Origin of the sequence: Micromonospora sp. NPDC093277, from assembly GCF_044765245.1 — a bacterium.
GTDB lineage: Bacteria > Actinomycetota > Actinomycetes > Mycobacteriales > Micromonosporaceae > Micromonospora.
On sequence record NZ_JBIWJO010000002.1, the window covers coordinates 1 to 57,671 of the forward strand.

Annotated in this window: 19 protein-coding genes (1 of these 19 running past the window's edge); 15 read left to right on the forward strand and 4 right to left on the reverse strand. The window is 73.6% G+C overall.

All coding sequences use genetic code 11. From position 1 onward, the window contains the following. The 7 genes from ACIRG9_RS04870 to ACIRG9_RS04900 form a co-directional block, all read left to right on the forward strand. Nucleotides 1-705, forward strand: a 705-nt coding sequence (locus ACIRG9_RS04870) for a phosphopantetheine-binding protein (protein WP_402850303.1), incomplete at its 5' end; no start/stop codon positions are given. Next, on the forward strand, nucleotides 695-18,424 hold the full coding sequence (locus ACIRG9_RS04875) for an SDR family NAD(P)-dependent oxidoreductase (protein ID WP_402850306.1): 17,730 nt from the start codon (nucleotides 695-697) through the stop codon (nucleotides 18,422-18,424). The genes ACIRG9_RS04870 and ACIRG9_RS04875, both read left to right, overlap by 11 nt. Nucleotides 18,425-18,470: 46 nt before the next feature. Next, the gene (locus ACIRG9_RS04880; RefSeq protein ID WP_402850309.1) at nucleotides 18,471-29,243 is read left to right on the forward strand and encodes an SDR family NAD(P)-dependent oxidoreductase; all 10,773 of its coding nucleotides are present in this window, start codon (nucleotides 18,471-18,473) and stop codon (nucleotides 29,241-29,243) included. A gap of 35 nt (nucleotides 29,244-29,278) precedes the next feature. Continuing rightward, complete coding sequence (locus ACIRG9_RS04885; RefSeq protein ID WP_402850311.1) at nucleotides 29,279-33,466, forward strand: amino acid adenylation domain-containing protein; 4,188 nt, start codon at nucleotides 29,279-29,281, stop codon at nucleotides 33,464-33,466. 116 nt (nucleotides 33,467-33,582) lie between these two features. Continuing rightward, a complete protein-coding gene (locus ACIRG9_RS04890; protein ID WP_402850314.1) occupies nucleotides 33,583-35,016 on the forward strand; it encodes an MFS transporter in 1,434 nt (477 codons plus the stop codon). Nucleotides 35,017-35,182: 166 nt separating this feature from the next. Next, nucleotides 35,183-35,527 carry a VOC family protein gene (locus ACIRG9_RS04895; protein ID WP_402850317.1) on the forward strand — a complete coding sequence of 115 codons (345 nt, stop codon included), beginning with the start codon at nucleotides 35,183-35,185 and terminating at the stop codon, nucleotides 35,525-35,527. A gap of 206 nt (nucleotides 35,528-35,733) precedes the next feature. Beyond that, complete coding sequence (locus ACIRG9_RS04900) at nucleotides 35,734-38,121, forward strand: ATP-binding cassette domain-containing protein (RefSeq protein ID WP_402850320.1); 2,388 nt, start codon at nucleotides 35,734-35,736, stop codon at nucleotides 38,119-38,121. A gap of 140 nt (nucleotides 38,122-38,261) precedes the next feature. Here the strand turns inward: ACIRG9_RS04900 and ACIRG9_RS04905 are convergent, their stop codons facing one another. Together ACIRG9_RS04905 and ACIRG9_RS04910 are read right to left on the reverse strand one after the other, a co-directional pair. Continuing rightward, nucleotides 38,262-39,179 (reverse strand): hypothetical protein, encoded by a 918-nt coding sequence (locus ACIRG9_RS04905; RefSeq protein ID WP_402850322.1) that lies wholly within the window; start codon nucleotides 39,177-39,179, stop codon nucleotides 38,262-38,264. A 293-nt stretch (nucleotides 39,180-39,472) separates the two neighbouring features. Further along, nucleotides 39,473-40,390 carry a helix-turn-helix domain-containing protein gene (locus ACIRG9_RS04910; protein ID WP_402850325.1) on the reverse strand — a complete coding sequence of 306 codons (918 nt, stop codon included), beginning with the start codon at nucleotides 40,388-40,390 and terminating at the stop codon, nucleotides 39,473-39,475. 300 nt (nucleotides 40,391-40,690) lie between these two features. Here ACIRG9_RS04910 and ACIRG9_RS04915 point away from each other — a divergent pair, with 300 nt between their 5' ends. The 7 genes from ACIRG9_RS04915 to ACIRG9_RS04945 all read left to right on the forward strand — a co-directional run bounded on the left by ACIRG9_RS04915 (nucleotide 40,691) and on the right by ACIRG9_RS04945 (nucleotide 51,484). Beyond that, entirely contained in the window at nucleotides 40,691-41,896 is a 1,206-nt protein-coding gene (locus ACIRG9_RS04915) for an NAD(P)/FAD-dependent oxidoreductase (protein WP_402850328.1), read from the forward strand. 103 nt (nucleotides 41,897-41,999) lie between these two features. Then, on the forward strand, nucleotides 42,000-45,395 hold the full coding sequence (locus ACIRG9_RS04920; RefSeq protein WP_402850331.1) for an amino acid adenylation domain-containing protein: 3,396 nt from the start codon (nucleotides 42,000-42,002) through the stop codon (nucleotides 45,393-45,395). Between the two features lie 55 nt (nucleotides 45,396-45,450). After that, nucleotides 45,451-46,971 carry a GMC family oxidoreductase gene (locus ACIRG9_RS04925; protein WP_402850334.1) on the forward strand — a complete coding sequence of 507 codons (1,521 nt, stop codon included), beginning with the start codon at nucleotides 45,451-45,453 and terminating at the stop codon, nucleotides 46,969-46,971. 64 nt (nucleotides 46,972-47,035) lie between these two features. Next, nucleotides 47,036-47,953, forward strand: coding sequence for an ATP-binding cassette domain-containing protein (locus tag ACIRG9_RS04930; RefSeq protein ID WP_402850337.1), 918 nt, complete (start codon nucleotides 47,036-47,038; stop codon nucleotides 47,951-47,953). Next, a complete protein-coding gene (locus ACIRG9_RS04935; protein WP_402850340.1) occupies nucleotides 47,950-49,572 on the forward strand; it encodes an ABC transporter permease in 1,623 nt (540 codons plus the stop codon). Before ACIRG9_RS04930 ends, ACIRG9_RS04935 begins: the two co-directional genes overlap by 4 nt. Nucleotides 49,573-49,700: 128 nt before the next feature. Next, nucleotides 49,701-50,666 (forward strand): ATP-binding cassette domain-containing protein, encoded by a 966-nt coding sequence (locus ACIRG9_RS04940; protein ID WP_402850343.1) that lies wholly within the window; start codon nucleotides 49,701-49,703, stop codon nucleotides 50,664-50,666. Beyond that, nucleotides 50,663-51,484, forward strand: a complete 822-nt coding sequence (locus ACIRG9_RS04945; RefSeq protein WP_402850346.1) for an ABC transporter permease — start codon at nucleotides 50,663-50,665, stop codon at nucleotides 51,482-51,484. The genes ACIRG9_RS04940 and ACIRG9_RS04945 overlap by 4 nt, the downstream gene beginning before the upstream one ends. Here ACIRG9_RS04945 and ACIRG9_RS04950 read toward each other — a convergent pair. Beyond that, nucleotides 51,466-54,741, reverse strand: a complete 3,276-nt coding sequence (locus ACIRG9_RS04950) for an AfsR/SARP family transcriptional regulator (protein WP_402850349.1) — start codon at nucleotides 54,739-54,741, stop codon at nucleotides 51,466-51,468. The genes ACIRG9_RS04945 and ACIRG9_RS04950 overlap by 19 nt on opposite strands. Before the next feature lie 149 nt (nucleotides 54,742-54,890). Beyond that, nucleotides 54,891-56,351, reverse strand: coding sequence for a SagB family peptide dehydrogenase (locus ACIRG9_RS04955; protein WP_402850352.1), 1,461 nt, complete (start codon nucleotides 56,349-56,351; stop codon nucleotides 54,891-54,893). Between the two features lie 393 nt (nucleotides 56,352-56,744). Between ACIRG9_RS04955 and ACIRG9_RS04960 the strand changes: the two genes are divergently transcribed. After that, nucleotides 56,745-57,671 carry the start of an amino acid adenylation domain-containing protein gene (locus ACIRG9_RS04960; protein ID WP_402850355.1) on the forward strand. It continues 3,141 nt past the right edge of the window, so only the first 927 of its 4,068 coding nucleotides appear in the window; it begins with the start codon at nucleotides 56,745-56,747; the stop codon falls past the right edge of the window.

Here is a 57,671-nt window from a genome sequence, read left to right on the forward strand (position 1 = left end):
ACCCCCCTCACCACCCCCCACGCCCTCACCCTCCTCAACACCGCCCTCACCACCACCAACCCCACCCCCATCACCGCCCACCTCAACCCCACCAAACTCCCCACCCACCTCACCCAAACCACCAGAACGAACGCGGCCACGGCCACCCAGTGGGTCCCCCTGTTGCGCGACCAGGACGGCGCCGGGCAGCAGCGCACGCTGACGGAGCTGATCCGCGCGCAGCTGGCGAAGGCGCTCGGGCATGCCGACACCTCGCGGATCGGGGAGAACCGCGGCTTCCTCGAACTGGGTCTCAACTCGCTGACCGCGTTGGAGTTCCGCAACCAGCTCAGCCGCCTCACCGGTCTGCCGCTGCCCGCCACCGTCGTCTTCGACCACCCGACCCCGGTCGCGCTGGCCGCGTACCTGCGGGACCAGCTGATGCCGCGGCAGCCCGACCCGGCGGAGCTGGCACTGGCCGAACTGGACCGGCTGGAGACGGCGGTACGGGCCCTGAACGGCGACACCTCGGAGGGGCGGGACGCGCTGGTCACCCGCCTCCAAGGACTCCTGCACCAGCTCACCGGCGTGGAGCCGGGGCCGGCGCTCGCCGGCGACATCCTCGCGGCGACGCCGGAGGAGCTCTTCCACCTGCTCGACCAGGACCTGGACGTTGAACTCACGCAGCTCGATCTCACCGGTGAGGTGGCCACGGATGGCGAATGAGGAGAAGCTGGTCGCGTACCTCAAGCGGGCCACGGCGGACCTGTACCAGACCCGCCAGCGCCTGCAGGAGGTCGAGGAACGCGCCCGGGAGCCGATCGCGATCATCGGGATGGCCTGCCGCTATCCGGGCGGGGTCACCTCGCCGGAGGAGCTGTGGCAGCTGCTGGCCTCCGGCACCGACGCGATCGGTGAGTTCCCCACCGACCGCGGCTGGGACCTGGCCACCCTCTACGACCCGGACCCGGACACGCCGGGCACCACGTACACCCGGGAGGGCGGATTCCTCTACGACGCGGGTGACTTCGACCCCGGGTTCTTCGCGATCAGCCCGAGAGAGGCGCTGGCCACCGATCCGCAGCAGCGGCTGCTGCTGGAGACCGCCTGGGAGACCATCGAGCAGGCCGGCCTCGACCCGACCACGCTGCGCGGCAGCACCACCGGCGTCTTCACCGGGGTCGTCGCCCAGGACTACGGGCCCCGGCTGCACGAGCGGCACCAGGCGCCGGAGGGGATCGAGGGCTACCTGCTCACCGGTAACACCTCCAGCGTGGTGTCCGGGCGGGTGGCGTACGTGCTGGGGTTGGAGGGGCCGGCGGTCACGGTGGACACCGCCTGCTCCTCATCACTGGTGGCGCTGCACCTGGCCTGCCAGGCCATCCGGAACGGGGAGTGCGACCTGGCCCTGGCGGGCGGCGTGGCGGTGATGACCACACCGGACAACTTCGTCGAGTTCGCCCGGCAGCGAGGGCTGGCCGCCGACGGGCGGTGCAAGCCGTTCGCGGCGGGCGCCGACGGCACCGGGTGGGGCGAGGGCGTCGGCCTGGTGCTGGTGGAACGGCTGTCCCGGGCTCGCCGGCTCGGCCACCCGATCCTGGCGGTGGTCCGCGGGTCGGCGCTGAACCAGGACGGTACGAGCAGCCAACTCTCCGCGCCGAACGGACCGGCGCAGGAACGCGTCATCCGGCAGGCCCTGGCCAGCGCCCGGCTCACCCCCGCCGACGTGGACGCCGTCGAGGCGCACGGCACCGGCACCACCCTCGGCGACCCCATCGAAGCCCAGGCACTCCTCGCCACCTACGGCCAACACCGCCGCGACGACCAGCCACTGTGGCTCGGATCGATAAAATCGAACATCGGCCACACCCAGGCCGCCGCCGGCGTCGCCGGCGTGATCAAAATGGTCCAGGCGATGCGGCACGGCACGCTGCCCCGCTCCCTGCACATCGACGCCCCCACCCCGCACGTCAACTGGGACAGCGGCAAGGTCCGGCTGCTCGACCGGGCGGTGGGCTGGGCGCCGGGTGACCAGCCGCGCCGGGCCGGGGTGTCGTCGTTCGGCATCAGCGGCACCAACGCGCACGTGATCATCGAGGAGGCCCCCGCCGCGGAGACCGCGGACGGGCCGGCTCTCGCCGACCCGTGGGACGGGTGGGCGTCGTGGCTGCTGTCGGCCAGGACCGAGACCGCGCTCCGCGACCACGCCGCCCGCCTGGCGGCCTGGCTGGCCGGGCATCCGGACGTCGCGCCGGCCGCGGTCGCGGAGGCCCTGGCCCGGCGTACCCGGTTCGCGCACCGGGCGGTGGTCACGGCCGCCAGCAGCGAGGACTTCACCGCCGCGCTGACCGCGCTGGCCAACGGCGAGCCGCACGCCCACCTGAGCACGAGCACGGTGGGCCAGCCCGGAAAGACCGCGTTCTGTTTCACCGGGCAGGGCAGCCAGTACCCGGGCATGGGCACCGACCTGTACGCCACCAACCCCGTCTACCGCGGGGCCTTCGACCAGGCATGTGAGGCCCTCAACCCGCACCTGGGGCATCGACTCCAGGACGTGGTGTTCGCCGAACCCGGCACCGACCTCGCCGCCCTGCTGGACACCACCGTCTACACCCAACCGGCACTCTTCGCCGTCCACGTGGCCCTACACCGGGTGGCCACCACCCAACTCGGCCTACGCGCCGACTACCTGACCGGGCACTCCCTCGGCGAGATCAGCGCCGCGCACCTCGCCGGGGTGTTGACGCTCACCGACGCCGCCCGCCTGGTCACCACCCGCGCCCGGCTGATGAACGGCGTCACCGTGCCGGGGGCGATGATCGCCCTCCAGGCCACCCGCGACGAGGCCGAGCAACTGATCAACGGCCACGCCGGTGTCGCCGTCGCAGCCGTCAACACCCCGCAAAGTGTGGTGATCAGCGGCGACCGGGAGGTGTGCGAGCAACTCGCCGCCCAGTGGCGGGGACAGGGGCGTAAGGCCACCGCACTCCAGGTCAGTCACGCCTTCCACTCTCCCCACATGGCCACCATCGCCGCCGAATTCCGCACCGTCGCCGCCGGCCTCACCTACCAGGCGCCCACCCTGCCGATCGTCAGCAACGTCACCGGACAACTCGCCACCACCGAACAACTCACCAACCCCGACTACTGGGTGCAACACGTCCTCGCCCCCGTCCAGTACGCCGACGGCGTCACCACGCTGCACGACCAGCACGGCGTACGGGCCTTCGTCGAACTCGGGCCGGACGCCACCCTCACCGCGCTGCACCAGCAGACGCTCAGCGACGTCGTCGCCGTCCCCGCCCTGCATCGGAAGCGGCCCCACCAGCACACCCTCCTCGCGGCCGCCGCCACCGTCGGCGACCGGCCCGCCGAGACCGGCACCCACCTGGACCTGCCCACGTATCCCTTCGAGCACACCCGGCACTGGCTGGTGTCCGGAGGCGGGGCCGCCGCCCGCCCGACCGACCTCGGGCTACGGCCGAGTACCCATCCACTGCTCGGCGGACGGCTCGACCTGGCCGGCGACGCCCGCACGGTCCTCACCGGGCGGCTGTCCTCGACCACCCATCCATGGCTGGCGGACCACACCATCGCCGACCGGTGCCTGCTGCCCGCCACCGCCCTCGTCGACATGGCGCTGCACGCCGGGCTGGCCGGCGGTCACCCGTACCTGGACGAGTTGACCCTGCACAGCCCGCTGGCGGTGCCGGCGGACGGTGCCGTGGAGGTGCAGGTCGTCCTCGCCGAGCCGACGGACGGGCAGCGGGCGGTGGAGGTGCACTCCCGTCCGGCCGGCGAGACCGACGAGGCCTGGACGTTGAACGCCTCGGGCCGGCTGACCACCGCCGCGGCCGGAGCGGCGGAGGGGCTGACCGCGTGGCCGCCGGCCGGAGCCGCGCCACTGGACGTGGCCGGCCTGTACGACGAGTTGGCGGAACTGGGCTACCGGTACGGGCCGGCGTTCCAGGGCCTGCGCCGGGCGTGGCGCTCGGGTGACGACCTCTACGCGGAGGTGACGCTGCCGGAGGGCGTACGCGCCGACGTCGACCGGTTCGGCGTACACCCGGCGTTGCTGGACGCGGCGTTACACGTGCTGGGGATGACCGACGACGTGCGGGACGGCGTCTGGCTGCCGTTCGTCTGGTCCGGGGTGCACCTGCACGCCACCGGGGCGACGTCGCTGCGGGTACGCCTGTCCCGCTCCGCGCCCGACCGCGCCGAGCTGGCCGTGCACGACCCGGCCGGGCAGCCGGTACTGGTGGCCCGGTCGCTGGTGCTGCGGGAGATACCGCGCCAGGCCGGCGGACCGGCCGCGCCACGGCTGGATCCGCAGTGGCTGCTGCACGTGGGCTGGCCCGTCCTCGCCGGTGTCGAGGCGGCGGTCGACCAGCCGGGGGCGATCGGCTTCGCCGCGCTCGACGCCGACGAGGCCGCCGCCAACCTGCTGCGCCGGATCCTCCCGGGGGTGCGGGTCGCCGACTCGGTGGAGCGCGTACGCGCCGTCGGCGCGGAGGCGGTGGTGGTGCCGTGCTGGACTCCCGGCGGCGGGGACGACCCGGCGGCGGATGCCGGCGTGCCGGGGGCGACGCATCGGTTGACGGAGTCGCTGCTGGGGGTGCTGCAGGAGCGGCTGGCCGAGGAGGCACTGGCCGACAGCCGGCTGGTGGTGGTGACCCGGGGTGCGGTGAGCACCGGGGTGGACGACCGGATCAGCGACCTGGCCGGCGCCGCGTGCTGGGGGCTGGTGCGTTCCAGCCAGACCGAGCACCCGGACCGGATCACCATCGTCGACCTCGACGCGAACAGCACTGACGACGTGTCCGAGCTGCTGGCCCGGGCGGTGGGGTGTGGTGAGCCGCAACTGGCGATCCGCGACGGCCACCTGCACGCCCCCCGCCTCCAACCCGCCCACACCTCAGCGGGCCTGCCCCTGCCCGACAGCGACACCTGGCGACTCGAAACCACCTCCGGCGGAAGCCTCGACAACCTCAGCCTCGCCCACAGTCCCGACTACGCCGCACCCCTACAACCACACGAGGTCCGCGTCCAACTCCACGCCGGCGGCGTCAACTTCCGCGACGTCGTCGTCGCCCTCGGCATCGTCAACGACCCCCGCCCCATCGGCGGCGAAGGCGCCGGCACCATCACCGAAACCGGCACCGCCGTCACCGGCCTCCACATCGGCCAACACGTGATGGGCCTGTTCAACGGCATCGGCCCCGTCGTCACCGCCGACCAGCGCCTGCTGAGCCCCATCCCCGACGGGTGGACCCTCACCCAGGCCGCCACCGCACCCATCGCCTACCTCACCGCCTACTACGCCCTGCACGACCTCGCCCAACTCCAAGCCGGCGAACACGTCCTCATCCACGCCGCCACCGGCGGCGTCGGCCAGGCCGCCCTCCACGTCGCCCGCCACCTCGGCGCCCACCTCCACACCACCGCCCACCCCACCAAATGGCCCACCCTGCACCAGCTCGGCATCGCCCCCGAACACATCGCCTCCAGCCGCACCCTCGACTTCGAGCAGCAATACCGCACCCCCGGCATCGACGTCGTCCTCAACAGCCTCACCGGCGAACACCTCGACGCCTCCGGCCGCCTCCTCACCCAAGGCGGACGCCTCATCGACATGGGCAAAACCGACATCCGCGACCCGCACGCCTGGCGCACCGACCATCCCCACACCACCTACCAGGCCTTCGACCTCATGGACGCCGGCGAGGACCACATCGCCGCCCTCTACGAACACCTCCGGCCCCTGTTCCAGGACGGGACCCTTCCCCCGCTACCGACCCGCTCGTACGACATCCGCCACGCCCCCACCGCCTTCCGCTACCTCGCCAACGCCCGCCACACCGGCAAGATCGCTCTCACCCTCCCGGCCGCGCCGGTCGACGCCCACGGCACCACCCTCATCACCGGCGGCACCGGCACCCTCGCCCAGCACACCGCCACCCACCTCGTCACCCACCACGCAGCGCGCCACCTCCACCTGCTCAGCCGCCATGGGGCCCACCACCCCGACACCGCTCACCTCATCCACCAGCTCACCGGCCTCGGCGCCACCATCACCGTCAGCCGCTGCGACATCACCGACAAGGTGCGACTGGCCGAGGTGATCGACCACATCGACCGCACCGGTCACCCCCTCACCGGCGTCGTCCACACCGCCGGCATCCTGAACGACACCACCTTGACCAACCTCACCCCGAACAGCCTCCACGCCACCCTCGGCCCCAAGGTCGACGCGGCCTGGCACCTTCACGAGGCCACCAGGAGCCACCCCCTCACCCACTTCGTCCTCTTCTCGGCGTTCGCCGGAACCCTGGGCACCGGCGGGCAGGCCGGGTACGCGGCGGCGAACACATTCCTCGACGGGTTGGCGGAGCACCGGCGCGCCGACGGGCTGCCGGCCACCGCGCTGGCCTGGGGTTACTGGAACGACAGCAGCGGGATGACCGCCCACCTGACCGAGGTGGACCGGGCCCGGATGGCGCGGGCCGGCAGCCTCGGGCTCGACACCCACGAGGGGCTGGCCCTCCTCGACGCGGCGCTCACCCACACCCACCCCACCCTCGCCCCCGTCAAACTCCACCGCCCCACCCTCCGCAACCAACCGCACCTGCCCACCATCCTCACCGCCCTCGCCGGCGCGCCCACCCGCCGCGCGGTCGCCGGGGACGGGGACGACGCCGGGATGCCCCTGCTGGACCGCCTGGCCGGTCTCGGGGACGACGAGCGGCGGTCGGCACTGGAGGATCTGCTGCGTACGACGGTGGCGGTGGTTCTCGGCCACGCGACGGCCGGGTCCATCCAGCTCGGGCGGGCCTTCCGCGACCTCGGATTCGACTCGTTGACCTCGGTCGAGCTGCGCAACCGGCTGAGCGCCGTCACCGATCTGCAGCTGCCGGCCACGCTCGTCTTCGACCACCCCACCCCGGCGGCCGTCGTCGCGTACCTCGCCGGCAGGTTGCCGGGGCGGACCGGGGAGCCGACGCCGGTGACGCGAGCGGTGCGGACATCGGCCGCCGACGAGCCCATCGCGATCGTGGGGATGGCGTGCCGCTATCCGGGTGGGGCCGGCAATCCGGAGGAGTTGTGGGAGCTGCTGGCCTCGGGCCGGGACGCGATCGGGGAGTTCCCGACCGACCGTGGTTGGCGGTTGGACCGGCTCTACGATCCGCGCCCGGAGCACGCCGGCACCACGTACGCCCGGGAGGCCGGTTTCATCGCCGGGGCGACCGACTTCGACGCCGGCTTCTTCGGGATCAGCCCGCGCGAGGCGACCGCGATGGACCCGCAGCAGCGGCTGCTGTTGGAGACCGCCTGGGAGAGCATCGAGCGGGCCGGCATCGACCCCACCAGCCTGCATGGCACAGCCACCGGCGTCTTCACCGGCCTGGCCTTCGACGAGTACGGACCCCGGATGCACGAGGCGCCGGAGACGTACGAGGGGTTCATGCTGACCGGCAACACCACGAGCGTGGCGTCCGGCCGGGTCGCATACCTGCTGGGACTGGAAGGACCGGCGGTCACGGTGGACACCGCCTGCTCCTCGTCCCTGGTCGCCATGCACCTGGCCGCGCAGGCGATCCGCAACGGCGAGTGCGACCTGGCCCTCGCCGGCGGCGTCACCGTCATGGCCACCCCCGGCATGCTCATCGAGTTCAGCCGCCAGCGGGGGCTGGCCACGGACGGCCGGTGCAAGCCGTTCGCCGCCGCCGCCGACGGCACCGGCTGGGGCGAGGGCGTCGGCCTGCTCCTCCTCGAACGGCTCTCCACCGCACGCGAACACGGCCACCACGTCCTCGCCGTGCTGCGAGGATCGGCGGTGAACCAGGACGGGGCCAGCAACGGCCTGACCGCCCCCAACGGGCCGGCACAGGAACGCGTCATCCGGCAGGCCCTCACCAACGCGAGATTGACCCCGGCGGACGTGGACGCCGTCGAGGCGCACGGCACCGGCACCACCCTCGGCGACCCCATCGAAGCCCAGGCCCTGCTCGCCACCTACGGCCAACACCGGCGCGACGACCAGCCACTGTGGCTCGGATCCATCAAATCGAACATCGGCCACACCCAGGCCGCCGCCGGCGTCGCCGGCGTGATCAAGATGGTCCTCGCCCTACGGCACGGCCTGCTGCCGCAGTCGCTGCACATCGACGCGCCGAGCCCGCACGTGGACTGGACCAGCGGCAACGTCCGCCTCCTCGACGAGCCCGTCGAGTGGCGGCGGAACGGCCACCCGCGACGCGGGGCGGTGTCGTCGTTCGGTGTCAGCGGCACCAACGCGCACGTGATCATCGAGGAGGCCCCGGCCACGGCGCCGGCCGCCGCGCCGAGCGCCGACCCGTGGGACGGGTGGGTGTCGTGGGTGCTGTCGGCGAAGACCGAGCCGGCGCTGCGCGCGTACGCCGGGCGGCTGGGCAGGTGGCTGGCCGAGCACGAGGAGGTGACGCCGGCCGAGGTCGGGGATGCGCTCGCCCGGCGGGCCCGCTTCCCGTACCGCGCGGTGCTGGTGGCCCGCACCGGCGACGAGTTCGCCGCCGCGCTGGCCGCGCTCGCCGACGGGCGACCGCATCCCGTCGTCGTCACCGGCAGCACCGGCGACCCCGGCCGGACCGCGTTCTGTTTCACCGGGCAGGGCAGCCAGTACCCGGGCATGGGCGCCGACCTGTACACCACCAACCCCACCTACCGCGAAGCGTTCGACCAGGCGTGTGCGGCGTTGAACCCCCACCTGGACCACCACCTCCAAGACGTGGTGTTCGCCGAACCCGGCAGCGACCTCGCTGCGCTGCTGAACACCACCGCCTACACCCAACCCGCACTCTTCGCCGTCCACATCGCCCTGCACCAGGTGGCCACCACCCAACTCGGACTGACCGCCGACTACCTCACCGGACACTCCCTCGGCGAAATCAGCGCCGCACACCTCGCCGGAGTGCTGACCCTCCACGACGCCGCCCTCCTCGTCACCACCCGCGCCCGACTCATGAACAGCATCACCACCCCCGGCGCCATGATCGCCCTCCAAGCCACCCACAACGAAGCCGAGACCCTCATCGCGGGACAGGCCGGAGTGGCCATCGCGGCAGTGAACACCCCACAAACCGTCGTCATCAGCGGCGACCACGACACCTGCCACGAACTGGCCACCCGATGGCGCGAACAAGGGCGCAAGGCCACCGCACTCCAGGTCAGCCACGCCTTCCACTCACCCCACATGACCACCATCGCCGACGAATTCCACACCGCCGCCGCCAGCCTCACCTACACCCCGCCCAACCTGCCCGTCATCAGCAACATCACCGGACAACTCGCCGAACAACTCACCAACCCCGACTACTGGGTCCAACACATCCTCGCCCCCGTCCACTACGCCAACGGCATCACCACCCTCCACGACCAACACGGCGTACGGACCTTCGTCGAACTCGGACCGGACGGGACGCTCACCGCGCTGCACCAGCAGACGCTGAGCGACGTCGTCGCGGTGTCCGGCCTGCACAAGGACCGGCCCGGCCCGCGTACCCTGCTCACGGCCGCCGCTACGCTCGACACCCGCCCGGCCGGCAACCAGCACCGCCTGGATCTGCCCACCTACCCGTTCCAGTCCACCCGGCACTGGCTGTCCGGCACCCACCGGAGCACGCCCGCCGACCTGGGGCTGCACCCCACCCGGCACGCCGTGCTGACCACCCGGCTCGACCTGGCCACCGAGGGCGGCACGGTCCTCACCGGACGGCTGACCGTCGGCACCAGCTGGCTCGACGACCACCGAGGACTGGCGACCCGGCTGCTGCCGGCGAGCGGCTTCCTGGACCTGGCGCTGCACGCTGGCGCCAGCACCGGGCACCCGTACCTCGCGGAACTGGCCGTGCCTGCGCCGCTGCCCGTACCGGACGGCCGGGCCGTGCAGGTGCAGGTCACCGTCGCGGAGGCTGACGCCGCGGGCCGGCGTACCGTGACCATCCACGCCCGGGACGCGGAGAGCGGGCCGGACGCGGCCTGGACCCGGCACGGCGGCGGCGTTCTCGGTGCCACCGCGGCGGCCGAGCCGCCGGCCGCACCGGTCTGGCCGCCGGCCGGCGCCGAGCCGGTCGACGTCGCCGACGTGTACGCCCGGCTGGGCACCGCCGGCCACCAGCCTGGGCCGGCCCTGCGCTGCCTGCGCGAGGCCTGGCGACAGGACGGCGACCTGGTCGTCGAGGTCGCTCTCGACGAGGAACAGCGGGCCGAGGCCACCCAGCACGCGCTGCATCCGGCGCTGCTGGAGGCAGCCCTGCATCCGCTGCTGGCCGACCTTGTCGGCCGGAGGCCCGAGGCGACACCGACCGTCACCGGGTGGTCCGAGGTGCGGCTGCTCGCCGCCGGCGCCACCGCGCTACGGGTGCTACTGCGGCCGGCCGGGGACGGCCGCTTCACCCTCGCCGGCTACGACCCCACCGGTCAGCCGGTGCTCACCGCCGCGTTCGACACCGGGGAACTGCCCGTCGACCGGTTGGCCGCCACCGGGCCGGCGCCGGAGCTGTACGCCCTGGCCTGGGAGCAGTGGCCGGTGCCGGAGTCCGCCGACGTCCCCGAGGGGACCGATGCCACCGGCACCGTCTGGTCGTACCGGACGCCGGAGGCCGAGCTGGCCGACCCGGTGGAGGCCGCGGGCCGGGCGGTGGCGCTCCTCCAGGCGGCGGTCGGTGAACCGGCCGGGCCGCCCCTGGTGGTGCTGACCCGGCACGCCGTCGCGGCCTTGCCCGGCGAGGACCCGCGCGACCTGCCCGCGGCGACGGTGTGGGGCGCCACCGGCGTGGCCCAGGCCGCCGAGCCCGGCCGGATCGTCCTGGTCGACACCGACGGGCTGCCGGAGAGCGAGGCGGTCCGGGAGCGGGCGGTGGCGGCCGCCGGCGCGGCCGGCGAACCCCGGCTCGCCCTGCGCACCGGCACCGTGCTGGTGCCCCGGCTGGTCCGCGTGACCGTCGACGCCCCGGACGCCGCCCGCTTCGGCCCGGACGGCACGGTCCTGGTGACCGGCGACGCGCGGGCCGTCGCGGCGGCGCAGGACCTGGTCACCCGGCACGGCGTACGGCACCTGCTGCTGGCCGGCGCCGTCGACGCGGCATCTGCGGTCGGTGCGCTGACCGGGCTCGGCGCCCAGGTCACCGTCACCGGCTGCGACACCACCGACCCCGACGTCCTGGCCAACCTACTCACCGGCGTCGATCCGGCCCGCCCGGTCACCGCCGTGCTGCACGCCGGGGGCGACCCGGCAACCGCGTGGGCGCTGCACGAGGCGACCCGCCAGCTCGACCTGGCGGCGTTCGTCCTGCTCTCCGACCTGGCCGGCACGCTCGGCACCGCCGGCGAGAGCGCCCGGGGCGGCGACGCCGCGTTCCTCGACGCGCTGGCCCACCACCGGCGGGCGTACGGGCTGGCCGCGGTCAGCGTGGCCGGCGGGGCACCCGATGCGCCACGGCCCGACGGTGTCGTTCCGGCACCCGCGTCCGGCCCGCTCGACCTGGCCCTCGCCACCGGCGCGGCGGTGCTGCTCGCCGGACGGATCAGCGAGCCGGCCGGGCCGGTGCCCGCGCCGCTGCGCGGATTGTTCCGCGCCGGGCTGCGGAACGCCGCCGCCGACGCCGGCCCGCTGACGTACGCGCAGCGGCTGGCCGCCCGCCCGCCGGCCGACCAGCGCAAGGCCCTGCACGAGCTGGTGCTGGGGGCCGTGGCGACGGTGGCCGGGCTGGAATCGGCGGTGGCGGTCAACCCGGGGCAGGCGTTCAAGGACCTCGGGTTCACCTCCCTCACGGCCGTGGAGCTGCGCAACCGGCTCGGCACGGCCACCGGCCTGGCGCTGCCGGCGACGCTGGTGTTCGACCATCCCACCCCGGCGGCGGTCGTCGACCACCTGCGGGAGTTGATCTCCGGGGTCCCGGTGGCCCGCGCCGCGGCACCGGTCCGGGTGGCCAGCCTGGACGAACCGGTGGCGATCGTCGGCATGGCCTGCCGCTACCCGGGTGGCGTCGGTTCACCCGAGCAACTGTGGCAGCTGGTGATCTCCGAGGGCGACGCGATCAGCGAGTTCCCGGACGGACGTGGCTGGGATATCGAGGCCATCTACCACCCGGACCCCGGCACGCCGGGGACCACGTACACCCGGCACGGCGGCTTCCTCGACGACGCCGCCGGCTTCGACGCGGCCTTCTTCGGCATCAACGCCCGGGAGGCGGCGGCGATGGACCCGCAGCAGCGGCTGCTGCTGGAGACCGCCTGGGAGGCGGTGGAGCGGGCCGGCATCGACCCGGCCGGACTGCGCGGCACCCCGACGGGCGTCTTCACCGGGGTCATCGACAACGACTACGGACCCCGGTTCGACGAGGTGCCGGAGGACTACGAGGGCTACCTGATGACCGGGGCCACGACCGCGCTGGCGTCGGGGCGGATCGCGTACACGCTGGGGCTGGAGGGCCCGGCGATGACCGTGGACACGGCGTGTTCGTCAGCGCTGGTGGCGATGCACCTGGCGGCGCAGGCGATCCGCAACGGCGAGTGCGACCTGGCGCTCGCGGGCGGGGTGACGGTGCTGGCCACGCCCGGGGGCTTCGTGGAGTTCAGCCGGCAGCGGGGACTGTCGCCGGACGGTCGGTGCAAGCCGTTCGCGGCGGCGGCGGACGGGTTCGGGTTCTCCGAGGGCGTCGGCCTGGTGCTCCTCGAACGGCTCTCCGCGGCCCGGGAACGCGGTCACCGGGTCCTCGCCGTCATCCGCGGCTCGGCGGTGAACCAGGACGGCGCCAGCAACGGCCTGACCGCACCGAACGGGCCGTCCCAGGAACGCGTCATCCGGCAGGCCCTCACCAACGCGAGGTTGACCCCGGCGGACGTGGACGCCGTCGAGGCACACGGCACCGGCACCACCCTCGGCGACCCCATCGAAGCCCAGGCCCTCCTCGCCACCTACGGCCAACACCGCCGCGACGACCAGCCACTGTGGCTCGGATCGATCAAATCGAACATCGGCCACACCCAGGCCGCCGCCGGCGTCGCCGGCGTGATCAAAATGGTGGTGGCCATGCAGCAGGGCATGCTGCCCCGCTCGCTGCACATCGACGCCCCCACCCCGCACGTCGACTGGGCCAGCGGCAACGTACGGCTGCTCGACCGGGTGGTCGACTGGAAGCCGAACGGGCACCTGCGACGGGCGGCGGTGTCGGCGTTCGGGATGAGCGGCACCAACGCCCACCTGGTCCTCGAGGAGTTCCCGGGCGCGGCGGAGCCGGTCGCCGTGCCCGTCGTGGACGTGCCGGACGAGATCACGGATCTGCCGGGTGGCGGCTGGGTGCCCTGGCTGCTGTCCGCAAAGACCGAAACCACGCTGCGGGCGTACGGCCGACAACTGCGCGACTGGGCTGCCGGCACCGACGATTTGGACCTCGTCGGGGTCGCGCACGCCCTCGCCGGCCGCACCATGTTCCCGCACCGGGCCGTCGTCCTCGGCCGCACCCCCGACGAGATACGCGAAGCCCTCACGGCCCTCGCCGACGGCGGCGAACACCCCAACCTCACCGTCGGCGAAGCCCACGACAGCGGCAAGATCGCGTTCATCTACCCCGGACAGGGCAGCCAATGGCCCGCCATGGCCCAGCAGCTCTACCGCACCTCCGCCGTCTTCCGCGACTGCATCATGGCCACAGACCTAGTGCTACGCCAGGTGGTGGGCTGGTCACTGCTCGACGTGATCCTGCAAAACCCCGACGCGGCCAGCCTCGACCGGGTCGACGTCGTCCAACCCACCCTCTTCGCCGTCGCCACCGCCCTCACCACACTGTGGCGACACCACGGCATCACCCCCCACGCCGTCATCGGCCACTCCCAGGGCGAAATCACCGCCGCCCACGCCACCGGCGCCCTCACCCTCGACCAGGCCGCACGGCTCATCGCCCACCGCGGGCAGGCACTCACCACCATCGAGGGCACCGGCGGCATGCTCGCCGTCACCGGCCCCGCCCCCGAAGAACTACCCGCGCTCCTGGCCCAGCTGGTGCCCGACCACGCCGCAGAACTACACCTCGCCGCGCACAACGCCCCCACCAGCTGCGTACTCTCCGGCACCCCCGCCGCCATCCAGGCCGCGCACACGGCCCTCACCAACCGCGGACTGACCGCACGGATCATCCCGGTCAGCTACGCCAGCCACTGCCCCCACATCGACCCGCTCCGGGCCGAGCTAACCGGCGTCGCCGTCGAGTCGCAGACCAGCGATATCGCGTTCTACAGCAGCACCCGGCAGCGAGCCGTCCCCGGCACGGAGCTGACCACCGACTACTGGTGGGACAACCTGCGCCAGCCCGTCCACTTCCGCCCCACCCTCGATCAGGTGATCGCCGACGACCACCAGACCCTCGTCGAGATCAGCCCACACGCCCTGCTCGCCGCAACCATCGACGTGGACTCCACCACCGTCTGCCACACCCTCCGCCGGGACGCCGACCCCTGGCACACCCTGCTCACCAACACGGCGCAACTGCACACCCGCACCACCCACCCCATCACCTGGGCCCGCCTGCTACCGGCAGCCCGAGCTCAGGCCACCCCACCCACCTACCCCTTCCAGCACCAGCCGTACTGGCTCACCGGGCGGCGCAACCGGCGCCAGGACGGTCCGCAGCACCCGTTGCTCACCGGCCAGCTGGCCACCCCCACCGACCAGCGCCTCTTCACCGGCCAGCTCTCGACCCGCAGCCACCCGTGGCTCGTCGACCACGCCATCACGGCCGGCTGCCTGCTGCCGGCGACCGCGTACGTGGACCTCGCGCTGCACGCCGGCGCCGGCACCGGACACCGGCACCTCGACGAGCTGACCCTGCACCAGCCGCTGTTCCTCACCGAGCAGCCGACCGACGTGCAGGTCACCCTCGACCCGCCGGACGAGGAGGATCGGCGTCGCCTGACCGTCCACTCGCGGCCCTCGGGACGTACCGACGAGACGGCCTGGACACATCACGCCACCGCGACCCTCACCGTCGAACCCGCCACCGCACCGCCGGCCCTCGAGACGGAGTGGCCGCCGGCCGGCGCCGACCCGCTGACGGTCGACGGGGTGTATGACTGGCTGGCCGAGCTTGGCTACCGGTACGGGCCGGCGTTCCAGGGCCTGCGCCGGGCCTGGCGCGCCGGTGACGACCTCTACGCCGAGGTGGCACTGCCGGAACCGGTCCGGGGCGACGTCGACGGGTACGGCGTACACCCGGCGCTGCTGGACGCCGCGCTGCACGTCCTCGCCCTTGCCGCCGACGGTGACGTGAGCCGGGTGCAGCTGCCGTTCGTCTGGTCCGGCGTACGGCTGCACGCCACCCGGGCGACCAGCGTCCGGGTGCACCTGATGCGCCGGGGCGGTGACCAGGCCGCGCTGGTCGTCTACGACCCGGCCGGCGAGCCCGTGCTGGACGCCCGATCACTGGTGCTGCGGGAGGTGCCGGTCGACGGCGCGGAAGGCGGCGGAGTACGGGTGGATCCGCAGTGGCTGCTGCACGTGGACTGGCTGCCGGTCGAGCCGGCGGAACGCGTCGAGGTTGGCCCGGTGGCGGTGCTGAGCGACGATCCGGAGGCGGTCGACCGGTGGTCGGCGGCGTTCGGGGCACTGTCGGCGTACCCGACGATGGCGGCGCTGGGCGAGGCCGTAACGGCCGGCGGCCCGGCGGTGCGGACGGTCGTGCTGCCCTGGCACGGCACCGGTCCGGTGGTCGACGGGGCGGACGTGGACGTGCTGGCAGCCACCCACGGCTCGACCGAGTCGCTGCTGGGGGTGTTGCAGGAGTGGCTGGCCGAGGAGGCACTGGCCGACAGCCGGCTGGTGGTGGTGACCCGGGGTGCGGTGAGCACCGGGGTGGACGACCGGATCAGCGACCTGGCGGCCGCCACCTGCTGGGGCATGCTCCGCACCGGCCTCGCGGAACACCCGGACCGGATCACCGTCGTGGACCTGGACGCGAGCGCGGAGAGCATGGCCGCCCTCGGCCGAGCGGTGGGGTGTGGTGAGCCGCAACTGGCGATCCGCGACGGCCACCTGCACGCCCCCCGCCTCCAACCCGCCCACACCTCAGCGGGCCTGCCCCTGCCCGACAGCGACACCTGGCGACTCGAAACCACCTCCGGCGGAAGCCTCGACAACCTCAGCCTCGCCCACAGTCCCGACTACGCCGCACCCCTACAACCACACGAGGTCCGCGTCCAACTACACGCCGGCGGCGTCAACTTCCGCGACGTCGTCGTCGCCCTCGGCATCGTCAACGACCCCCGCCCCATCGGCGGCGAAGGCGCCGGCACCATCACCGAAACCGGCACCGCCGTCACCAACCTCCACATCGGCCAACACGTCATGGGCCTGTTCAACGGCATCGGCCCCGTCGTCACCGCCGACCAGCGCCTGCTGAGCCCCATCCCCGACGGCTGGACCCTCACCCAGGCCGCCACCGCACCCATCGCCTACCTCACCGCCTACTACGCCCTGCACGACCTCGCCCAACTCCAAGCCGGCGAACACGTCCTCATCCACGCCGCCACCGGCGGCGTCGGCCAGGCCGCCCTCCACGTCGCCCGCCACCTCGGCGCCCACCTCCACACCACCGCCCACCCCACCAAATGGCCCACCCTGCACCAACTTGGCATCACCCATCCCCACGTCGCCAACAGTCGGACCCTCGACTTCGAGGACCACTACCGCACCCACGCCCCCGGCATCGACGTCGTCCTCAACAGCCTCACCGGCGAACACCTCGACGCCTCCGGCCGCCTCCTCACCCAAGGCGGACGCCTCATCGACATGGGCAAAACCGACATCCGCGACCCACACGCCTGGCGCACCGACCATCCCCACACCACCTACCAGGCCTTCGACCTCATGGACGCCGGCGAGGACCACATCGCCGCCCTCTACCAGCACCTCCGGCCCCTGTTCCAGGACGGCACCCTTCCCCCGCTACCCACTCGCGCCTACGACATCCGTCAGGCCCCGCACGCCTTCCGCTACCTCGCCAACGCCCGCCACACCGGCAAGATCGCCCTCACGCTGCCCCCACCGGCCGCCGCCGCGCGCCGCCGGTCCGGGTCGGCCGGGACCCCCGAAGGCACCACCCTCATCACCGGCGGCACCGGCACCCTCGCCCAGCACACCGCCACCCACCTCCTGACCCACCACGACGTCCGTCACCTCCACCTCCTCAGCCGCCAGGGCCCTCGTCACCCCCACGCGGCCGCCCTCATCCACCAGCTCACCGGCCTCGGCGCCACCATCACCGTCAGCCGCTGCGACACCACCGACAGGAACCAACTCGCCGAGGTCATCGACCACATCGACGGCACCGGTCACCCCCTCACCGGCGTCGTCCACACCGCCGGCGCCCTCAACGACACCACCCTCACCAACCTCACCCCCGCACACCTGCACGCCACCCTCGATCCAAAGATCGACACCGCCTGGCACCTCCACGAGGCCACCAGGAACCACCCCCTCACCCACTTCCTCCTCTTCTCGTCCAGCTCGGGGACCATCGACACCCCCGGCCAGGCGAACTACGCGGCGGCGAACGCGTTCCTCGACGCGATCGCCCAGCACCGGCGGGATCTCGGGCTTCCGGCCACCAGCACGGCATGGGGCTACTGGATGCAGAAGACCGGCATGACCGGCCATCTGAGCGAGGTCGACCGCGCGCGGATGGCTCGCGCCGGCAGCCTGGGCCTGGAAACCGAGGAAGGGCTCGCGCTCCTCGACGCGGCCCTCACCCACACCCACCCCAACCTGGTGCCGGTCAAACTGCACCTGCCCACCCTGCGCAACCAGACCCGCCTCCCCGCCATCCTCACCGCCCTGGTGGGCAGCCCCGCCCGGCGCGCCGCCGAGGAGCAGGCGGTCGGCGGCCGGTCGCTCGCCGAACAGCTCGGCGCGCTGCCCGCCGGCGAGCGGCCCCGGCTGCTGCTGGACCTGGTACGCGGTCACGTGGCGGTGGTGCTGGGTCAGGGTTCACCGGCCTCGGTGCCGGAGGGCTCGCCGTTCAAGGACCTCGGCTTCGACTCGCTCACCTCGGTCGAACTGCGTAACCGGCTGCGTACCGCGACCGGGCTGCAACTGCCGGCCACGCTGGTCTTCGACCACCCCACCCCGAGCGCGGTCGCGGGGTACCTGGCCGGGCAGTTCGCGCCGGAGCAGCAGGCACCGCCGACGTCCGTACTGGCCGAACTGGACCGGGTGGAGGCGGCGCTGGCGGTGGCCGCGATGGACGAGACCGAACGGGACCGGGCCGAGGCCCGGCTACGGAACCTGTTGCGCCGGCTGGACGGCCTACGACCGGCCGGCGCGGACCTCGACGAGGTCGTCGACCTGGAGTCGGCGACCGACGACGAACTGTTCAGCGCACTGGACAAGGAACTCGGCGGTTCCCCGTCGTGACCAGATTGTTGATCGCTTCTGCCGGCTCCGACCAGGGGGACCCGTTATGAACGACGAAGACAAGCTCCGCAGCTACCTCAAGCGCGCCACCGCCGACCTGCGCTCGACCCGGCAGCGGCTCCGCGAGGTGGAGGACCGGGCCCAGGAACCGGTGGCGATCGTCGGGATGGCCTGCCGGTATCCGGGTGGGATCGACAACCCGGAGCAGCTGTGGGATCTCATCGCCACGGGTGGCGACGCGATCGGACCGTTCCCGACCGACCGTGGGTGGGAACTGGACTCGATCTACGACCCGGATCCGGACTCGCCCGGCACCACGTACGCCCGCGACGGCGGGTTCCTCGCCGACGCCCCCGGCTTCGACGCCGCGTTCTTCGGGATCAGCCCGCGTGAGGCCACGGCGATGGACCCGCAGCAGCGGCTGCTGCTGGAGACTGCCTGGGAGACCATCGAGCGGGCCGGCATCGACCCGGCCAGCCTGCGCGGCAGCGCCACGGGGGTCTTCGCCGGGGTGATCTCGCAGGACTACCTGGCCCGGATGAGCGAGCCGGATCCCGACCTGGAGGGATACCTGGTCACCGGCAACTCGGGCAGCGTGGCCTCGGGGCGGATCGCGTACGTGCTGGGATTGGAAGGCCCGGCGGTCACGGTGGACACGGCGTGTTCGTCGTCGCTGGTGGCGATGCACCTGGCGGCGCAGGCGATCCGGGGCGGCGAGTGCGACATGGCGCTCGCGGGTGGCGCGACGATCCTCGCCCTGCCGCGCCCGTTCATCGAGTTCAGCCGGCAGCGGGGTCTGGCCCCGGACGGCCGGTGCAAGCCGTTCGCCGCCGCCGCCGACGGCACCGGCTGGGGCGAGGGCGTCGGCCTGCTCCTCCTCGAACGGCTCTCCACCGCACGCGAGCGCGGCCACCGGGTCCTCGCCGTCATCCGCGGCTCCGCCGTCAACCAGGACGGCGCCAGCAACGGCCTGACCGCCCCCAACGGGCCGTCCCAGGAACGCGTCATCCGGCAGGCCCTCACCAACGCGAGGCTGACCCCCGCGGACGTGGACGCCGTCGAGGCACACGGCACCGGCACCACCCTCGGCGACCCCATCGAAGCCCAGGCCCTCCTCGCCACCTACGGCCAACACCGCCGCGACGACCAGCCGCTGTGGCTCGGGTCAATCAAGTCGAACATCGGCCACACCCAGGCCGCCGCGGGGGTGGCCGGGGTGATCAAAATGGTCCTGTCGATGCGGCACGACCTGCTGCCCCGCTCCCTGCACATCGACGCGCCGAGCCCGCACGTCGACTGGGACAGCGGCAACGTTCGCCTTCTCGACCAGCCGGTCGACTGGCAGCGGAACGGACATCCGCGCCGGGCCGGAGTGTCCTCGTTCGGCGTCAGCGGCACCAACGCACACGTGATCATCGAAGAGGCCCCCACCGACGAACCAGCAAACAGCGGGCCGGAACACACCGTCTCGGACGCCACCCCGACCTCGACCGAGTCGGCCGACGAGGACAACGCGAACCTGACCGACCTGCCCGGTGGCGGCTGGGTGCCCTGGCTACTCTCCGCGAAGACCGAAACCACACTGCGGGAATACGCCCGCCGGCTACGCGACTGGGCCGCCGGCACAGACGGACTGGACCTGGTCGGTGTCGCCCACGCCCTCGCCGGACGCACCGCGTTCCCCCACCGGGCCGTGATCCTCGGCCGCACCGCCGACGAGATGCGCGAAGCCCTGACCGCACTGGTCGACGGCGCCGAACACGACAACCTCACCACCGGCCAAGCCCACGACAGCGGCAAAATCGCGTTCATCTACCCCGGCCAAGGCAGCCAATGGAAGGCCATGGCCCACCAGCTCTACCGCACCTCCCCCGTCTTCCGCGACAGCATCAACACCACCCACGCCACCCTGCGCCAACACGTCGACTGGTCACTGCTCGACGTCATCCTCGAAAAGCCCGACGCGGCCAGCCTGGACCGGGTCGACGTCGTCCAACCAGTCCTCTTCGCCGTCACCACCGCCCTCACCACACTGTGGCGACACCACGGCATCAACCCCCACGCCGTCATCGGCCACTCCCAAGGCGAAATCACCGCCGCCCACGCCACCGCAGCCCTCACCCTCGACCAGGCTGCCCGACTCATCGCCCACCGCGGGCAGGCACTCACCACCATCGAAGGCACCGGCGGCATGCTGGCGGTCACCGGCCCCACCCCCGAAGAACTACCCAACCTGCTCGCCCAACTGGTGCCCGACCATGCCGCAGAACTACACCTCGCGGCCCACAACGCCCCCACCAGCTGCGTACTCTCCGGCACCCCCGGCGCCATCCAAGCCGCCCACACCGCCCTGAGCGACCACGGCCTCACCGCCAAGGTCATCCCGGTCAGCTACGCCAGCCACTGCCCCCACATCGACCCCCTGCACGCGGAGCTCACCGGCGCCACCGTCAACCCACAAGGCAGCGACACCACCTTCTACAGCAGCACCCAACAGCAGGCCATCCCCAGCACCGACCTCACCACCGACTACTGGTGGCAGAACCTGCGCCAACCCGTCCACTTCCACCCGACACTGCAACACCTGATCGGCGACGACCACCGCACTCTCGTCGAGATCAGCCCGCACGCCCTGCTCGCCCCCACCATCGACAACGAGACCACCACCGTCTGCCACACCCTCCGCCGCAACGCCGACCCCTGGCACACCCTCCTCACCAACACCGCCCAACTGCACACCCACACCACCCACTCCATCGCCTGGACCAGGCTCGTCCCCCATACCGACCGGGCAGCCGTCATCCCGCCCACCTACCCCTTCCACCACCAGCGGTACTGGTCCACCGTCGCGCCGGCCGCCCACCCGCGCCGCCTCGGCCTGCAGGCCACCAGCCACCCCCTGCTGACCGCCACCATCACCACCGCCACGAGTGGCGAACACCTCTTCACCGGCCACCTCTCCAGCCGCGCCCACCCCTGGCTCGCCGACCACACCATCGCCGGCGCCGGCCTGCTGCCCGCCACCGCGCTGGTCGAGTTCGCCCTGCACGCGGGTGCCGTCGCCGGGTATCCGCTGCTGGAGGAACTGACCCTCGAAGCGCCGGTGCCGCTCACCGACGCCGCCGACGTCCAGGTCACCGTCGCCGGAAGCGACCAGCCGGGGCGGCGGACGGTCGCCGTCCACACCCGACCGGCCGACGAGCCGGACGCGCCGTGGACCACCCACGCCGCCGGGCTGCTCACCGGCGACGACGGCGAGTCCGCCCCGCCGGCGCTCGCCGCCTGGCCGCCCGCCGACGCGGAACCGATCGACCTGGACGGCGCCTACCCGCGGCTGGCCGAGGCGGGCTACCGGTTCGGGCCGGCGTTCCAGGGCCTACGCCGGGCCTGGCGCTCCGGCGACGACCTGTACGCCGAGGTCGCACTCCCCGAGCAGGTGGACGTGACCGGGTACGCCGTGCATCCCGCGCTGCTCGACGCGGCCCTGCACCCGGCGGTGCTGGCCGTCCTCGACGAGGACGCGGACACCGTCCGTCAGGCGTTCGCCTGGGAGCAGGTCCGCCTGTACGCGACAGGCGCGACGGCCCTCCGGGTACGCCTGACCCGCCAGTCACCGGAGCGGCTGGCACTGGCCGTCCACGACCTGGCCGGTGAACCGGTGCTGAGCGCGGCCGGGGTGTTGTCCCGGGCCGCCTCGGCAGAACGGATCGCCGCCGGAGCCGCCCGACCGGACCGGCTCTTCGGGCTGGAGTGGGTGCCCGTCCCGCCGACGGCCGCCGAGTCGACCGACTCCTGGGTGCTGGTCGGCGGAAACACCGCGCGGGTGTCCGGCGGGCTGCCGGGCGTACCCGTGGTCGCGGAGGTCGGGGACGCGGCGCGCGACGGCGCGACGGCGCCCGCGGTGCTCGTGCTGCCGCTGCCCTCCGGTGCCGACGGGGACGTGCCGGCTGCCGTGCACGAGCGGACCGGCCGGCTGCTCCGCGCGGTGCAGGAGTGGCTCGCCCGCGAGGAGCTGTCGGAGAGCCGCCTGGTCGTGGTCACCGGCGGCGCGGTCAGCACCGGGGCCGGGGAGCCGGTGACCGACCTGGCCGGCGCCGCCTGCTGGGGGCTGCTGCGCTCCGCCCAGACCGAACACCCCGACCGGATCATCGTGGTCGACACCGACCACAGCCCGGAGAGCGTCCGCGCGCTGGCCGCCGCCGTCGGCACCGCCACCCTGGGCGCGGAGCCGCAGCTCGCCCTGCGGGCCGGCGGGCTCCGCGCACCCCGGCTGACCCCGGCCGTGAGCGAGCCGGTCACGCCCGTTCCGCTCGACCCCGAGGGCACCGTGCTGGTCACCGGCGGCACCGGCACGCTCGGTCGGCTGACCGCCCGGCACCTGGTCACCCGGCACGGCATCCGCCACCTGCTGCTGGTCGGCCGGCGCGGCCCGGAGCACCCGGACGCCGCCGCCGTCGTACGGGAGCTGGCCGGTCTCGGCGCCGTGGTGACCGTCGCCGCCGGGGACCTCGGCGATCCGGCAGGGGTCCGCGATCTCCTCGCCGGCATCGACCCGGCGCACCCGCTGACCGCGGTCTTCCACGCGGCCGGGGTGACCGACGGCGGGCCGGTGGACCGGCTCACCGAGCGGCAGCTGCACGACGTGCTGGGGCCGAAGGTCGACGCCGCCTGGCAGCTGCACCGGCTCACCCGGGCGCACCTGGTGCTCTACTCCTCGATCGCCGGCAGCCTGAACACCAGCGGGGTGGCCAACTACGCCGCAGCGAACGCGTTCCTCGACGCCCTCGCCGGCCACCGGCGCGCGCAGGGTCTGCCCGCAACCGCCCTGGCCTGGGGCTACTGGGACGTCGAGACCGGAATGAGCGGGGCCATGTCGGACGCCGACCGGCGGCTGCTGGCCCGGGCCGGGCTCGCGGCGCTGCCCGTCGAGGAGGCGGTGCGGCTCCTGGACACCGCGCTGGCGACCGACCGGCCGGTGCTGGTGCCGGCCGGCATCGATCGGGCGGCCGTACGCGCCCGGGCCCGCGCCGGTGACCTGCCGGCCGTGCTGCGCGCGTTGGCCCCGGCCGGGCTCCGACAGGCCACGACGACCGCCCCGGCGGTGTCGCCGCTCGCCGGGCAGCTCGCGGAGCGCTCGGCGGACGACCAGCTGTCCTTCCTGGTCGACCTGGTCCGGACGCACGTCGGCGCGGTGCTCGGCCACGTCGACCCCGCCGGACTCGACGCGGGGCAGGACTTCAAGGGCCTGGGCTTCGACTCGATGACGGCGGTGCAGCTGCGCAACCGGCTCCGGACCGCCACCGGGCTACGGCTGCCCGCGACCCTCGTCTTCGACCACCCGACGATGCGGGCGGTGGCCACGCTGCTCCGGACGTTGCTGCTCGACCTGCCCACCGAGCAGCGGGCAGCGGCACCGGCGGTGACCGCCACGGCCGAACCGATCGCGATCATCGGGATGGCCTGCCGGTACCCGGGCGGCGTGACCTCCCCGGAGCAGCTGTGGCACCTGCTGGCCTCGGGCACCGACGCGGTCGGCGAGTTCCCCACCGATCGGGGTTGGGACCTGGCGACCCTCTACGACCCCGACCCGGACACCCCCGGCACCACGTACGCCCGGGAGGGCGGTTTCGTCCGGGACGCCGCCGAGTTCGATCCGGCCTTCTTCGGGATCAGCCCCCGGGAGGCGACGGCGATGGACCCGCAGCAGCGGCTGCTGCTGCAGGCGGCCTGGGAGAGCATCGAGCGGGCCGGCATCGACCCCACCACGCTGCGCGGCACCGCCACCGGCGTCTTCACCGGCCTCACCCACCAGGAGTACGTCGGTCGGCCCGGCGCCTCGGCCGATGCCGAGGGCTACCTGCTTACCGGGAGCACCACGAGCGTCGCCTCCGGCCGGGTGGCGTACACCCTGGGCCTGGAGGGGCCGGCGGTCACGGTGGACACCGCCTGCTCGTCATCACTGGTGGCACTGCACCTGGCCGCGCAGTCCCTGCGTAGCGGCGAGTGTGAACTGGCACTCGCGGGCGGCGTCACCGTGATGGCCAGCCCGACCGGGTTCATCGAGTTCGCCCGGCAGCGGGGGCTGGCCGCCGACGGCCGGTGCAAGCCGTTCGCCGCCGCGGCGGACGGCTTCGGGTTCTCCGAGGGTGTCGGCCTGATATTGCTGGAGCGGCTGTCGGTGGCGCAGGAGCGCGGTCACCGGGTCCTCGCGGTCATCCGCGGCTCGGCGGTGAACCAGGACGGGGCCAGCAACGGCCTGACCGCACCGAACGGGCCGTCCCAGGAACGCGTGATCCGCCAGGCCCTCACCAACGCCAGGTTGACGCCGGCGGACGTGGACGCCGTCGAGGCGCACGGCACCGGCACCGCCCTCGGCGACCCCATCGAGGCCCAGGCGCTGCTGGCCACCTACGGCCACGAACGGCGGGACGATCAGCCGCTCTGGCTGGGGTCGATCAAGTCGAACATCGGGCACGCGCAGGCCGCCGCCGGCGCCGCCGGCATCATCAAGATGGTCCTCGCCCTCCGCCACGATCTGCTGCCCCGCTCGCTGCACATCGACACCCCCACCCCGCACGTGGATTGGACCAGCGGCAACGTCCGCCTCCTCGACGAGCCCGTCGAGTGGCGGCGGAACGGCCACCCGCGCCGGGCCGGGGTGTCGTCGTTCGGCATCAGCGGCACGAACGCGCACGTGATCCTCGAGGAGGCGCCGCCGGTTGAGGCCGCCGCGCCGAGCGGCGACCCGTGGGACGGGTGGGCGTCGTGGACGTTGTCGGCGCGGACCGAGCGCGCGCTGCGTGACCAGGCGGCACACCTGCTCGACTGGCTGCGCGACGAGGAGGTCGCGCCGTCGGCGGTCGCCGGCGTGCTGGCTCGGCGCACCCGGTTCGCGCACCGGGCGGTGGTGACCGCCGCCAGCCGCACCGACTTCATCGCCGCCCTGACCGCCCTCGCCGGCAACGAACCACACCCGCACCTCACCACCACCGTCACCACCGACGACGGCGGGAAGGTCGCCTTCTGTTTCACCGGGCAGGGCAGCCAGTACCCGGGCATGGGCGCCGACCTCTACACCACCAACCCCACCTACCGCGAAGCGTTCGACCAGGCCTGCGAGGCACTGAACCCCCACCTGGACCACCACCTCCAAGACGTGGTGTTCGCCGAACCCGGCAGCGAACTCGCAGCACTGCTGGACAGCACCGCCTACACCCAACCGGCGTTGTTCGCCCTGCACGTGGCCCTACACCGGGTCGCCACCAGCGAGTGGGGGTTACGCGCCGACTACCTCACCGGACACTCCCTCGGCGAAATCAGCGCCGCACACCTCGCCGGAGTGCTGACCCTCGACCACGCCGCCCTCCTCGTCACCACCCGCGCCCGACTCATGAACAGCATCACCACCCCCGGCGCCATGATCGCCCTCCAAGCCACCCACAACGAAGCTGAACAACTGATCAACGGCCACGACGGCGTCGCCATCGCCGCCGTCAACACCCCACAGAACGTGGTCGTCAGCGGCGACCGGGCCGCGTGCGAACAACTCGCCACCCAGTGGCGGGAACAGGGACGCAAGGCCACCGCACTCCAGGTCAGCCACGCCTTCCACTCACCCCACATGACCACCATCGCCGACGAATTCCACACCGCCGCCGCCAGCCTCACCTACGCACCGCCCAACCTGCCCGTCATCAGCAACATCACCGGACAACTCGCCGATCAGCTCACCAACCCCGACTACTGGGTCCAACACATCCTCGCCCCCGTCCACTACGCCAACGGCATCACCACCCTCCACGACCAACACGGCGTACGGACGTTCCTCGAACTCGGACCGGACAGCACCCTCACCACCCTGCACACCCACACCCGGCCCGAGGCGCTCGCCGTTCACACCCTCCACAAGGACAAGCCGAACCAGCACACCCTGCTCACCGCCGCCGCCACCCTCAACGCCCGGCCCACCGGCATCCACCCCCACCTCGACCTGCCCACGTACCCGTTCCAGCGCACCCGCCACTGGCTGCCGACCACGGCGGACAGCGGACCGGTCCGCACCCCGGTCGAGCCGGCCGGCGGTCATCCCCTCCTCGGCACGCCGCTGGACGTGGCCGGGACCCCCGGACGCTGGTTCACCCGGACCGTGCTTCCCGAACGGCTCCGCTTCGTCGACCAGCACCGGCTGCTCGGCACGGCGGTGTTCCCGGCGACCGCGCTCGTCGAGTGGGCGCTCGCCACGGCCCGCGGGGACTCCCCCGAGCACCGATGGAGCATGGCGGGGATCACCTTCGACGAGTTCCTGCGCTGCGACGAGGGGACCACGCTCACCCTGCAGTCCTGCGTGGAGCCGGACGGGTCGGAGCGCCGGGTGCGCTGCTTCAGCCGGCCGGCGGACGGGCCGGCGACGCCGTGGACGCAGCACGTCAGCGTCGCCGCCGTACACGCCGGCACCTCGCCCACGCCACACCGGCTGCACCTGGCCGGCGTACGGGCCGGCATGGCGGACGAGGACCTCGACGGCTTCTACGACCGGCTCTGGCGGATCGGCGTCGAGTACGGGCCGGGCTACCGGGCGATGAAGCGGCTGCTGCGCTCCGGGAACGAGGCGCTGGCCCTCATCGAGGTGGACGAGACGGAACGCGACGGCGACGGGTGCCTGCTGCACCCGATGGTGCTCGATGCCTGCCTGCACGTGGGCGCGGCCTTCGGGGTCAGCGAGGACGACTTCTGGCTTCCCGCCGGCATCGACCGGATCGAGGTGTACGACCGGTTGCCCGGCCGGGTCTGGTGCCGGGCCCGGTCCCGGGGCGTACCGGAGGACGGCGAGCGGGCGATGGACCTCGACCTGGTCACCGCGCTGGGCGAGCCGGTGGCGAGGCTGACCGGCGTCCGGCTGCGTGCGCTGCCGCGTACCCTCGTCACCGGTCTGGCCGGGTCGCGGCTGCACCGTTACGACGTGACCTGGCACCCGCTGCCGGGCCGGCCGGCCCGCCGGGCCGAGATGAGCCCACGCGACACCTGGCTGGTCTGTGGCCGGGACGCCGGGGCTGTCGCGGACTGGCACGCCCAACTGCTCGGGCTCGGCTGCGCCGCCGCCTCGCTGGTGTTCGCCGACGGCGTCCAGGTGCCGGCGACCGCATCCCTCGCCGGCGCGACCGTGCGGGTGGATCCGGCCGACGACGTGGCCCTGGCCCGGTTGATCGACGCGGCTCGCGCCGAGGGCGTCAAGCTGCGCGGGCTGCTGCTCGGCCCGGACGGCGGCCCAGCCGCGGAGGACGACGTCGCCGCCTCGGCCTACCGGGCCGCAGGGGACGCGCTCTCAGTGCTCCGGCAGGTCCTTCGGGGGTACGGCCACGACGCGCCGGACGTGGTGTTCTGCACCACGGGCGCGGAGGCGCCGACCGTGGACGACGTGCCGGCGCCGGCGCAGGCGGTGCTCGGGGGGCTGGCCCGCGCCGTGGTGACCGAACACCCCGACCTGCGGTGCGTGCAGGTGGACCTCGACCCGGCCGGGTCGGAACCGGCGCTCTCCACGCTCCTCGACCGGGTCGCCGACGCCGACGGCGCCACCCACCTGGCAGTACGCGACGGCGCCTGGTACGAGGCACGGCTGCGGGAGCGTGAGCTGCCGAAGCCGGGGACGGGTCCGGCCCTCCGCGCCGACGCCGCGTACCTGGTCACCGGCGGCTTCGGCGGGCTGGGCCAGGTGGTGACCGGCTGGCTGGCCGACCGGGGCGCGACCAACCTCGTCCTGGCCGGGCGGCGGGTGCCGGCGGTCGAACCGCCGCTGTTGGCCGCGTTGCGCGAGCGCGGGATACGGCTGCACTACCTGGCCGTGGACGTCGCGGACGGCGACGCGCTGGACGACGCGCTGGCCGGGCTCGCCGGGGACCTGCCGCCGCTGGCCGGCGTGGTGCACGCGGCCGGTGTCGTCGACGACGCGGTCCTGGCCGAACAGGACTGGGACCGGTTCCGCCGGGTGCTGGACCCGAAGGTCCGCGGCGCTTGGCACCTGCACCGGGCGACGGAACGTCTCGACCTGGACTTCTTCGTGCTCTTCTCGGCCTTCGGCGCGACGGTCGGCTCCGCGGGGCAGGCCAACTACCTGGCCGCGAACGCCTTCCTGGACGGCCTGGCCCGGCACCGGCGCGCCCAGGGCCTGCCGGCGACCAGCGTCGGCTGGGGACCGTGGGCGGAGGTCGGCATGGCCGTCGACCAGAACGTGCTGGGCCGGCTGGCCGCGCTCGGCCTGGACGAGATCCCCATCGCCGAGGCCCTGTCGGCGCTGGGCACGTTCCTCGACCCGCCGACCGGGGAACTGGTCGAGCCGGTGGTGGGTGTGGCCCGGGTGGACTGGCGCCGCTCGATGACCGCGGCCGCCCGCTCCCGGCCGTACCGGCTGCTGGCGGACGTGACCCCGGCCGACCTCGCGGTGAGCACCGACGAGTCGTCCGCGCCGGACCTGGCCGTGCTCGCGGTCACGGATCCGGGGGCGGCCCGCGAGCTGCTGCTGGCCGGGCTGCTGGAGCGGGTGGCGTTGCTGCTCGGCCTCAGCGCCGCCGACCAGGACGCGATCCGGCCCACCTTCGCCGGGACCCGGCTGAACGAGCTGGGCCTGGACTCGCTGACCACGGTACGGCTGCGCCAGCGGCTGCTGGTCGACTACGCGGCCGACGTACCGCCGGCGGACCTGTTCGGCGGCGGCACGGCGGCGGACGTGGCGGAGCTGATCTGCCAGCAGCTGACGCTGCGCAGCGTCGTCGCCGCCGATGACGACGACTTCGACGACGAGGACGCCGAGGTGCTGATCCTGTGAGCGCGGACGGTCCGATCTGGAGGAAGGGTGTTGCGGTGAGCGGAGCTGACGAGGGGTCGGGCGGGGTCGCCTCCCTGGTGGCCGACCTGGCCCGGATCGACGTGCGGTTGAAGCTGGTCGGTGCCGACCAGCTGAGCGTGAGCGCCCCGAAGGGACGCCTCTCGCCGGCGCTGCGCGAGCGGATCGCCCGGCACCGGGCGGAGCTGATCGGCTGGCTGTCCCGTGACCGGGACGCCGCCGGCGGGGCGGTGGCCCTGCCGGAGATCACGCCTGACCCGGCGGTTCGCCACGAGCCATTCCCGCCGTCGGACATCCAGATGTCCTTCCTGGTGGGAAGCCGGGAGGGTCTGGAATACCACGTCCGGCCGCACCAGTACATGGAGGTGGACTTCCCGGAGCTGGACCCGGCCCGGTTCGAGCGGGCGCTCAACGCGGCGGCGCGGCGGCACCGGCACAGCCTGGTCGTGGTCCGCGAGGACATGATGCTGCAGACGGTCCGCGACCCGGAGCCGATCCCGGTGGAGGTGATCGACCTGCGGGACCGGGACGAAGCCGGGCAGCTGGCCGGCATCGAGCGGACCCGGGCCGCGATGCAGCGCCGGGAACTGCCGCTGGACCGCTGGCCCTGGCTGGACGTCCGGCTCTCGCTGCTGGCCGGTGGGCGGGTCCGGATGCACTGGAACAACAACAACTTCTTCAGCGACGCCCCCGGCACCGGCCGGTTCCTCAAGGACCTGCTGCACTACTACGCGCACCCGGACGAGCCGCTGCCCGAGCTGACCCTGAGCTACCGGGACTGTGTGCTCGCGCTGGCCGAGCTGGAGGAGTCGCCGCTGGGACAGGCCTCGAAGAAGTACTGGTGCGATCGGATGGCCGACTGGCCCACGGCGCCGGAACTGCCGCTGGCCCCCGGCTCGGACACCCGCCGCCGGTCCCGCCTGGAACGCCGGGAGCACGTGCTCTCGCCGGCACGGTGGGCGGCGTTCACCCGCCGGGCCGCCGAGCGCGGGTTGTCCCAGACCAACGCCCTCTGCGCCGTCTACGCCGAGGTGCTCGGCGCGTGGAGCGGATCCCGGCACTTCCTGATCAACAACATGAACACCCACCGGCTGCCGCTGCACCCACAGATCGGCGAGGTGATCGGCAACTTCTCCTCGTTGTATCCGCTCGAGGTGGACTGGCGGTCCGGCGGTCCGTTCCACGAGCGGGCACGCCGGTTGCAGGCCCAGGTGCTGGCGGACATGCAGCATGTCCACTGGAGCGGGGTCAAGGTCCTCCAGGCGGTCAACCAGCTCCGGCGCACCCCCGGCCGCGCGGTCTGCCCGTACGCGGTGGGCAGCGCGCTCTTCGTCGGGCAGACCGACCGGCCGGTGTACAGCCTGCTGGAGACCCCGCAGGTGCTGCTCGACTGCGAGTTCTGGGAGCAGCGCGACGGCAGCATGTGGACGGTCTGGGACGTGCTGGAGGCGATGTTCCCGCCCGGGCTCATGGACGACATGCTGGCCGGGTACGGGGCTGTGCTGGAGGCGCTGGCCGACGGCGACGAGGCCTGGGAGCGGGAGTCGTTCGACCTGCTCCCGGCCGCCGACCGGGAGCGTCGGGCCCAGCAGAACGCGGCCGGCCCGCCGGCGCCGCCGGGGCTGCTGCACGCCGCCCTGGCGGGGCGGGCCGCCGCGCAGCCGGCCCGGGCGGCGGTGATCGCCGGGGACACCACGCTCGGCTACGCCGAGCTGTACCTGCGAGCGGGCCGGCTCGCCGCGGCCCTGCGGGCGGCTGGCGTGGCGCCCGGCGACCTGGTCGCGGTGGCCGCCCGGAAGGACTGGCCACAGCTCGTCGCCGTGCACGCCGTGCTGCTGGCCGGCGCGGCGTACGTGCCGATCGACCCGGGCTGGCCGGCCGAGCGGATCGGCTACCTGCTCGCCGACACCGGCGCCACCGCCGTGGTCACCGGCGCGAACACGCGGGAGGCGCTCGCGGGCGCGGTGCCGGTGCCGCTGGTCGTGGTCGAGGAGGTGGTCGACGACGGGCCGGCGCTCGGGTACGCCCCGCTGCGCGAGCCGGGCGACCTGGCGTACGTGATCTACACGTCGGGCTCCACCGGCCGGCCGAAGGGCGCGATGCTGGACCACCGCGGACCGCTGAACACGGTGACCGACGTCAACACCCGCTACGGCGTCACCGAGCGGGACGTGCTCCTCGGCGTCTCCTCGCTCTGCTTCGACCTGTCGGTGTACGACGTCTTCGGCGCCGCCGCGGCCGGCGCCACCCTGGTCCTGCCGGACCCGACCCGGCACGACCCGGCCTCCTGGCTGGCGCTGGCCCGGGACCGGCAGGTGACCGTCTGGAACTCGGTGCCGGCCCTCATGCAGCTGCTCGTCGAGGAGGCCGAGACCACCGGGGTGCGCCTGCCCGACCTGCGGCTGGTGCTGCTCAGCGGGGACTGGATCCCGGTGACCCTGCCGGACCGGCTCCGGATGATCGCACCGAACGCCCGGGTGGTCAGCCTCGGCGGCGCGACCGAGGCGTCCATCTGGTCGATCGCCCATCCCGTCGAACGGGTCGACCCGGGCTGGGTGAGCATCCCGTACGGGCGGCCGCTGACCAAGCAGACCTGGCACGTGCTGGACGACCTGGGCCGGGACGCGCCGACCTGGGTGCCGGGGCACCTGTACATCGGCGGGGTCGGGCTGGCCATGGGCTACCTCAACGACGCGGAACGCAGCGCCGCCGCGTTCGTGTCGCATCCGGTCACCGGGGAACGGCTCTACCGCACCGGCGACCGCGGCCGGTACCTGCCCGACGGCACCATCGAGTTCCTCGGCCGGGCGGACTTCCAGATGAAGATCCAGGGCTTCCGGGTGGAGCCGGGCGAGGTGGAGCACGCGCTGCTGGAGCACCCGGACGTGGGTGGCGCGGCGGTGGTCGCCCGGGCCTCCGGGTCGGGGCGGCAGCTGGCCGCCTTCGTGGTGGGGCGGGACGGCCGGGACCGGCCCGACCCGGTCGAGGTACGCGACTTCCTCGCCGCCCGGCTGCCCGCCTACCTGGTGCCCAGTCACGTGGTGGTGCGCGACGGCCTGCCGCTGACCGGCAACGGCAAGGTGGACCGGCGGGAGCTGGAGACCGTCGACCTCGCCGACGGCGGCGGCGAACGCCGGCACGTGCCGCCGGGCACCCCGACCGAGGTGGCACTCGCCGAGATCTGGCGGGAGATCCTGTCGGTGGACCGGCTCGGGGTCGAGGACGACTTCTTCGACCTGGGCGGTCAGTCCTTCGCGGCGTTGCGGGTGGTCGGCCAGATCGCGCAGCGGCTGGGCCGGCGGGTGCCGCTGGGCGCGCTGCTGGAACGCCGGACCGTCGCCGGGCTGGCCCGCTGGCTGGACTCCGCGCCGGCCGACTGGTCACCCCTGGTACGGCTGACCGGCACAGCGGACGCCGGCACACCACCCTGGGTGCTGGTGCACCCGGCCGGCGGCGACGTGCTCTGCTATCGGGACCTCGCCGCCCGGCTCGACCGGGACTGCCTCGCCCTGCAGGCACCCGGGCCGGCGGTCGGCCGGGAGCCGGTGGCCGACCTCGGCGAACTGGCCCGGCTCTACCTGGCCGCGCTACGGCAGGAGCAGCCGCACGGCCCGTACCTGCTCGGCGGCTGGTCCTCCGGCGCGATCATCGCGACGGAACTGGCCCGCCAGTTGGCCGAGGCCGGCGAGCAGGTGCAGCACCTGATGGTGATCGACGCCCCGGCCCCGGTGGCGCCGCAGCGGTTGGACGACGCCGAAATTCCACTGTGGTTCGTGGAGGACCTCGACCGGGGCTTCGACCCCGGGTTGGTCACCCCGGAGCAGCTCCGGGAACTGGCCGAGCTGCCCGCCGGCGAGCGGCTGGACGGCGCGGCGCGGCTGGCGGCCAAGCAGGGCGTGCCGGTGGATGACCTGACCGGCGGCACACTCGCCGCCACGTACGCGGTCTTCGAGGCGGTGGTGCGGGCGTGCGCCGGCCACCACGTGGGCCGGATCGACGCGGACGTCACCGTGCTACGGGCCCGCGACGGCCGGGTCAGCGAGTTCGCCGACCACCCGTACGGCGACCGCGCCGACTGGGGTTGGGCCGAGTTGACCGGGGGCCGGCTGGCGGTCGCGGCGGTCCCCGGCACCCACCACACCGTGCTCACCGCCATCGGCGTGGAGCAGGTCGCCACGGCGCTGAACGAGGCCACCCGAACCTGACCCCGGGCCGCCCCGGCGGCCACCCGCGCAGCACCGGCGTGCCGACCGGCCCGCCGCCCCCGATCCACCGTGCGACCGGCGCCGGTGGCCGATCCACCCCGCCGAGGAGGACTCCGGTGGCCCGTCAGTGGAAAGTCCTGCTGGTCACGTCCGTCGCCGTGATGATGGCGCTGCTCGACGTGACGATCGTCAACGTGGCGATGCCCGCCCTGGGTGCCGCCTTCCCGGACAGCTCGCTGAACGACCTGTCCTGGGTGCTCAACGCGTACAACGTGGTCTTCGCCGCGGCGCTGATCCCGGCCGGACGGCTCGCCGACCGGTGGGGGCGGCGCCGGATCTTCCTCGCCGGGGTGGTGCTCTTCCTGGTGGGCTCGGCGGCCTGCGGGCTGGCCCCCGCGGCGGGCCTGCTGATCGCGGCGCGGTCCGTGCAGGCCCTCGGCGCGGCGGCCATCATGCCGACCTCGCTCGGCCTGCTGCTGCCCGAGTTCCCGGTGCAGCGCCGGGCCACCGCGATCGCGCTCTGGACCGCCACCGGCACGGTCGCCGGGGCCGCCGGCCCGTCCCTCGGCGGCGCGCTGGTGGCCTGGCAGGGCTGGCGTTGGGTGTTTCTGGTGAACCTGGTGATCGGGCTGCCCGGCCTGGTGGCGGCGGTCCGGGTGCTTCGGGAGACCCGCGACACCACGCCGGGGCCGTTCCCGGACGTGGTCGGGGCGCTGCTGCTCGGCGGCGGGGTCGGGGCGCTGGCCCTGGCGGTGATCCGGCTGCCCGACTGGGGAGCGACGTCGGCGGCGTTCGGCGGCACGCTCGCCGTCGGGGCCGCCCTGCTGGTCACCCTGGCGGTACGGTCGGGCCGGCACCCGGCGCCGATCATCGAGCCGGCGCTGGTGCGGATCCGCTCGTTCAGCGTCGCCAACCTCGGCTCCCTGGTCTTCGCCGCCGCGATGAACGCGCTGCTGCTGTGCAACGTGCTCTTCCTGACCCAGGTGTGGCGCTACGACAGCCTGACCACCGGCGGTGCGCTGACCGCCGGCCCGGTGACGGCCGCCGCGCTGGCCCCGCTGGTCGGCCGGCTCGGCGACCGGTTCGGCCCCCGGGCGGTGGCGCTGCCCGGCGGGTTGTTCTTCGGCACTGGGGCGTTGCTGTTGGCCCGCGCGCCCGGCGAGGCGAACTTCGTCGCCGACTTCCTGCCGGCGGCGGTGCTGATCGGGGCGGGGGCGGCCTTCAGCTTCCCCGGGTTCGGCCACGCGGCGTTCGCCGAGTTCCCCCGGACCCGCTTCGCCACCGGGGTGGCCATCGCGTCCTGCCTGCGGCAGGTCGGCGCGGTCCTCGGCGTCGCCGTCCTGATCACCGTCCTGGCCGACGGCAGCGACACCTCACTGGCCGTGTTCCACCGCGCCTACCAGGTGATCGCCGCGGGCGGGCTGCTCGCCGCCGGGGTGGCGCTCACCCTCGGCCGGGTACGGGCGCGGGACGTGGCGCACGTGCCGGCGGCCGGCCCGGCACCGAGGCCGGCCGGCGACACGGTTGCTGGGCCGACCACGGGCCGGTAGCCGGGCGAACTTGCGGGGCTGCTGCCGGCGACGGCAGCAGCCCCGCTTTCGATCAGGAATCAAGAAGCGCAGGTCACGGAGCCGCAAATAGCCTGATCGCCGTGGACATCACCGGTCACGCGGCCTGCTCGGGCCGGCGTGGCACGACGAGCGTGGGGGGTCAACTGTGACACCAGAACTCAAGACCGTGATCTTCCCGGTGCGGGACCTCGGCCAGGCGAAGGCGGTGTACGGGGCGCTGCTGGGTGTGCCGCCGTACACCGACGAGGCGTACTACGTCGGGTTCCGGGTCGGCGACCAGGAGCTCGGCCTCGACCCGAACGGGCACCGGCAGGGCATGACCGGGGCGGTCGGCTACTGGGAGGTCGCCGACATCGCCGCCACCATCGAGGCGGTGACCGAGGCGGGCGGCACGCTGCAGGGCGAGGTCCGGGACGTCGGCGGCGGCATGCTGATCGCCACCGTCCGGGATGCCGACGGCAACGGCTTCGGGCTGCGGCAGACACCCTGAGCCGGCTTTGGCGACGGCCCGGCCGGCCAGTGGCCGGGCCGGGTGTGTCACCCCGGCCGCCAGCCAGCCGGACCGCGTACCGTTGCCGCGACGACGCCGACGGAGACAACCAGACGTACCGGGCGAAGCCGCTCAAATCGCGGCAGGCGACGCCCGACGGAGACCCCGACGGCGGCCCCCGCCTGACAGATGGAGAAACGATGAGCATGGCCACGAGGACGGAGCGGCGGTCGCCCGCGCCCCACGTTGCCGACAGCCATGATCTGATCCGCGTGCACGGCGCGCGCGAGAACAATCTCAAGGACGTCAGCATCGAGATCCCGAAGCGCCGGCTGACGGTGTTCACCGGCGTGTCCGGCTCGGGCAAGAGTTCGCTGGTGTTCGACACGATCGCCGCGGAGTCGCAGCGGATGATCAACGAGACGTACAGCGCCTTCGTGCAGGGGTTCATGCCGACGTTGGCGCGGCCCGACGTCGACGTGCTCGACGGGCTGACGACCGCGATCATCGTCAACCAGGAGCGGATGGGTTCCGACCCGCGCTCCACGGTCGGCACCGCCACCGACGCCAACGCGATGCTGCGCATCCTGTTCAGCCGGCTCGGGCAGCCGCACATCGGCTCACCGCAGGCGTTCTCCTTCAACGTCGCCTCGATCAGTGGCGCCGGCGCGGTCACCATCGAGCGCGGGGGCCAGACGATGAAGGAGCGGCGCTCGTTCAGCATCCTCGGCGGCATGTGTCCGCGCTGCGAGGGCCGCGGTTCGGTCACCGACATCGACCTGACCCAACTGTACGACGCGAGCAAGTCGCTCAACGAGGACGCGCTCATGATCCCCGGCTACAAGCCGGGCGGGTGGAACTACCGGCTCTACAGCGAGTCGGGCTTCGTGGACCCGGACAAGCCGATCGGCAGGTACACGAAGCGGGAACTGAACGACTTCCTTTACCGCGAGCCGACCCGGATGAAGATCGCCGGCATCAACATGACCTACGAGGGGCTGATCCCCCGGGTGCAGAAGTCGATGCTGTCGAAGGACAAGGAGGCGATGCAGCCGCACATCCGGGCCTTCGTGGAGCGTGCGGTCACCTTCACCACCTGCCCCGACTGCGGCGGCACCCGGCTGAACGAGATGGCCCGGTCTTCGAAGATCGCGGGGATCAGCATCGCCGACGCGTGTGCGATGCAGATCAGCGATCTGGCCGAATGGGTTCGTGGCCTCGACGAACCGTCGGTCGCGCCGTTGGTCGAATCGCTGCGCGACACGCTCGACTCCTTCGTCGAGATCGGGCTCGGCTACCTGAGCCTCGACCGGCCGTCCGGCACCCTCTCCGGTGGTGAGGCCCAGCGCACCAAGATGATCCGCCACCTCGGATCGTCGCTCACCGACGTCACCTACGTCTTCGACGAGCCGACCATCGGCCTGCACCCGCACGACATCCAGCGGATGAACAACCTGCTGCTGCAACTGCGCGACAAGGGCAACACCGTGCTCGTCGTGGAGCACAAACCGGAGGCGATCGCGATCGCGGACCACGTCGTCGACCTCGGCCCACGCGCCGGCACCGAGGGCGGCGAGGTGGTGTTCGAGGGCACCGTCGAGGGACTACGGAAGAGCGACACCCTCACCGGGCGGCACCTGGACGACCGGATCTCGGTGAAGCCGTCGGTGCGGAAGGCGGCCGGGGCGCTGCAGGTGCGCGGCGCCGACGCGCACAACCTTCAGGGCGTCGACGTCGACATCCCGCTCGGCGTGCTCGTGGTGGTCACCGGCGTCGCCGGGTCGGGCAAGAGCTCGCTGATCCACGGCTCGGTGTCCGGGCGGGACGGCGTGGTGGCGGTCGACCAGGCACCGATCCGCGGTTCGCGGCGCAGCAACCCGGCGACGTACACCGGGCTGCTCGAACCGATCCGCAAGGCGTTCGCGAAGGCCAACGGCGTGAAGCCGGCGCTGTTCAGCGCCAACTCCGAGGGTGCCTGCCCGAACTGCAACGGTGCCGGCGTCATCTACACCGACCTGGCGATGATGGCCGGCGTGGCCGTCACCTGCGAGGAGTGCGAGGGGAAGCGATTCCAGGCCGAGGTGCTGAAGTACAAGCTCGGCGGCAGGGACATCAGCGAGGTGCTGGCCATGCCGGTGACCGAGGCCGAGGAGTTCTTCGCGGCGGGCGAGGCGCGCATCCCGGCCGCGCACGCCATCATCAGTCGGCTCGCCGATGTCGGCCTTGGATATCTCACCCTCGGCCAGCCGCTCACCACGCTCTCCGGCGGCGAGCGGCAGCGACTCAAGCTGGCGACCCACATGGGGGAGAAGGGCGGCGTGTACGTGCTCGACGAGCCGACCACCGGCCTGCACCTCGCCGACGTCGAGCACCTGCTCGGGCTCCTCGACCGGCTGGTCGACGCCGGCAAGTCGGTCATCGTCATCGAGCACCACCAGGCGGTCATGGCGCACGCCGACTGGATCATCGATCTCGGTCCCGGCGCCGGCCACGACGGCGGCCGGATCGTCTTCGAGGGCACGCCCGCCGACCTCGTCGCCGCCCGCTCGACCCTCACCGGCGAGCACCTGGCGGCCTACGTCAGCACCAGCTGACCGAGGCTCGCCGGCATCGCACGGATCCACGCGCTCGCCGGCATCGTCACCCATCACCGCCTCGGACGGCCGGCGGCCGCCCCGACCGGGTGCCTGGGCACCTCGGTCGTGGCGGCCGTCGTGGTGTTCGTCGTGGATCGTCAGGCCGCCTCGGCGACGATGAGGGAGAAGGTGGCGACGTTGTCGGCCGGGTTGGCGTCCGGGTGCTGGCTCCGCTGCCAGGCCGTCACCTCGACGCCGACTTCGCCCAGGTCACCGAGCGGGGTGTCCGAAGGAGCGGAGAAGTACAGGTCGAACGTTCGCGCCTCGCCCTGCATGAGCGGCGCACCCGGCACGCACTCGTGGCCGCACTCCTGCGACCACGGCCAGCCGAAGCTCGGGGGCAGGTTTCGGCCCGAGATCGACACCCACAGGTGCGGGGCGTCGCTGTGGTAGCTGACGGTCACCGGGAGCCGGCCCTCGAACCAGCCGTCCGGCTGCCGGACCATCGTGAGGTCCCCGGCGACGGTCACCGCGACGTCCGGCTGCGTGTCCTGCACGTACGGCCGCGGGTTGGCGAGCGTACCGGTGGTGGAGCGGAACTTGGTGGCGAACTTCTTGTCGGTGACGAGGGTGCCACCGACCTTGACGGCGACCTCGCCCTTCCCGGCCTTCATGGCGTACGGTCGGACGTTGGTCAGCACCTGGAAGTCGATCGTGAAGATGCGCTGCTCCCCCGGGGCCAGCGCGCCACCCGGGACATCGCACTCGACCCTGGTGCGACCGTCCGGCAGCAGCTCGCCGCCGCTGTAGCAGCTGACCCCCCATTCCGCGTTCTGGTAGGAGCCGGCGATCGGTTCGGTGATCACGTAGGTGGCCCGGCCCGGCTCGGTGCCCCGGTAGGTCAGGTCGACCCGGAGCGAACCGCGGTATCCACGGTCGGTCGGTTCGAGGATCAACTGGTCGGCGACGGTGGCGGTCGACCTGCTCGGCGCGGCCTGGGCGGGCGGCGCGACGAGCGCGAGCGCGCCGGCCAGGCCGAGCACGCCGACCAGCACAGTGGACAGTCTGATGCGCATGCGAAATCCCCCGATTTCTTGGATCGCGACGGCCGCTTCCCGGCCGTGCTGAGAATCAGGATGCCATCCGCACCGGCCCCCTGCCGCCCTCGCGAGTGCCCCACAGCTGTCGCATTCTCCACTGCAACCTAATCGGCATCGTGGAATCCCGGCTGGAAACGTGGGCGCGCCCTGCCGATCTCGGCCCAGATCCGGCCGCCCCTGGGATCCACGCCGGCCACCCCCTCGAACATGCGGTGCGGATCCGCGACGCCCACAAGCGACTGCCGGAGGTCCGATCGGAGCGGCTCGCCTCACAGGTCACGGAACCAGGCCGTCCGCCAGGCCGTGTGCAGCGCGGTGACCAGCGCGCCGCCCAGGTCGGCGGCGGCTCGCCCGCCGGCCGGTGCGGTGAGTCCGGCCGCCACGGCCGCCAACTCGGTCCAGGTCGGCTCCGGCGGGGCGACCCGGACCAGGTGGCCGTCCCGGGCCGCCCAGGCGCGTACGGCCGCGCGTCGCACCGTCTCCGCTCCGGCGACGAGCACGTGCAGGCGTGCGCCGGGCCGGCGCTCGGTGACCATCGCGAGGAAGTCGGCCAGGGCCGACGGCGATCCCGACGGCAGGTCACCCGCTCCGCCGGTGGGCGGCGGCCGGTCCGTACCGCCGCCGGCCGCACCGTCACTACCGTCGGCCGCGCCGCCGCCGGCATCCCCTGCGGTGAGCACGAGCAGGCAGTCCCGGTAGTCGCAGTGCAGCCCGACGAGTTGCGCGTCGGCCAGCGCCAGGTCGGGCAGGCCGGGCAGGCGGAACGCGGCCGGTTCGGCCGGGCGCAGCCCCCACCGCCGCCAGATCCGGGCCACCGTGCCGTTGGACAGGCCGAGGTCGACGCCGAGGGCCCGACTGGACCAGGTGTCGCCGGTGGGCGGGACGGCGGTCAGCGTACGCAGCACCACGTCGGCCTCCTGTACCCGTGGCCGGCGGCCGGGGCGTACCCGGTCCCGCAGGCCCGGCACGCCCTCCTCGGTGTAGCGGCGCAGCCAGGTCGCCACGGTGGGCCGGGTGGTGGCCAGCCGGCGGGCCGTCTCCGCGTCCGACAGGCCGGCGTCCGCGGCCAGCACGATGGCGGCCCGCAGCGGCTCGCCGCCACGACGGTGACCCCGGGAGAGCCGGACGAGGAGCTCCCGGTCCTCCGGTGAAATGGCGAACGACCGCCCCCGGGTTGGTCGCCCCATCAGTCCAACCCCCGGAACATATTGGATGCACCGACAGTGGACAATATGCACGCGCTATTTGGACGGTCAATCGAGTACGCGCCGATAGGGGGAATCCGAACTGCTCGGCCGCCGCGATAAGGGGCGTACACGCGGGCCGTAGGGGTTCTTTCACCCCTGCGTGACGGCGGTGTCCCGGTACCCCGGAAACACACCCCGGAAATTGATGTGTCGTAAATATCTTTACGCTTTCCGTATAGCCCCGTCAGCACCGAGCGTCGCACCATGGTGACACCTGCTGGGCACTTCTGAGGAGTCCGCATGTACGACGCGATCGTCGTCGGTGCGCGCTGCGCCGGTGCCACCACCGCGATGCTGCTGGCACGCGCCGGCCACCGCGTGTTGCTGCTGGACCGGGCGAGCTTTCCCAGCGACACGATGTCCACCCACTACGTGCACCCGCCGACCATCTCCAGGCTGGCCGGGTGGGGCCTGCTTGACGCGCTGCGAGAGAGCAACTGCCCGCCGCTGCGGGTGTCCCGGTGGCAGCTCGCCGGGGTTCCGGTCACCGGCTGCGCGCCGGCCATCGGCGCCGCCCGAGCCGGCTTCGGGCCGCGCCGGTTCGTCCTCGACACCCTGCTGGTCCGGGCGGCCGAGGCGGCCGGCGCCGAGCTGCGCGAGGAGTGCACCGTCACCGACCTGCTCTGGGACGGCGACCGGGTGGTCGGGATCCGGGCCCGGGGGCCGCACGGCGAGTTCACCGAGCGGGCCCGGGTGGTGATCGGCGCGGACGGGCTGGACTCGGTGGTGGCCAAGAAGGTGCAGGCACCGAAGTACGAGGCGGTGCCCTCGCTGTGCTGCGTCTACTACACCTACTGGAGCGGGTTCACCGCCGACTACGAGGTCTTCGTCGACCACCGGCGGCTGGTCGGGGCGGTGCCGACCAACAACGACCTGGTGATGGTCGTCGTGCAGGCGCCGCGCGAGGAGTTCGACGAGGTCCGCAAGGACATCGAGGGGTCGTACTTCCGCTCCCTGGCCCTCGCGGCGCCGAGCGTGCTGGAACGGGTCCGGGCCGGCCGGCGCGAGGAGCGCTTCGTCGGCACCGGCCGGCTGCCGAACTTCTTCCGTCGTGGCAGCGGGCCGGGCTGGGCCCTGGTCGGCGACGCCGGCTACCACAAGGACTCGATCGGGGCCATGGGGATCAGCGACGCCATCGGGCACGCCGCGCTGCTGACCGAGCACCTGCATCCGGCGCTGGCCGGCGAGCGGCCGGTGGACCGGGCGCTGATCGACTACACGGTGCAGCGCGACCGGGAGTCGCTGCCGTTGTACCACTTCAACCTGCAGGCGGCGCGGTTGCGCCCGACCGACGAACTGCTCGACGTGCTCCGGTCGATCGAAGGACACCAGGAGCAGATGGACCGCTTCTTCGGCTTCATCGCCGGCATGTACAGCTGGACGGAGTTCGTCGACGGGGTGGCCGCGGCCCTGGGCACCCCAGTCGGTGCCCGGGCGGCCGGATGACCGGACGGCACCGCCCGGGTGTCGCCGCCGGCGCCCCTCCCCCCGCCCCCGACCGACCCCGCCGGGTGAGCACCCCGGCCCCCGACACCCGGCAGGAGAGATCATGACGGCGCCCGACCTACTGTCCGAACTGCACCGGCGCGGCGTACGGCTGCGCCTCGTCGACGACCGGCTGGACGTCCGGGCCGCCGCCGGCGCGCTCACCCCGCAACTGCGGGAGGAGTTGCGGGAACACCGGGACGCGCTGATCGCGTTGCTCCGCCGGATGACCGACGGGGAGTCGCCGCCGGAGATCCTGCCCCGCCCGGAGCAGCGGTACGAACCGTTCCCGCTGACCGACATCCAGCACGCCTACTGGGTGGGGCGCAACCCGGCGCTGCAACTCGGCGGCGTCGCCACGCACTACTACTTCGAGCTGGACGGGCTCGACCTCGACCCGACCCGGCTGGCGGCGAGCCTGCACAAGGTGATCGACCGGCACGACATGCTGCGCGCGGTGGTCGACCCGGACGGGCGGCAGCGGATCCTGGCCGACGTGCCGCCGTACGACCTGCCGGTCGCCGACCTGCGCGCCTTCCCCGACTACGAACGCCGGGCCGCGCTGACCAAGACCCGGGCCGAGATGGGGCACCAACTGCTGCCGCCGGAGCACTGGCCGCTGTTCGACATCCGCGCCTCGCTCCTCGACGAGCGGCGGGTCCGGCTGCACATCAGCATCAACGTGCTCATCATGGACGCGTTCAGCCTGCAACTGCTGTTCGGGGACTGGCGGCGGTTCTACACCGAACCGGACTGGACGCCCGAGCCGCTGGCACTGTCCTACCGGGACTACGTGCTGGCCGAGGAGGCGGCCCGGGACGGTCGCGAGTACCGCGCCGCCGAGGCGTACTGGCGGGACCGGGTGGACAGCCTGCCGCCCGCGCCGGCCCTGCCGCTGCGCGCCGGGGCGGGGGCCGGCGCCCCGGGGGCGGCACCCGTGGAGTTCGTCCGGCGCAGCGCCCGGCTGCCCCGCCCGCTCTGGGACGCGCTCAAGCGCACCGCCCAGCGGTACGGGGTCACCCCGTCGGTCGCCGTCATGTCGGCGTACGCGGAGATCCTGCGCGCCTGGTCGCGGCAGGCCGACTTCACCCTCAACCTCAGCCTGTTCAACCGGCGGCCCCTGCACCCGCAGATCGGCGACGTGATCGGCGACTTCACCTCGGTCACCCTGCTCGCCGCCAGCGCCGAACCGGGCGAGTCGTTCGCCGACCGGGCCCGCCGGCTCAACCTCCAGCTCGTCCGGGACCTCGAACACTCCGCCTTCAGCGGGGTACGGGTGCTGCGGGAACGGTCCCGGCGGCTCGGCGGCGGGCCGGGCGCCGCGATGCCGGTGGTCTTCACCAGCGCCCTGGTGCTGGGCGACCGGGAGAACCGGCCGCCGGACTCCCGCTTCTTCGGCGAGTTCGGCTACGGCATCAGCCAGACCCCCCAGGTCTGGCTGGACCACCAGGTGACCGAGGAGAGCGGCGACCTGTGCCTGGACTGGGACGCGGTGGAGGCGCTCTTCCCGGCCGGTCTGCTCGACGACATGTTCGGCAGCTACCAGGCCCTGCTGCGCCGGCTCGCCGAGGACGAGACGAGCTGGGCGGCGGTGGACGCCCCGGTGCCGTTGCCGGCGCACCAGCTGGAGCAGCGGCGGCGGGTCAACGACACGGTCGCGGAGCTTCCCGCGCGTACCCTGTGCGAGCTGGTCGAGGAGCGCGCGGCCGCGCAGCCCGGCGCGGTCGCGGTGATCGCGGCGGACGGCGAACTCAGCCACGGTGAGGTGGTCGACCGGGCCCGCCGGCTGGCGGTCCGGCTGCGCGACCTCGGCGCGAGCACCGGCGAGCTGGTGGCGGTGGTGACGGACCGCTGCGCCGCCCAGGTGCCCGCCGTGCTGGGGGTGACCCGCGCCGGCGCCGCGTACCTGCCGATCGAGCCGGCCTGGCCGGCCGCCCGCCGCGCCGACCTGATCGAGCAGGGTCGGGTGCGGATCGTGGTCACCACCCCACGACTGCGCGACGAGCTGGACTGGCCGGCCGGGCTGCGCCTGGTCACCCTCGACGATCCCGAGGTGCGGGCGGCCGATCCGGCCGGCGTGGGGCCGGGCCCGGCCCCGGGCGACCTGGCGTACGTCATCTTCACCTCCGGCTCCACCGGCCGGCCGAAGGGCGTGATGATCGACCACCGGGCCGCGGCGAACACGGTGCAGGACGTGAACGCCCGCTTCGGCGTCACCCCGGCGGACCGGGTGCTGGCGTTGTCGGCGTTGAGCTTCGACCTGTCGGTCTACGACGCGTTCGGGGCGCTCGCCGCGGGGGCCGCGATCGTGCTGCCCGCGCCCGGGCGGGCCGCCGACCCGGAGCACTGGAGCGAGTTGGTACGCCGGCACCGGGTGTCGGTGTGGAACTCGGTGCCCGCGCTCATGCAGGCCTGGACGGACGCGCCGGCCGCGTTCGCCGACCCGGCGGACTCGCCGCTGCGGGTGGTGCTGCTCAGCGGCGACTGGATCCCGGTGCGGCTGCCGGACGCGGTGCGGGCCCGCCACGCCCGGGCCGCGGTGCACAGCCTGGGCGGTGCCACGGAGGCGTCGATCTGGTCGGTGCACCATCCGATCGGGGTGGTCGGCACGGACTGGACGAGCATCCCCTACGGGCGCCCGATGGCGAATCAGACCATGCACGTCTACAACGACGGGCTGGCGCCCTGCCCGGTGTGGACCCCCGGCGAGCTCTACATCGGCGGGGTGGGCGTGGCGCTGGGCTACTGGGCCGACCCGGTACGCACCGAGGAACGTTTCGTGTGGCACCCGGTGACCGGCGAACGCCTCTACCGCACCGGCGACCTCGGCCGATATCTGCCGGACGGCACCATCGAGTTCCTCGGCCGCAACGACGACCAGGTGAAACTGAACGGCTTCCGGATCGAGCTGGGTGAGATCACCGCGACACTGAGCCGGCAGCCGGGGGTGACCGAGGCGGTGACCGTGGTGGACACGAACCCGGGCACCGGCCGCCGCCAGCTCGTCGGGTACGTGGTGCCGGCCGACCCGGCCACGCCGCCGGCCGCCGAGGCACTGCGCGCGGGGCTGGCCCAGGTGCTGCCCGACTACATGGTTCCGCACCACTACCCGGTGCTGGACCGGATACCGCTGAGCGCGAACGGCAAGGTGGACCGGGCGGCCCTGCCGTCGCCCTGGGAGTCGCTGTCCCCGGCGGGGCATCGGCTGCCCGCCGACGAGGTGGAGCGGACCGTCCACGAGATCTGGCGCGAGACGCTGGGTCGCGACGACTTCGGGGTGGACGAGAACTTCTTCGAGCTGGGCGCCGACTCACTGCACGCGGTACGCATCCTGGGCCGGCTGCGCGAGGAGTTCGGCATCGAGCCGGACGCCGACGAGGGCCTGCCGATGCTCTTCGACAGCCCGACCGTGGCCGAACTGGCCGAGACGGTGCGGAGCATGCTCCGGGAGCGGCAGTGAACGCGGGACGTGCGAAGGCCGGGCGAGCCCCCCGGACACGAACCAGGGGGTCGGTGTGACCGGCGAGCCGCACAGCGGCTGGGACGACGTGGTGGTGGGCGCCGGATCGGCCGGCGCAACCCTCGCCAGCCGCCTCTCCGAACAGCCCGGGCGGCGGGTGCTGCTGGTCGAGGCGGGACCCGAGCGGACCGGAACAGAGAGCGGCCCGGAACAGCTCGGCCGGCCGACGCTGGCGGGGCTGAACTGGGACTACCAGACCGCGGACGGGGAGCGGCCCGTCCCGTACCGGGTGGGCCGGGTGGTCGGCGGCTCGTCGGCGGTGAACGGCGCGATCGCGTTGCGCGGCATTCCGGCCGACTTCGACGAGTGGGCGGCCGCCGGCAACCCGGAGTGGGCCTGGTGGAAGGTGCTGCCGTACTTCCTCCGACTGGAGACCGACCACGACGTGACCGGTCCGGACCACGGCGACCGGGGGCCGGTCCCGATCCGCCGGCTGGCCGCCACCACGCCGATCAGCGACGCCTTCGTCGACGCCTGCCGGGGACAGGGCCTGCCACCGGTGGCGGACCTGAACGGCACGCCGACCCCTGGCGTGGGGCCGCTGCCGACGAACTCCCGGCACGGCCGCCGGATGGACACCGCCGAGACGTACCTGGCCGCCGCGCGGGGCCGGCCGAACCTGACCGTCTGGCCGGACACGACCGCGCTGCGGCTGCTCGGCGACGGGTCCCGGGTCATCGGCGTCGAGGTACGCCGGGACGGCCGGCCGGTACGGGTCGAGGCCGACCGGGTGACGGTGTGCGCGGGCGCGGTGAACAGCCCGCTGCTGCTGCAACGCTCCGGCATCGGGCCGGCCGACCGGTTGACCGCGCTCGGCATCCGACCCTGGGTCGACCTGCCCGGAGTCGGCGCGAACCTCAGCGACCACCCACTGCTCGGCGTCTGGGCGGTGCCGCAGGCCGGGCTGTGCCGAACCGGCGACCCCTGGCACTCGATGGTGGCCCGGGCGACGAGCGACGGTGTCGACCCGGACCTGATGGTCTTCCTCAACTGCAACGTCGCGCCGGAGGACGTGCCCACCCTCGGCCCGATGCTGCGCGGGCGGCCGGGGGTGTCGGTGGCGGTGATGCTGATGAGCAGCGACTCACGGGGCAGCGTCCACCTGCGCGACGCGGCCCCGGACACCCCGCCGGAGATCCGGCTCAACCTGGCCCGGGAACCCCGCGACGAGCAGCGGCTGATGACCGGCGCCCGGCTGGTCTGGTCGCTGCTGCGGGCGCCGGCGATGCGCGGCCTGCTGGACCGGGTGCTGCTCTGGACCGACCGGATGGTGGCGGAGGAGCCGCTGCTGCGCCGGGCGGTACGCACCTTCACGGCACCGTCGTGGCACCCGACCGGCACCGCCCGGATGGGGCCGGCCGACGATCCGGGGGCGGTGGTCGACCAGTTCCTGCGCGTGCACGGGGTCGACGGACTGCGGGTGGTGGACGCCTCGGTACTGCCGGCGGTTCCCCGGGCCACCCCCAACCTGACCTGCGTGATGCTCGGCGAACGGGCGGCCGACTGGATGTGCTGAGCCCGGCGACGGGGTGACAGCGATCTGTGCGTCGTCTGCCAGCAACGGTTGCGAACCTCGCCGCATGAGTGACGCGTTCCAGGCCCAGGGCCTGGTCAAACGATTCGGCAAGACGGTGGCGCTGGACGGCATCGACCTGTCCGTGCGCACCGGTGAGGTGCACGGTTTCCTGGGTCCCAACGGCGCGGGCAAGACGACCACGATCCGAGTCCTGCTCGGGCTGCTGCGCGCCGACGCCGGCACGGTCCGGCTGCTCGGCGGCGACCCCTGGCGGGACATCACGCAACTGCACCGACGGCTGGCCTACGTGCCGGGCGACGTGAGCCTCTGGCCGCGGCTCTCCGGCGGGGAGACCATCGACCTGCTCGGGCGGCTGCGCGGCGGGCTGGACCCGCGGCGCAAGGCCGAGCTGCTCGACCACTTCCAGCTCGATCCGCGCAAGAAGGGCCGGGCCTACTCGAAGGGCAACCGGCAGAAGGTCGCCCTGGTGGCGGCGTTCGCCTCGGACGTGGAACTGTTCGTCCTGGACGAGCCGACCTCGGGCCTGGACCCGCTGATGTCCGAGGTGTTCACCCAGTGCGTGAGCGAGGTCCGCAAGCAGGGCCGCACCGTGCTGCTGGCCAGCCACATCCTCGGCGAGGTGGAGAAGCTCTGCGACCGGGTCAGCATCATCCGCTCCGGGCGGATCGTGGAGACCGGCTCGCTGAGCGACCTGCGTCACCTCACCCGCACCACGATCCACGCCCGGCTGGGCCGCCCGGCCGGCGGGCTGGGCGAGCTGCCCGGCACGCACAACGTCACCGTCGACGGTGACCGGATCAGCCTGCAGGTCGACCCGGACTCGCTGCCGGAGGTGCTGCGCCGCCTCGGCGAGCGCGAGGCGCGCGAGCTGGTCAGCCAGCCGCCCACGCTGGAGGAGCTGTTCCTGCGCCACTACGACGTCGGCCCGCACCAGAGCGGTGAGAAGGTCGGTGCCCGATGAGTGAGCTGGTAGGCACCTGGCGCCTCGCCCGGCTCGCCCTGCGCCGGGACCGGATCGGCCTGCCGGTGTGGATCCTCCTCGCGATCAGCCTCGCCGCCGGCCCGGCCGGGTCGCTCGCCGACGTGTACGCCAGCGCGGAGAAGCAGCGCGAGTACGCCGAGGGCGTGGGCAGCAACCCGGCGGCCGCGGTCTTCAGCGGTCCGAGCTTCGGCGTCGACGGCCTCGGCGGGATCGTGGTCAAGGAGAGCGCGGTCTGGGTGCTGCTGCTGGTCGCGATCACCAGCCTCATGCTGGTCGTCCGCTACACCCGTACCGAGGAGGAGAGCGGCCGGGCGGAGCTGGTCACCGCCGCCGCCGTCGGCCGGCACTCCCGGCTGGCCGCCGCCCTGCTCGTGGTCGGCGTCGCCGACCTGCTGATCGGGCTCGGCAGCGCGGCCGGCCTGATGGGGGCCGGGCTGTCCGGCGCCGGTTCGCTGGCGTACGGGCTGGGCGTCACCATGGTCGGCTGGGTCTTCGCCGCCGTCGCGGCGGTGAGCGCCCAGCTGGTGGAGGCCGCCCGCACCGCCAACGGCATCGCGCTGGCCATCTTCGGCGCCACCTTCCTGCTGCGCGGCATCGCGGACTCCGCGTCGGTGGCGAACGACGGCACCGGGGGCACCCGACTGCTCGCCTGGGTCTCCCCCACCGGCTGGTTCTACCAGCTCCGGCCGTACGCCGGGGAGCGCTGGTGGGTGTTGGGGCTGGCCGTGGTGACCGGCGCGGTGCTCACCGGCGTCGCGGTGATGCTGAGCCAGCGGCGGGACATCGGCGCGGGCCTGCTGGCGGCGCGGCTCGGCCCGCCGGACGCCCGGCCCGGGCTGGCCACCCCGCTCGCCCTGGCCTGGCGGCTGCAGCGCAGCGGCCTGATCTCCTGGACTGCCGGCGTGGCGGTCGGCGCCGCCGTGCTCGGCTCGCTGGCCCACGACATCACCGACATGGTCGGCAACAACGACACCGCGGCCAAGGCGATCCGCCAGCTCGGCGGCGCCGACGTGCTGGTCGACAGCTACCTGGTCTGGGTGCTGCGGATCCTCGGCCTGGCCGCCGCCGCGTACGCGGTCTCGGCGGTGCTGCGGCTGCGTTCGGAGGAGTCCGGGCTGCGGGCGGAGCCGGTGCTGGCCGCCGCAGTGACCCGGACCCGGTACGCGCTCAGCCACCTGCTGGTGGCCGTGGTCGGCGTGGTGGTGCTGCTGCTCACCGCCGGCCTGGTGGTCGGGCTGGTGCACGGGGCGCGGTCCGGGGACGTGGGCGGCGAGCTGCCCCGGATCCTCGGCGCGTCGCTGGTGCAGCTACCCGCCGCGTTGCTCCCCGCCGCGCTGGCCGGGGCCCTGTTCGGGCTGCTGCCCGGGGCCACGCTGGTCGCCTGGATCTTCGTCGGTGCGATCCTGCTGATCGCCCAGCTCGGCCCGGTGCTCGATCTGAACCAGTGGGTGATGGACGTCTCCCCGTTCACCCACCTGCCCCGGCTGCCCGGTGGCGACGTGACCGCGATGCCGCTGGTCTGGCTGGGAGCGCTGGTGCTGCTGTTGGGAGCGGCCGGTCTGGCCACCTTCCGGCGGCGGGACCTGGACACCGCCTGAACCCTGCTCACCCCCCGATGGGGCCGTGGCCGACTCCCCCGAGGTCGGCCACGGCCCCGTTTTCCGTGCTCGCCGAGGTGACAGCGATCTGTGCGGGCTCTGCCAGCGGGCGCTGCCAGCATCGGCTCATGCAGTACGGATTCCAGGCCGAGGCCATCGTCAAGCGTTTCGGCACGAACACAGCGCTCAACGGCGTCGACTTCGCGGCCCGGGCGGGCACGGTTCTGAGCATGCTGGGCCCCAACGGCGCGGGCAAGACCACGGCGGTACGCATCCTCGCCACCCTGATGCGTCCGGACTCCGGCACCGCGATGGTGGGCGGGGTGGACGTGGTCCGTAACCCGGCCCGGGTGCGTCGACTCATCGGCATCGCCGGACAGGACACCTCGGTCGACGAGGACCTGACCGGCACGGAGAACCTGGTGCTCATCGGCCAGCTGCTCGACCTGCGCAAGGCCGAGGCGACCGCTCGGGCCGGCGAGCTGCTGGAGCGGTTCGAGCTGACCGAGGCGGCCGGCCGCCGGGTCGGCACCTACTCCGGTGGCATGCGGCGCCGACTCGACCTGGCCGCCAGCATGATCGGGCGCCCCCAGGTGATCTTCCTCGACGAGCCGACGACCGGGCTCGACCCGGCGAAGCGCGAGGAGGTCTGGCGGATGATCCGGACGATGGCCGGCGACGGCACCACCGTCCTGCTCACCACGCAGTACCTGGAGGAGGCGGACACCCTCTCGGACGACATCGTCGTGCTCGGCCAGGGCAAGGTCATCGCCAACGGCAGCCCGGACGAGCTGAAGCAGGTCGTCGGCGGGCAGACCATCCAGCTGCGTGCGGCGGACCCGGCCCAGGTGAGCGAGGCCGCCGCCATCCTCGGCAGCGTGGCCGGGCACGTGCCCGAGCAGGTCGGCCCCGGGGTGCTCACCGTGCCGGTGGTCGGCGACTCCGCGTTCACCGAGGTGGTGCGCCAGCTCGCCGCGGCGAACATCGCGGTGACCGAGCTGTCCCTGCGGCTGCCCAGCCTGGACGAGGTGTTCTTCACCCTCACCGGCCGGCACACCGCCGAGCCCGAGCGCGAGCAGGAGGTGGCGGCGTGACCGCGACCAGCGTCCCCAACCAGTCCGCCGGCACGATCACCGAGCCGGTCCGGCGCCCGTACGGGCTGCTCCGGCACAGCCTCGCGCTGGCCCGGCGGAGCCTGATCAAGGTGCGCCGCACGCCGGAGGGGCTCGCCCACGCGGTGCTCATCCCGGTGATCTTCCTGGTGATGTTCGTCTACCTGTTCGGCGGCGCGGTCTCCGGCAACACCAAGAACTACCTCCAGTTCATCTTCCCGGCCGCGCTGGTGATGACCGTGATCATCTCCGGCATCATGATCACCGGCGTGAACCTGAACGCCGACATCCGCACCGGCGTCTTCGAACGGTTCCGAAGCCTGCCCATCGGTCGGTCGGCGCCACTGATCGGCTCGGTCCTCGGCGACCTGATCCGGTACGTGATCTCGCTGGTCACCGTGTTCGCGTTCGGCTACCTGCTCGGCTTCCGGGTGGAGACCGGCCTCCTGCAGGCGCTGGCCGCCTGCGGCCTGACGGTCTTCTTCGGCTTCTGCCTGAGCTGGGGTTACGTCCTGGCCGGTGTGGTGTCCCGGGACGCCGCCGGGGTGCAGGGCATCGTCACCCTCACCATGTTCCCGCTCGCCTTCGGCACCAACATGGTGGCGCCCACCGACACCCTGCCCGGCTGGCTGCAGGCCTGGGTGAAGATCAACCCCGCCAGCCACGCGATGGATGCGTGCCGGGGGCTGCTGCTCGGCGGGCCGGTGGCCGGGCCGGTGATGCGGACGCTGCTCTGGTCGTTCGGGCTGCTGGTGTTCTTCGCGCCGCTCGCCGTCCGGGCCTACCGACGGCGCACCTGAGCGCCGATGAGGGCGAGGGCGTCCGCCCGGTCCCGTGAGCGTCCCCGCTCGACGGCGACCGCGTGGACGTCCCCGCCCAGCGCCCCGGTGAGCCGCCGGCCCAGCTCGGTGGCGTCGGGATGGAACGAGTCCGGGCCCCGATGCAGGGCGCTGGCGGCCCCCAGCAGTTCGGCGGCCGACTCCGCCTCCCCGCTCGCCAGGCAGGCCGCCGCGGCGGCCACCCCGATCTCCGCCAGCACCGGCGCGTAGCCCAGGTCGGTGGCGATGGCGAACGCGGCGGCGAGCTGCTCCCAGGCGGCCTCCTCGGTCCCCCGGGCCACCGCCAGCTGGGCCGAGGCGCACAGGTGCATCGCGCGGTACACCGCGGCGTCGAAGGTGATCCGGTCCAGGTTCGCCCGGGCCCGGTCGTACTCGCGGGCCGCCTCGTCCAGGGCGCCGTCGTAGCGGGCGAGGTGCCCCAGCCAGATGTGGGCCAGGACCAGGTAACGGGACGCGACGGGGCGGGCGGCCGGCGCGACGAGCGCCCGGAGCTCGTCCCGGGCCCGGGTCAGGTCGCCGTGCCAGATCAACGCGACCGCGAGCATGACCCGCTGCAACGCGGCGTCGTCCGCCGGATCCAGGGTGTGCAACAGGGTGCGGGCCTCCTCGGCGGCCGTCATCGCCGCCGGGAAGTCGCCGAGCAGGAGCTGGACGTGGGTCTCGAAGGTGAGAGCCATCGAAAGCCCCCACCGGTCACCCGTCTCGCGGAACGCCGCCGCCGCCTGCCCGAGGTCGGCGTGCATCGCGTCGGTCTCGCCGTCCTGACCGTGCAGCAGGGCGGAGAGCAACATGAGGGCGCCGCGTGCCCACCGGTCGGGGTGGTCGCGCAGCCGGTCGATGGCCAGCAGGCCGGCGGCGGTGTCCTCCCGCAGGAACGCCAGCGCCGGGTCGAGCAGGGCGGCGATCGGATGGTCGTCGGAGCCCGCGGAGCCCGGCAGCCGGGCCAGCAGCGTGTCGGTCGGGACGTCACCCCCGACCCGGCCGCCGGAGAGGACGGTGTTGAACAGGTACGCGGCGGTGGCCACCCGACGCGCCGAGGGCGGCGCCTCGCCGGGCAGCTCGAGCACCGCCCGCAGCCAGGCGGCGGCCTCGGCGTGGTTGCCCTGCACCGTCCAGAGCGGGCTGACCGCGGCGGCCAGCCGGACCGCCACCGCCGCGTCGCCGGTGTCGCACGCGAAGTGGAACGCCGCGAGCACGTTCTCCCACTCGGCGGTCAGCAGGGGCAGCCAGGTCACCTGGTCCGGCCCGCGCAACCGGGGCTCCGCCTCCTCGGAGAGTTGCAGGAAGTACTCGGCGTGCGCCTGCCGCGCGGCGGCCACCTCGCCCTCCTCGGCCAGCCACTCCAGGCCGTACTCCCGGATCGTCTCCAGCATCCGGTAGCGCGGCCGAGGCCCGTCCAGCCGTTGCAGGAGCGACTTGTCCACCAGCGCGGAGAGCAGGTCCAGCGCGGCCGGCTCGACCGCGGGGGCCAGCGCGCAGAGGCGTGCCGCGCTCTGCGGGGTGATGGCACCGGGGAAGACCGCCAGCCGCTGCGCCAGCCGCCGCTCGTCCTCCTCCAGCAGGTCCCAGCTCCACGCCACCACCGCACGCAGCGTCCGGTGCCGGGGCGTGGCCGTCCGGCCGCCGCCGGTGAGCAGCCGGAACCGGTCGGAGAGGCGGACCGCCAGCTCCTCCACGGGCAGCGTACGGGCTCGGGCCGCGGCCAGCTCGATGGCCAGGGGCAGCCCGTCCAGCCGGCGGCAGATCTCGACCACCGCGCCCACGTTGGCGTCGGTGATCGCGAAGCCGGGCCGGACCGCCACTGCCCGGTTGACGAAGAGCTGCACCGCCGGCGACTCGATGGCCTCGGCGCGGGTCGCCGCCGGACGGGGCAGCGCGAGCGGCGGCACCGGGCACAGTGCCTCCCCGACGATGCCCAGCGGCTCCCGGCTGGTCGCCACGACCCGCAGCTCGGGGCAGCGGCCGAGCAGTTCGTCGACCAACTGGGCGGCGGCGTCCACCAGGTGCTCGCAGTTGTCCAGCACCAGCAGCGTCGGCGCGACCGAGAACGCCTCGACCAGATGCTCGAGCACGTCCCGGGGCGCGGGGCCGTCCAGCAGACCCGCCTCACGCAGGCCGAGCGCCCGCACGACGACCTGCGGCACGTCGTCCGGGTCGGTGACGGCCGCCAGTTCCACCAGCCACGCGCCGCCCGGGTGGCTGGCGGCCAGCGAACCGGCCAGCGTGCTGGCCAACCGGGTCTTGCCGGCGCCGCCCGGGCCCACCAGGGTCACCAGCCGCCCGTCCCGAAGCTGGTCGCTGAGCCGCCGCAGCTCGCCGTCGCGGGCCACGAAGGTCGTCAGCGGGGCGCGCAGGTTGCCGGGCGGGACCACCGGCCGGGCGGTCACGGGCGCCGGCGACCCGACGGGTCCGCCGGTGGGCGCCGAGCCGGGCACGTTCGACGGCCCGGGCACGGCAGCCGGCGACGGCGCGGCGGTCGGCAGCGTGAAATCACCGCGGAGCATCGCCACGTGCAGGTCGCGTACCCGGGGGGACGGATCGACGCCGAGTTCCTCGGCGAGCCGGGCGCGGAACTCCTCGTAGGAGCGCAGCGCCTCGGCCTGCCGGCCGGTGCCGTAGAGCGCGCTCATCAGCAACGCCCGGATGCGCTCCCGCAGCGGATGCCGGGCGGCCAACTCCTCCAGCTCGGCGACGAGCTGGTCGCCCCGGCCGGCGACCAGGTCGGCCTCGGCCCGGTCCTCCAGGGCGGAGATCCGCAGCTCCTCCAGGCGGGCCGCGGCCGCGGCCGCGTACCGCGCGTCGGTGGCGTCGGCGAGGGCCGGCCCGCGCCACAGGGACAGCGCCTCGTCCAGGCGGGTGGTCGCGGTGGCCGGGTCCCCGGCCCGCAGCGCCCGCTGGCCCTCACGGGCCAGCCGTTCGAACCGGTACGCGTCCACCGCCTCGCGGGGCAGCGCCAGCCGGTATCCGCCGTGCGCGGAGTGCAGGGCCGAGGTGACCGGCAGCGCCCGACGCAGCCGGGACACCAGGGACTGCACGGCGTTGGTCGGGTCGCTGGGGGCGGTCTCCGCCCACAGTGCCTCGGTCAACGCCTCCACGGTCACCGTGCGGCCGACCTCGAGGGCGAGCAGGATCAGCAGCCGACGCAGCCGGGCACCGCCGATCTCCACCTGCCGACCGTCGGCGGCCACCACCAGCGGCCCGAGGATGCCAACCTGCATGCGCCCATCATCTCACCGCGTACCCGATCATTGACGAATCGTCCACGCCGTGGCAGCCCGACGGCGTGTCCGGCGGACAGCCGGACACACCGAACGGACGGAGGTCGACTCGTGAGCGGCCGGCGACCGGTACGGCGCGGCCCGGCCGGTCAGGCCGACAGGCCCTGGGCGGTCACCCGGCCGACCAGGTAGGTGTAGAGCACGGCGGAGTTCACCCCGTCCAGGCCGAGCGCGCGGTGCAGCGCGTCGTCGTAGAAGCCGCACAGGCCGACACTGGACAGATCCAGCCCGGTCGAGACCAGGGACAGGTTCTGCGCCACGTGCCCGCCCTCCAGCAACACCAGCCGGTAGGAGCGCAGACCGTAGTGCAGCCGCTGGTAGGTCAGGTCGGCGACCAGGAAGACCCAGAGTGGACACCCGGCCGCGTCGATCTTGCCGCCGGCCTTGGTGGCGGGCAGCCGCGGGTCGGTCGCCGGCACGGCCGGGATCAGCTCGCCGGACAGGTCCCGGTCGTCGAGCGGGAGCAGCGCGTGCGCGTCGGCGTCGTGCAGGTAGAGCCCGCGTGGCACGCCCTGGACGTCGTGGCAGTAGAGCATCAGCCGGACCGGGTAGCGGCTGCCGCCGCTCGGGTGGGGCCGGACCCGCAACGGCGCCTCCGCGCCCGGCATGCTCTTCTCACCGGTGACCGCGGCGGCGTAGAAGAGCAGTTGGCCCAGCTCGTCCACGGTGAGCGGACCCTCGTACGTGCCGTAGGCGCTGCGCCGGGCGAGCAGCGTCTCGGCCAGCCCGGGCAGGTCCGACGGCGGCGCGTCCGGCCGGGCCAGCGGCAGCGGGGCACCGCGCGCGGGCAGCGGCTGCCGGCCCTCGGTGCCGGCACCGACCAGATCCGGCATCTGGTCGAGGATCGTGGCGAGCGCGTACTTCGTCTCCTCGTGCAGGCGCCGGTCCAGGGCCTGCGGGCCGTCGGCGAAGAACGGGCCCCGGGGTGCGGTGCGGAGCACGGCCAGGGAGACCAGCCAGCCGGCCTGGGCCCGCTCGGCGGCGGTGAGGCCGAGCCGCTCCTGGTGCAGCCCGACCAGCCGCCGGAAGACCGATCCGGACGGCGCGTCGAGCCGGTCGACGCGCTCCAGCCGGCGCAGCTCCACGAGCGTGTCGGACAGGTGCCGACGCCACTGCCCCAGCCCGGTCCCCGCCGACTCGATCTCCTCCCGGGTCCGGCGGTACCAGGTCGTCCACTCCGCCTCGTTGCGCAGGAACGCCGCCTCGGCCGCGGCGCGCCCCTCGGCGACCGGCCCGGCCTCCTCGGCCGGGGTCCGGGACGTCCCCTCGTCCGGGGTCTCGGTGGCCGGGTCGGCGTCGCCCCGCAGCCAGGCCAGCGACTGCGCCCAGTCCAGGCCGGTGGCGACCACAGCGGCGAGCAGCAGGCCGGCGGACGCCCGCAGGCGGGTCGGCGCGGACCGGGCGCTCGCCCAGACCGCCTGCTCCAACTCGGCCGCGCCGGCCAGGTGCCGGTCGACGACCTCCGCCACGGCGGCCGGCAGGCCGTTGCTGGCGACGGGTTCTCCGGCGGTGAGCGGCCCCTGCGGTGGGGCGGCGGCGGTGAGACTCATCGAAGCTCCCTCGACGGACGGGCGGGGTGAGCGAACGATAGGCAGCCGGAACGGCCCGTCACAAGCGGCTCTGACCTGCTGAATCAGGGCAATCTGGGAGGTGCCCCGGCACCCTCCCCCGGGCACAATCCGCCGACCCACGAACCGGTCGCGCAGCGGCCGGTTGACGGCGGCGCCACCGGCCGCCGGGCAGGTCGGGCACGGCGGTGCCAAGGGCTGCGGGAACAGCAATCTGCGCGAAGACAGCCGGCCCGGACAGGCGCACCCTCTAGGCGGCCCGGGCCCGGGCCCAGCGCCCGCCACCCCGCGTTGACCAGGCCAGATACGCCGGCCGGACCGGCCACGAGGCACCCGGAGAACCCCTACCGACACCCGTACCCGCCGGAGAATCCTGTGATCACGGACCCCCAGTCGCGGCACCCCTTCCCGCTGACCGACCTCCAGGCCGGCTACCTCGTCGGCAGCAGCCCGTTGATCGAACTCGGCGGCTTCCGGCCGACGATGTACGTGGAGCTGGACGTCGTCGACTTCGACCCGGACCGGGCCCGGGCGGCGGTCGACCGCCTGATCGAACGGCACGAGCACCTCCGGACGGTGATCCTTCCGGAGGTCGCACAGCAGGTCCTGCCGGACGAGCGGATCACCCCGTTCCCGCTGACGGTGACTGACCTGACCGGGCTGCCGGCGGCCGGCCGGGAGGCGGCGCTGCGTGAGGTCCGGGACCGGATGGCCGAGCAGGGCGTGGACCCGACCGGGTGGCCGCTGTTCGAGGTGGCCGCCCAGCGGCTGCGCCGGCACCGGTGGCGGCTGCACCTGGCGCTGAGCCTGCTGTTGCTCGACTCCACCGCCACCCGACACCTGCTCGGTGAGTGGTGGCAGCTCTACCAGGACCCGGCCGCCGCGCTGCCGCCGGTGACCCGCACCTTCCGGGAATCCGTCCGAGACCTGGTGGGCTGGCAGGAGAGCGAACCGTACCAGGAGCACTGGCGGTACTGGGAACACCGGCTGGACAGCCTGCCGGACGCCCCGCAGCTGCCGCTGGCCCGGCCACTCGCCGGCATCGACCCGGTACGGATGGTCCGCCGGGTCTGCCACCTGCGCCGCGCCGAGTGGGACCGGCTCTGCGCCACCGCCCGACGCCAACGGGTGCTGCCGCCGACCGCGCTGCTGCAGGTCTTCGCCGAGGTCCTCGGCGGCTGGGCCGGGCAGCCCCGGTTCTGCCTGAACGTGCTGCACCAGAACCTGCCCACCCTGCACCCCGAGCTGTCCGGCGTGGTGGGCCAGCTCAGCGCCACCCTGCCGCTGGAGGTGGACCTGCGG

Coding starts and splice junctions, on each gene's coding strand:
- ACIRG9_RS04940 (WP_402850343.1), top strand. CDS start 49,701: ATGCAGTACGGATTCCAGGCCGAGGCCATCGTCAAGCGTTTCGGCACG.
- ACIRG9_RS04955 (WP_402850352.1), bottom strand. CDS start 56,351: ATGAGTCTCACCGCCGCCGCCCCACCGCAGGGGCCGCTCACCGCCGGA.
- ACIRG9_RS04880 (WP_402850309.1), top strand. CDS start 18,471: ATGAACGACGAAGACAAGCTCCGCAGCTACCTCAAGCGCGCCACCGCC.
- ACIRG9_RS04905 (WP_402850322.1), bottom strand. CDS start 39,179: ATGCGCATCAGACTGTCCACTGTGCTGGTCGGCGTGCTCGGCCTGGCC.
- ACIRG9_RS04950 (WP_402850349.1), bottom strand. CDS start 54,741: ATGCAGGTTGGCATCCTCGGGCCGCTGGTGGTGGCCGCCGACGGTCGG.
- ACIRG9_RS04920 (WP_402850331.1), top strand. CDS start 42,000: ATGACGGCGCCCGACCTACTGTCCGAACTGCACCGGCGCGGCGTACGG.
- ACIRG9_RS04935 (WP_402850340.1), top strand. CDS start 47,950: ATGAGTGAGCTGGTAGGCACCTGGCGCCTCGCCCGGCTCGCCCTGCGC.
- ACIRG9_RS04900 (WP_402850320.1), top strand. CDS start 35,734: ATGGCCACGAGGACGGAGCGGCGGTCGCCCGCGCCCCACGTTGCCGAC.
- ACIRG9_RS04875 (WP_402850306.1), top strand. CDS start 695: ATGGCGAATGAGGAGAAGCTGGTCGCGTACCTCAAGCGGGCCACGGCG.
- ACIRG9_RS04915 (WP_402850328.1), top strand. CDS start 40,691: ATGTACGACGCGATCGTCGTCGGTGCGCGCTGCGCCGGTGCCACCACC.
- ACIRG9_RS04910 (WP_402850325.1), bottom strand. CDS start 40,390: ATGGGGCGACCAACCCGGGGGCGGTCGTTCGCCATTTCACCGGAGGAC.
- ACIRG9_RS04930 (WP_402850337.1), top strand. CDS start 47,036: ATGAGTGACGCGTTCCAGGCCCAGGGCCTGGTCAAACGATTCGGCAAG.